General features: G+C 69.1%; 50 protein-coding genes (2 of these 50 only partly in view). 23 read left to right on the forward strand and 27 right to left on the reverse strand.

Annotated features, from left to right (window positions below):
- Positions 1 to 587: the 3' portion of an NAD(P)-dependent alcohol dehydrogenase gene (locus tag ACIBO2_RS09710; RefSeq protein ID WP_358552589.1), read on the forward strand. 454 nt of this gene lie to the left of the window's left edge; the window shows 587 of its 1,041 coding nt (coding positions 455–1,041); the start codon falls outside the window, past its left edge; the stop codon is at positions 585 to 587.
- 4 nt (positions 588 to 591) lie between these two features.
- Here ACIBO2_RS09710 and ACIBO2_RS09715 read toward each other — a convergent pair whose 3' ends face one another.
- The 6 genes from ACIBO2_RS09715 to ACIBO2_RS09740 form a co-directional block, all read right to left on the reverse strand.
- Positions 592 to 1,404, reverse strand: coding sequence for an LLM class flavin-dependent oxidoreductase (locus ACIBO2_RS09715; protein ID WP_397296259.1), 813 nt, complete (start codon positions 1,402 to 1,404; stop codon positions 592 to 594).
- Positions 1,401 to 2,318 (reverse strand): alpha/beta fold hydrolase, encoded by a 918-nt coding sequence (locus ACIBO2_RS09720; RefSeq protein WP_397296261.1) that lies wholly within the window; start codon positions 2,316 to 2,318, stop codon positions 1,401 to 1,403. Before ACIBO2_RS09720 ends, ACIBO2_RS09715 begins: the two co-directional genes overlap by 4 nt.
- 76 nt (positions 2,319 to 2,394) lie before the next feature.
- Positions 2,395 to 3,291, reverse strand: coding sequence for a LysR family transcriptional regulator (locus ACIBO2_RS09725; protein ID WP_397296263.1), 897 nt, complete (start codon positions 3,289 to 3,291; stop codon positions 2,395 to 2,397).
- A gap of 88 nt (positions 3,292 to 3,379) precedes the next feature.
- Positions 3,380 to 4,666, reverse strand: coding sequence for a S1 family peptidase (locus ACIBO2_RS09730; RefSeq protein ID WP_397296265.1), 1,287 nt, complete (start codon positions 4,664 to 4,666; stop codon positions 3,380 to 3,382).
- A gap of 244 nt (positions 4,667 to 4,910) precedes the next feature.
- Complete coding sequence (locus ACIBO2_RS09735) at positions 4,911 to 6,809, reverse strand: ABC transporter ATP-binding protein (RefSeq protein ID WP_397296267.1); 1,899 nt, start codon at positions 6,807 to 6,809, stop codon at positions 4,911 to 4,913.
- Between the two features lie 715 nt (positions 6,810 to 7,524).
- Positions 7,525 to 8,373 carry an NlpC/P60 family protein gene (locus tag ACIBO2_RS09740; protein ID WP_358552577.1) on the reverse strand — a complete coding sequence of 283 codons (849 nt, stop codon included), beginning with the start codon at positions 8,371 to 8,373 and terminating at the stop codon, positions 7,525 to 7,527.
- Positions 8,374 to 8,752: 379 nt separating this feature from the next.
- Here ACIBO2_RS09740 and ACIBO2_RS09745 point away from each other — a divergent pair, with 379 nt between their 5' ends.
- From ACIBO2_RS09745 to ACIBO2_RS09755, 3 genes are all read left to right on the forward strand, one after another.
- Positions 8,753 to 9,589: a hypothetical protein gene (locus ACIBO2_RS09745; RefSeq protein WP_358552575.1), complete on the forward strand. Its 837-nt coding sequence runs from the start codon at positions 8,753 to 8,755 to the stop codon at positions 9,587 to 9,589.
- The gene (locus ACIBO2_RS09750) at positions 9,579 to 11,321 is read left to right on the forward strand and encodes a serine/threonine protein kinase (RefSeq protein WP_397296269.1); all 1,743 of its coding nucleotides are present in this window, start codon (positions 9,579 to 9,581) and stop codon (positions 11,319 to 11,321) included. Before ACIBO2_RS09745 ends, ACIBO2_RS09750 begins: the two co-directional genes overlap by 11 nt.
- A gap of 145 nt (positions 11,322 to 11,466) precedes the next feature.
- Positions 11,467 to 12,732, forward strand: coding sequence for a glycoside hydrolase family 16 protein (locus ACIBO2_RS09755; RefSeq protein WP_358552571.1), 1,266 nt, complete (start codon positions 11,467 to 11,469; stop codon positions 12,730 to 12,732).
- Between the two features lie 116 nt (positions 12,733 to 12,848).
- Here the strand turns inward: ACIBO2_RS09755 and ACIBO2_RS09760 are convergent, their stop codons facing one another.
- A complete protein-coding gene (locus ACIBO2_RS09760) occupies positions 12,849 to 13,892 on the reverse strand; it encodes a LacI family DNA-binding transcriptional regulator (RefSeq protein ID WP_397296271.1) in 1,044 nt (347 codons plus the stop codon).
- Between the two features lie 134 nt (positions 13,893 to 14,026).
- On the opposite strand from ACIBO2_RS09760, the gene ACIBO2_RS09765 reads away from it, so the two are divergent.
- The 5 genes from ACIBO2_RS09765 to ACIBO2_RS09785 are packed head-to-tail and all read left to right on the forward strand — an operon-like array spanning position 14,027 to position 20,687.
- Positions 14,027 to 15,355, forward strand: a complete 1,329-nt coding sequence (locus ACIBO2_RS09765) for an ABC transporter substrate-binding protein (protein ID WP_358552567.1) — start codon at positions 14,027 to 14,029, stop codon at positions 15,353 to 15,355.
- Positions 15,355 to 16,266 (forward strand): sugar ABC transporter permease, encoded by a 912-nt coding sequence (locus ACIBO2_RS09770; RefSeq protein WP_358552565.1) that lies wholly within the window; start codon positions 15,355 to 15,357, stop codon positions 16,264 to 16,266. Before ACIBO2_RS09765 ends, ACIBO2_RS09770 begins: the two co-directional genes overlap by 1 nt.
- Positions 16,263 to 17,072, forward strand: a complete 810-nt coding sequence (locus ACIBO2_RS09775; protein ID WP_358552563.1) for a carbohydrate ABC transporter permease — start codon at positions 16,263 to 16,265, stop codon at positions 17,070 to 17,072. Before ACIBO2_RS09770 ends, ACIBO2_RS09775 begins: the two co-directional genes overlap by 4 nt.
- A gap of 3 nt (positions 17,073 to 17,075) precedes the next feature.
- Positions 17,076 to 19,202: a family 43 glycosylhydrolase gene (locus tag ACIBO2_RS09780; protein ID WP_397296274.1), complete on the forward strand. Its 2,127-nt coding sequence runs from the start codon at positions 17,076 to 17,078 to the stop codon at positions 19,200 to 19,202.
- A gap of 3 nt (positions 19,203 to 19,205) precedes the next feature.
- Positions 19,206 to 20,687 carry an alpha-N-arabinofuranosidase gene (locus ACIBO2_RS09785; protein ID WP_397296276.1) on the forward strand — a complete coding sequence of 494 codons (1,482 nt, stop codon included), beginning with the start codon at positions 19,206 to 19,208 and terminating at the stop codon, positions 20,685 to 20,687.
- A gap of 24 nt (positions 20,688 to 20,711) precedes the next feature.
- Here ACIBO2_RS09785 and vanY-N read toward each other — a convergent pair whose 3' ends face one another.
- Positions 20,712 to 21,284, reverse strand: a complete 573-nt coding sequence (vanY-N, locus tag ACIBO2_RS09790; RefSeq protein ID WP_358552557.1) for a D,D-peptidase/D,D-carboxypeptidase VanY-N — start codon at positions 21,282 to 21,284, stop codon at positions 20,712 to 20,714.
- 224 nt (positions 21,285 to 21,508) lie between these two features.
- Here vanY-N and ACIBO2_RS09795 point away from each other — a divergent pair, with 224 nt between their 5' ends.
- From ACIBO2_RS09795 to ACIBO2_RS09805, 3 genes are read left to right on the forward strand one after another with little or no spacing between them, the layout of a single operon-like run.
- A complete protein-coding gene (locus tag ACIBO2_RS09795; protein WP_358552555.1) occupies positions 21,509 to 22,183 on the forward strand; it encodes a response regulator transcription factor in 675 nt (224 codons plus the stop codon).
- 7 nt (positions 22,184 to 22,190) lie between these two features.
- Positions 22,191 to 23,666 (forward strand): HAMP domain-containing sensor histidine kinase, encoded by a 1,476-nt coding sequence (locus ACIBO2_RS09800; RefSeq protein WP_358552553.1) that lies wholly within the window; start codon positions 22,191 to 22,193, stop codon positions 23,664 to 23,666.
- The gene (locus ACIBO2_RS09805; protein ID WP_358552551.1) at positions 23,663 to 24,154 is read left to right on the forward strand and encodes a hypothetical protein; all 492 of its coding nucleotides are present in this window, start codon (positions 23,663 to 23,665) and stop codon (positions 24,152 to 24,154) included. Before ACIBO2_RS09800 ends, ACIBO2_RS09805 begins: the two co-directional genes overlap by 4 nt.
- A 31-nt stretch (positions 24,155 to 24,185) precedes the next feature.
- On the opposite strand, the gene ACIBO2_RS09810 is transcribed toward ACIBO2_RS09805, so the two are convergent.
- The 3 genes from ACIBO2_RS09810 to ACIBO2_RS09820 all read right to left on the reverse strand — a co-directional run bounded on the left by ACIBO2_RS09810 (position 24,186) and on the right by ACIBO2_RS09820 (position 27,413).
- The gene (locus ACIBO2_RS09810; RefSeq protein WP_358552549.1) at positions 24,186 to 25,385 is read right to left on the reverse strand and encodes an aminoglycoside phosphotransferase family protein; all 1,200 of its coding nucleotides are present in this window, start codon (positions 25,383 to 25,385) and stop codon (positions 24,186 to 24,188) included.
- A 169-nt stretch (positions 25,386 to 25,554) separates the two neighbouring features.
- Entirely contained in the window at positions 25,555 to 26,337 is a 783-nt protein-coding gene (locus tag ACIBO2_RS09815; RefSeq protein WP_397296279.1) for an aminoglycoside phosphotransferase family protein, read from the reverse strand.
- A 56-nt stretch (positions 26,338 to 26,393) separates the two neighbouring features.
- On the reverse strand, positions 26,394 to 27,413 hold the full coding sequence (locus tag ACIBO2_RS09820; RefSeq protein ID WP_397296281.1) for a DUF5937 family protein: 1,020 nt from the start codon (positions 27,411 to 27,413) through the stop codon (positions 26,394 to 26,396).
- A 59-nt stretch (positions 27,414 to 27,472) separates the two neighbouring features.
- Between ACIBO2_RS09820 and ACIBO2_RS09825 the strand changes: the two genes are divergently transcribed.
- Positions 27,473 to 28,684 carry an MFS transporter gene (locus ACIBO2_RS09825; RefSeq protein WP_397296283.1) on the forward strand — a complete coding sequence of 404 codons (1,212 nt, stop codon included), beginning with the start codon at positions 27,473 to 27,475 and terminating at the stop codon, positions 28,682 to 28,684.
- A gap of 31 nt (positions 28,685 to 28,715) precedes the next feature.
- On the opposite strand, the gene ACIBO2_RS09830 is transcribed toward ACIBO2_RS09825, so the two are convergent.
- Positions 28,716 to 29,237, reverse strand: a complete 522-nt coding sequence (locus ACIBO2_RS09830; protein WP_358552541.1) for an NUDIX domain-containing protein — start codon at positions 29,235 to 29,237, stop codon at positions 28,716 to 28,718.
- A gap of 60 nt (positions 29,238 to 29,297) precedes the next feature.
- On the reverse strand, positions 29,298 to 29,753 hold the full coding sequence (locus ACIBO2_RS09835; protein WP_358552539.1) for a MarR family winged helix-turn-helix transcriptional regulator: 456 nt from the start codon (positions 29,751 to 29,753) through the stop codon (positions 29,298 to 29,300).
- 100 nt (positions 29,754 to 29,853) lie between these two features.
- Here ACIBO2_RS09835 and ACIBO2_RS09840 point away from each other — a divergent pair, with 100 nt between their 5' ends.
- Both ACIBO2_RS09840 and ACIBO2_RS09845 read left to right on the forward strand, forming a co-directional pair.
- Entirely contained in the window at positions 29,854 to 30,708 is an 855-nt protein-coding gene (locus tag ACIBO2_RS09840; protein WP_397296285.1) for an NAD(P)H-binding protein, read from the forward strand.
- 262 nt (positions 30,709 to 30,970) lie between these two features.
- Positions 30,971 to 32,506, forward strand: coding sequence for an AAA family ATPase (locus ACIBO2_RS09845; protein WP_397296287.1), 1,536 nt, complete (start codon positions 30,971 to 30,973; stop codon positions 32,504 to 32,506).
- A 43-nt stretch (positions 32,507 to 32,549) separates the two neighbouring features.
- On the opposite strand, the gene ACIBO2_RS09850 is transcribed toward ACIBO2_RS09845, so the two are convergent.
- The 5 genes from ACIBO2_RS09850 to ACIBO2_RS09870 form a co-directional block, all read right to left on the reverse strand.
- Positions 32,550 to 32,867: a hemerythrin domain-containing protein gene (locus tag ACIBO2_RS09850; protein WP_358552533.1), complete on the reverse strand. Its 318-nt coding sequence runs from the start codon at positions 32,865 to 32,867 to the stop codon at positions 32,550 to 32,552.
- 469 nt (positions 32,868 to 33,336) lie between these two features.
- Positions 33,337 to 34,845 carry an alpha-N-arabinofuranosidase gene (locus ACIBO2_RS09855; protein WP_397296289.1) on the reverse strand — a complete coding sequence of 503 codons (1,509 nt, stop codon included), beginning with the start codon at positions 34,843 to 34,845 and terminating at the stop codon, positions 33,337 to 33,339.
- Positions 34,846 to 34,898: 53 nt separating this feature from the next.
- The gene (locus ACIBO2_RS09860; protein WP_358552529.1) at positions 34,899 to 35,804 is read right to left on the reverse strand and encodes a carbohydrate ABC transporter permease; all 906 of its coding nucleotides are present in this window, start codon (positions 35,802 to 35,804) and stop codon (positions 34,899 to 34,901) included.
- Positions 35,801 to 36,766, reverse strand: a complete 966-nt coding sequence (locus tag ACIBO2_RS09865; protein WP_358552527.1) for a sugar ABC transporter permease — start codon at positions 36,764 to 36,766, stop codon at positions 35,801 to 35,803. Before ACIBO2_RS09865 ends, ACIBO2_RS09860 begins: the two co-directional genes overlap by 4 nt.
- 103 nt (positions 36,767 to 36,869) lie before the next feature.
- A complete protein-coding gene (locus tag ACIBO2_RS09870; protein ID WP_397296291.1) occupies positions 36,870 to 38,204 on the reverse strand; it encodes an extracellular solute-binding protein in 1,335 nt (444 codons plus the stop codon).
- Between the two features lie 396 nt (positions 38,205 to 38,600).
- Between ACIBO2_RS09870 and ACIBO2_RS09875 the strand changes: the two genes are divergently transcribed.
- Positions 38,601 to 39,620 (forward strand): LacI family DNA-binding transcriptional regulator, encoded by a 1,020-nt coding sequence (locus tag ACIBO2_RS09875; protein ID WP_358552523.1) that lies wholly within the window; start codon positions 38,601 to 38,603, stop codon positions 39,618 to 39,620.
- A 236-nt stretch (positions 39,621 to 39,856) separates the two neighbouring features.
- Here the strand turns inward: ACIBO2_RS09875 and ACIBO2_RS09880 are convergent, their stop codons facing one another.
- The 5 genes from ACIBO2_RS09880 to ACIBO2_RS09900 are packed head-to-tail and all read right to left on the reverse strand — an operon-like array spanning position 39,857 to position 45,572.
- Positions 39,857 to 40,570, reverse strand: coding sequence for an alpha/beta hydrolase (locus ACIBO2_RS09880; RefSeq protein ID WP_358552521.1), 714 nt, complete (start codon positions 40,568 to 40,570; stop codon positions 39,857 to 39,859).
- Positions 40,571 to 40,617: 47 nt separating this feature from the next.
- Positions 40,618 to 42,102 carry a glycoside hydrolase family 43 protein gene (locus tag ACIBO2_RS09885; RefSeq protein WP_397296294.1) on the reverse strand — a complete coding sequence of 495 codons (1,485 nt, stop codon included), beginning with the start codon at positions 42,100 to 42,102 and terminating at the stop codon, positions 40,618 to 40,620.
- A gap of 34 nt (positions 42,103 to 42,136) precedes the next feature.
- Entirely contained in the window at positions 42,137 to 43,696 is a 1,560-nt protein-coding gene (locus tag ACIBO2_RS09890) for a DUF3502 domain-containing protein (RefSeq protein ID WP_358552517.1), read from the reverse strand.
- Between the two features lie 23 nt (positions 43,697 to 43,719).
- On the reverse strand, positions 43,720 to 44,583 hold the full coding sequence (locus tag ACIBO2_RS09895; protein ID WP_358552515.1) for a carbohydrate ABC transporter permease: 864 nt from the start codon (positions 44,581 to 44,583) through the stop codon (positions 43,720 to 43,722).
- A complete protein-coding gene (locus ACIBO2_RS09900; protein ID WP_358552513.1) occupies positions 44,580 to 45,572 on the reverse strand; it encodes an ABC transporter permease subunit in 993 nt (330 codons plus the stop codon). Before ACIBO2_RS09900 ends, ACIBO2_RS09895 begins: the two co-directional genes overlap by 4 nt.
- Before the next feature lie 214 nt (positions 45,573 to 45,786).
- Here ACIBO2_RS09900 and ACIBO2_RS09905 point away from each other — a divergent pair, with 214 nt between their 5' ends.
- Together ACIBO2_RS09905 and ACIBO2_RS09910 are read left to right on the forward strand one after the other, a co-directional pair.
- Positions 45,787 to 46,773, forward strand: a complete 987-nt coding sequence (locus ACIBO2_RS09905) for a hydroxyacid dehydrogenase (RefSeq protein WP_397296297.1) — start codon at positions 45,787 to 45,789, stop codon at positions 46,771 to 46,773.
- Positions 46,773 to 47,816, forward strand: a complete 1,044-nt coding sequence (locus tag ACIBO2_RS09910; RefSeq protein WP_397296299.1) for a LacI family DNA-binding transcriptional regulator — start codon at positions 46,773 to 46,775, stop codon at positions 47,814 to 47,816. Before ACIBO2_RS09905 ends, ACIBO2_RS09910 begins: the two co-directional genes overlap by 1 nt.
- A 17-nt stretch (positions 47,817 to 47,833) precedes the next feature.
- On the opposite strand, the gene ACIBO2_RS09915 is transcribed toward ACIBO2_RS09910, so the two are convergent.
- Positions 47,834 to 48,403: a helix-turn-helix domain-containing protein gene (locus ACIBO2_RS09915; protein WP_358552507.1), complete on the reverse strand. Its 570-nt coding sequence runs from the start codon at positions 48,401 to 48,403 to the stop codon at positions 47,834 to 47,836.
- Between the two features lie 136 nt (positions 48,404 to 48,539).
- Between ACIBO2_RS09915 and ACIBO2_RS09920 the strand changes: the two genes are divergently transcribed.
- A complete protein-coding gene (locus ACIBO2_RS09920) occupies positions 48,540 to 50,825 on the forward strand; it encodes a M20/M25/M40 family metallo-hydrolase (protein WP_397296301.1) in 2,286 nt (761 codons plus the stop codon).
- Here ACIBO2_RS09920 and ACIBO2_RS09925 read toward each other — a convergent pair.
- Entirely contained in the window at positions 50,813 to 51,220 is a 408-nt protein-coding gene (locus tag ACIBO2_RS09925; protein WP_397296303.1) for a VOC family protein, read from the reverse strand. The genes ACIBO2_RS09920 and ACIBO2_RS09925 overlap by 13 nt on opposite strands.
- A 93-nt stretch (positions 51,221 to 51,313) precedes the next feature.
- Here ACIBO2_RS09925 and ACIBO2_RS09930 point away from each other — a divergent pair, with 93 nt between their 5' ends.
- Positions 51,314 to 52,294: a helix-turn-helix transcriptional regulator gene (locus ACIBO2_RS09930; RefSeq protein ID WP_397296305.1), complete on the forward strand. Its 981-nt coding sequence runs from the start codon at positions 51,314 to 51,316 to the stop codon at positions 52,292 to 52,294.
- A 23-nt stretch (positions 52,295 to 52,317) separates the two neighbouring features.
- Here ACIBO2_RS09930 and ACIBO2_RS09935 read toward each other — a convergent pair whose 3' ends face one another.
- Positions 52,318 to 52,944 (reverse strand): methyltransferase domain-containing protein, encoded by a 627-nt coding sequence (locus tag ACIBO2_RS09935; RefSeq protein WP_358552499.1) that lies wholly within the window; start codon positions 52,942 to 52,944, stop codon positions 52,318 to 52,320.
- Positions 52,941 to 53,684 (reverse strand): TIGR04282 family arsenosugar biosynthesis glycosyltransferase, encoded by a 744-nt coding sequence (locus ACIBO2_RS09940; protein ID WP_358552497.1) that lies wholly within the window; start codon positions 53,682 to 53,684, stop codon positions 52,941 to 52,943. The genes ACIBO2_RS09935 and ACIBO2_RS09940 overlap by 4 nt, the downstream gene beginning before the upstream one ends.
- Before the next feature lie 141 nt (positions 53,685 to 53,825).
- Here ACIBO2_RS09940 and ACIBO2_RS09945 point away from each other — a divergent pair, with 141 nt between their 5' ends.
- The 3 genes in view from ACIBO2_RS09945 to ACIBO2_RS09955 are tightly spaced (each overlapping or abutting the next) and all read left to right on the forward strand, a layout consistent with a single transcriptional unit that may run on beyond the window.
- On the forward strand, positions 53,826 to 55,133 hold the full coding sequence (locus tag ACIBO2_RS09945; protein WP_358552495.1) for a hypothetical protein: 1,308 nt from the start codon (positions 53,826 to 53,828) through the stop codon (positions 55,131 to 55,133).
- On the forward strand, positions 55,130 to 56,242 hold the full coding sequence (locus tag ACIBO2_RS09950; protein WP_358552493.1) for a molybdopterin-dependent oxidoreductase: 1,113 nt from the start codon (positions 55,130 to 55,132) through the stop codon (positions 56,240 to 56,242). Before ACIBO2_RS09945 ends, ACIBO2_RS09950 begins: the two co-directional genes overlap by 4 nt.
- On the forward strand, positions 56,239 to 56,454 hold the 5' portion of the coding sequence (locus tag ACIBO2_RS09955; protein ID WP_358552491.1) for a hypothetical protein. 192 nt of this gene lie beyond the right edge of the window; 216 of the gene's 408 nt are visible here — the first part of the coding sequence; the start codon lies at positions 56,239 to 56,241; its stop codon lies off the right edge, out of view. The genes ACIBO2_RS09950 and ACIBO2_RS09955 overlap by 4 nt, the downstream gene beginning before the upstream one ends.

The raw sequence follows: 56,454 nt of genomic DNA on the forward strand, positions 1-56,454 counted from the left end.
CCGACGCCGGCCTGACGCCCTACCACGCCATCCAGCAGTGCCGGGCGTCCTTGGACGACGAATCCACGGTCGCCGTCATCGGGGTCGGCGGCCTCGGGCACCTGGCCATTCAGCTCCTGCGCGCGTTGACGCCGAGCCGGGTGTTCGCCGTCGACGTGCGCGAGGAGGCCCTGGCCGTCGCCGACAGGTGCGGCGCCCACCTGAGCACCCGCCTTTCGCCGGATACCGGCCGCGTCCTGCGCGCGGCGAGCGGCGGCAGCGGCGTTGACGTCGTGCTCGACTTCGCGGGCAGCCAATCAACGGTCGATCTGGCCGCCGCCAGCCTGCGCGCCGGCGGTGACCTCGTCATCGTCGGCAATGGAGGCGGGCACCTGACCGTCCGCAAACCGGGCCCGCTGCCCCCGGGCGGCCGGATCTCACTGCCGTTCTGGGGCACTCTGCCCGAACTCGCGGAGGTGATCGCCCTCGGCCGCTCCGGGGCGCTGCACGTCGAGGTCGAGCGGTTTCCGCTGTCCGCCGCCCATGAGGCGCTGACCCGGCTGCGCGCCGGAGAGCTCAGGGGACGCGCAGTCCTGACGCCCGACTGACGCGTCAACCTACTGGGCCATCGCGGAGTACGCCACGCACGACGTCGAGCCGTACACCCGGGTCGAACTCCGGCAGCCACCAGGTCGCCCCGGCCTTCGCGTACGGCTCCGGATCGACGCCGAGCGGCAGACTGACGGCGATGTCGTACGAGTCCATCTCACCATGGCGCAGTTCGGTGAGGGTGGCGACGACCTCGGCGAGCTGGTCGGGGTGCTCGAGATTGACCGGGAAGAAGCCATCTAGCCGGGCGGCGCGGCGGATCGGCTTGGCGTTGCCCGGGAATCCGGCGGCCCACACCGGCACGCCGGGCCGCTGAACCGGTCGCGGCAGGAACGCGATGTCGTCGACAATGTAGTGCTCGCCGCGATGGCGCACCGGCTCGCCGGACCAGGCGGCGGCCAGGATGGCCAAGGACTCGTCGAGCATCTGTCCGCGCCGCCGATCGTCGAGTTGCTCGCCGGTCTTGGACAGCTCGCCGGCGAAACGGTCGCTGCCAAGGCCGACGCCGAGGGTCAGGCGGCCGTCGCTGAGCCGATCCAGCGTCGCGGTCTCCCGGGCGACCTTGGCCGGCCGTCGACGGGGAAGCGCCGACACCATCGGGCCGAGGCGCAGCCGCTCGGTCGCCGTCGCGATCGCCGCCAGCGCGATCCACGGATCGGCGACCTGCCGGACCGGCGCTCGCCAGCACAGCTGGTCCCATACGAAGCAGCCGTCCCAGCCGGCTTCCTCCGCGTCGGCGGCAAGGCGCGCGACCTCTCGCGGGTCGGCGAGGTCGTCGAAGAGCGGCAGCCAGAGCGCCGATCGCAGCCGGTTCATGAGCGGCCTTCCTCCGTGTGCCGTACCAGGGCTTCCGTGCGCCGCACCGGGGGTTCCGTGCGCCGTACCGGCGGTTCCGTGTGTCGGATCAGGGCCGACACGAGGTCATCCCATACCGGGCGCGGCAGGTCGTGTCCGGCCCCTTCCAGGACCAGCAGTTCGGCGCCGGGGATGGCGTCGCGGAGCGCCTTGCCGTGCGGCAGCGGCAGGAGTGGGTCGTGGTCGCCGTGGGCCACGAGTGTCGGCGCCGCGATGTCGCCGAAGCCGCCCTGGGCCGGCTCGTCGAACTCGATGGCGTAGTGATTGGCCAGAGTCGAGGCGTAGTTCCTGGCACGCGCCACGTCACGTTCGGCCAACGCGCGGATCGCGGCCTCGTCGAAGTACGGCGAGCCACCGGCGCAGGCCCTCGCGCCGGCGACCACATACTCGACGAGCGCGGCCGCGTCGAAGGAATCCGGCTCGGCCGGCATGGCCAGATCGCTCGACGGCGGCGGCAGGTCGTCGGCCCCGGTCGAGGTCGAGACGAACGTCAGCGACGCGACCCGATCGGGATGGTCCACACCGAGAATGAGTCCAATCCCGCCGGACATCGACTGACAGAGCACGTGGGCGCGTTCGATGCCCAGGGCGTCCTGAATGCCGAGCACGTCCAGGGCCAGGTCGGCGAGGGAATAGGTGGGCTGTCCCGGCGGGTAGCAGGTCGACCGGCCGGTGTCTCGATGGTCGTACCGGACCACGAACCGGCCACGAGCGGCGATGCGTTCGCACAGTTCGGCGTCCCACCACAGCATCGAGGCCCCCGCCCCGGCCACCAACATGATCGCCGAGGTCGCGCGGTCTCCGAAGGTCTCCACACACAGCTCGACGTCGTTGATCGACAGGAGCTGCTCGCCATGGGATTGATGAGCGTTCATGCCTGGAAGGCTAAGTAACGCGACTCCATCGTGAAAAGCGATGATTATCGATCAACATGATCGCCTATGGCGATGTTCATAGAATCCGGGCGGCCAGCTCTTTGGCGCCTTCGACGGCGATGGCGATGGCTCTGGCTGCGAGCGGCGACTGGGTGCGTCCGGCCGGCCAGTACAGGTACCACGTGGTGGCGGGCGATGGTCGCAGTTGGTGGATGCTGAGCCGGTCGTCGGACCAGGCATCGGATCCGTGAAGGGCGAGCCACGGCAGCACCGCCGACCCGATGCCGGCCCGCACCATGGACACGATGGTTTCGTGGCCGGCGGTTCGGAACACGATCCGTGGCCGCGCGCCGGCGCCGGCCAGCTCCCGCTCCAGCCATGTTTGGTGATAGGTGGGAGGCCAGGCGACCATCGGAGCATCGTCGAGCAGCTCCACCCGCACTGGACCATCGGGGAACGCGTCGGCACCGGCCACCAGGAGATACGGCTCATCGAGCAGCTCGACGTGCTCGACGTCGCCTTCGATCCGGCCGTAGTGGAACAACAGGTCAAGATCTCCGATCTGTGGATCCTCCGGTTCCACCTCGGAAAGCCTGATGTCGCAGCCGGGGTGCTCGCTCAGCAGCCGGCGCACGACGGCCGGCAGGATCAGGTTGGTCGCGCCCTGAAAGGTGCCGATGTCGATCCGGCCGCTACCCGCCCTGTAGCGATCGACGGCGTCGGCCAGCGCCTCCGCTCGGGTGAGCAGATCGCGTCCGTGGGCCAGGACCACCTCGCCAAGGCGAGTGATTCGTACCGGCCTCGGACCTCCGGGCCGATCGAAGACGGCGCCACCGACGGCCTTCTCCAGCGCGGCGATCTGCTGGCTCACCGACGATTGGGTGTAGCCAAGCCGAACCGCCGCCCGCCCGAATGTTCCTTCTTCGGCTATGGCGGCCATGGTCCTCAGGTGGCGTAGCTCGACGTCAGCCATGACGTCGAGCATAGCGAACAGCGATCGAATTGAGAGGAAATAATCGCTTCCCCTAATGCTTCGACGTTTCTGGGCGCGCGGCCTGTTGTCACGGGTCGGGGTCGGTGACCAGCTCGAAGGTAAGACCGGATTTCTTCGCCATATTGAAGATGTTCGTCAGCGACGACCAGTACGACGTTTTACCGGTCCAGCAGCCCAGCCCCGAAGACCCGTGCAGGATCCCGTAGGCCTTGTTGTCGACCTCGCTGTAGAGCGGGCTGCCGCTGTCCCCGGACTGGGTGCAGATGTTCGACTGGAAGCCGCCATCCTTTTTCGTGATGTCACCGCACCTGGTGTTGTCCGACCGCGCGCCGGTCGAACACACCACCCAGCCGACACGGACGTCGTCATACGCCCACATTCCGAATATCGGGAATGCCTTGGTGCTGTAGTGGATCACCGTGTTATACGGCCATATCGCCCAGACTTTAACGTATTCAGTGAAGCCCCTGGTGACGAACGGCATGAGGGCTCCATCCGCCGGATATTCCGAGTTCCTGGTCAAGGGTTCGCGGCGGCCGACGAACACGTCAGTGTGCTTCGTGTAATAGCTCTCACCGATGAGACAATGTCCCGCCGTAAGCGTGTACTTCCACCCGTTCGACCCCTTCACATTGAAGCCGCTGGTGCAGAAGTCGCCCTTGAGCTTGTTGTAGTTCACGTCGTAGAGGTCCAGCCGCAAGCCGCCGCGCATCGGAGGGAAACACGCCTGGATCTCGCACGGCCCCCGCTGGGGCAAGATGGTCGGCGGATCGATCACGGTAACGTCCAGGTCGCCGGCTGTGGCGAGCCGGCCGGCCGAACCGCGTACCGCGGCCGCGGCCTGGTTGTGCAGTTCGACGCGGTTCTTCTGCTCGTTGATCACCGGCGCCTGCTCGGGCGTGAGCCCGAGACGGGCACCGACGTCGGCGGCCTTCGCCTTCAGCTCCTTGAGGGAGTGCCGCGCGGCCACGACGCGGACGTGGTTCCGGTCCGGGACCGCGCTCAGCGCGGGGACCAGCGCCTCGGCGGCGGTACTCGCGATGACCAGCACGCCACCGTTCTCCTGGTCGATCCAGGACCCCGCATAGGTGTCGGCATGGTCGCGGGCGAGCACGGTGTGCAGAGCCCCCGAGGTTCGCTGCAACTCCAGCCGGCGCATCGCCTCGTCGACGCTGATGCCGTATTTCCTCGTCAGGTAGTCGACAGAACCGGGAACGTCCGCCACCCGTAACTTCGCGGGCGCGGACAGCCGGATAGCGGGAGCGGCCAGCGCCGTATCAGGAACGGCGACCAGGCCGGCGACGACGACCAGGCTGAATGCGGTGGCCAGTCTCCAGCTCGCTCTTCTTCGCACGCGGGCCGTACCTTTCTCTGCTCTGGGCGGTCAGATCTTTCGCGTTGACTTTGACAGGCGGCTGTGGATTAGAAGTGGATGGATTCTTCACGGGTGCTGTATCGGCGTACGAAGAGGGGTATGAATGACGGCTGTCCGCTTCATGCGCCCCGTCACCGCGCCCAACGGCAGCGCTCGCCGGGCGCGAGGTAGTGGCTTCCGTACCGGCCGCATGCTTGTGCGTTCGCGAATCGGGGTCTGGCTGTCAGGAGTTGGCGCGATCTTGTTGCAGGAGCCACAGGTCGCGAAAGAGCCCGGGCCGGGATGTCAGGTCGGGGAATGTGCCTTCGGCGGTCACGCGCCCACTTTCGAGGATCACGATTCGATCGGCGACGATCGTGTTGGCCAGGTTGTGGGTGACCAGCACGATGGCTCGGTCTCGGGCGAGCCGGCGCAGCCCGGTGAAGATCCGGTGTTCGGCGCGTGGGTCCAGGTCGGAGGTGGGTTCGTCCATCACCAGCAGGCCGGCGTCGCGGTGGATGGCCCGGGCTCCGGCGATGCGCTGCCATTGTCCTGAGGACAGGGCCTGGCCGCCCCACCATTCGCGGGCCAGCAGGGTGTCCAGGCCGCTGCGCAGCACACTGATCACCGCGTCGGCGCCGCTGGCGGTGGCCGCGCGCCGGACGGCGTCGTCCGCCTCGCGTTGGGGCTGACCGAGGTGGATGTTCTCACGGGCGGTCAGGGGCCAGCGGGCGAACTCCTGCGGTACGACCGCGCACTGCTTCCACAGGGCGTGCGGGTCCAGATCGCGGGTGCTGACGCCGTCCCAGGTGACCACACCTTGGGTGGGCAGGTTGAGCCCGGACAGCAGTTTCATGAGCGTGGTCTTGCCGGAGCCGTTCTCGCCCACCACGGCGACGATCTCCCCTTGACGGACCTCGAAGTCCACCTCGTGCAGGGTGTCGTGGTCGGCTTCGGGGTAGCGGTAGGTGACCTGGTGCAGGGCGACATGCAGGGGACGGACCGGCACGATGGCCCCCCGGTCCAGGCGTTGCCCGGCCGCCTCCTCGATGAAGGATTCCCAGTCGTCCATGTACCGGCCGGTGCGCATGAGATCGGATCCGTATCCGACGATGCCGTGCAGTCCGCCGGCGGCCGACCGCAGGGCGAAGACCAGCGTGCCGGCCGCGGCCGCGCTGATGTGTCCGGTGCCGAGCAGCACCATCACGCCGGCCCACATCAGCGCTGAGGCCAGGCCACTGACGGTGGACCCCAGGAAGCTGATCCTTGCGCGCTGCCAGGCGGCCTGGTCGTTGGTGCGATCCACCCGCGCGCCGCTGACCCGGTACTTCTCCAGCAAGTAAGGCGCCAACGTGTCGGTACGGATCTGGTCGGCCTGGTCCTTGTGGGTCAGGTGCCAGCGCAGCATGTTCAGCATGCGCCGATCGTGGAAGGTTCGCAGCGTCGCCAGGTAGGTGACCCTCTCGCCGGCGACCGATGCCAGGGCCTGCGGTATGGCGGTCAGTGCGAGCAGGGGCAGCAGGAGCGGCGCCAGCGCGGTGATGACCACGGCCGCGGCGATCAGCGTGGCGAGGGAGGAGACCAGGTTCTGCGACTGGCCGATCATCTCCCGGCTGACCTCTACTCCTCGGTCGGCCTTGTCGTAGCGGTCGTTGAATCCGGGGTGATCGTAGGCGGCCATCTCCGCGTTGGTGGCGGCCTCCAGCATGCGGTACTCGGCCTCCCGCGAGATTCGTGGCCCCAGCCGGTTCGACAGACCCTGGATCGCGATGCCCAGGACCGCACGCAGTCCGGCCGCGGCGGCCAGGATGAACACCGACGGCAGGGCTGTGCGCAGGCGTGAGGGATCTTGGACGGAGTAGATCAACGCGCTGAGGGTCGCGGTCGTCGCGAACAGGCCAAGCGCCTCCAACAGGCCGGAGAGCACTTGGCAGGTCAGCAAGACGAGCGTCGAGCGAGGGTCCGCGGTCCAGGCCAGGGCGAAGGAGCGGCGCACCAGCTTCGGCAGGCGGCTGCTCAAGCTGCGTCCGGTCAGGTGCTGGGCCAACTCACTGGTGTCGCCACCGTTGTAGTTGAACCTCAGCTCCTCGGCGTGCTGTTGGGAAGTAGCGTCGGTGTCGTTGACGGCTGTCTCATCAGCCACGTCGGCGGCTCCTGTTCTTAAGATCCGAGGGGACTTCACCTGCGGGGAAAGACGCGGCGCGCCACCCTGGTGAGAACCTCTGGGGAACGTTGAGCAAGACCGTCGCGCCTCCCACCAAAAGCGGGTGCGCGGCTTGGCAGAGCGACTACACGCATGATTCCCGGGCAAATCCCAGCATCGGCCCTGCGGCCCCCATGGACGCGTCACCTTCCGGCGCGATGACGGTGTGCCGTCGCACGAGTTCTGGGAGTAACGCCTCAGACCTTCCTCATGGCCTCCCTGCCGGCAATGGCAAACCGGCTCAGGAGTTCGCCACCAGCCCTCGGCCGGCGGGTGCGCACCGCGTCCTGCCCAGATCCACCAGGTTCGAGCAGCCGCCAGCGGACGGACTTAACGACGTCGGTTCCGCTCGTAGTCGACTGGACACACCCCGCACAGCGAAGAGCCTCCGCCGCTGCTGGTCGGAGGCTCTTGCGCTGGTCAAGGAACGCGCCCTACGAAGTTCGAACCTGCGAGCACGTCGGCCGATCTGGTGACGGGATGTACGAGCGCTGAGGTAGATCCGAGAGTCGGGGACCGGTCTGGGCGAAAAGGGGCAGACGGTTCTGAGCGTCGCCGCCCAGGCCGTGCGCCATTTCCGAGATCCGCGCCGCCATGTCTCCGCGTGCGAGAGCTACGCCGAGAGGGCACTGTTGCTCGCGAGTGCGCGAAGGTCTCAGGAGTAGCGTCGGAAGCCGGTGATGGAGCCTGGGTAGTTGATGGAGTCGTAGCGGACGCCGGTGGCAGCGTTGAGAGCATTGATTATCTCGTCATTGCCGACGTAGACACCTACGTGACCAGGCATGGCACCGTTGTAGAACACCAGATCCCCCGGCTGCAGGCTTGCTCTGCTGACCGACCAGCCTTGCTGGTACTGGCCCTGGCTGGTGCGGTTCAGGACGATCCCCACGCTGCCGTAAGCCTTGAACGTGAGGCCGGAGCAGTCGTAGGCGTTGGGCCCGGTCGCCCCGTAGATGTAGGGCTTGCCGACCTGCTGGCGGGCGAAGGCGACCGCACCCGCGGCGGCCATCTTGTTGGCCCCTCCGCTCGTGTACGTGGTCCAGAAGGGGCCCGATGCGCCGTAGTCCACCGCGTTTCCGTCGTCCTGGATGATCAGCGTCCCACCGCCGGCGGCGTGACTCCGGCTGGCCCAGACCACGCTGCGATCCGGCCGGTAGATCACGAGGTTGCCGTCGCCCTGGTTGGCGAGGTAGGCGCCGTTGTTCGCGGCGGCGTTGGTGTAGGTCGCCCACAGGACGCCGCTCGGTCCGTAGAGCGCGAGGTTGCCGTCACCCTGCATGACGAGGCGGTAGGCGTGATTGGGGGACTCGATCCAGTCGGTCGAGCCTAAGTTCGTCACTCCGATGCGGTCGCCCTTCGACTGAGCGGCGGCCGGTGATGCGAAGAACATCAGCGAAATCACGCTGAAGGCGGCGAGCAGGGCGGATACCCTGCGGAGCCGGAAGGGGGTCCCCGTCGACAGCGTGCCGCCTCTGCTGGGGAGATCGCGTGCCGGGATGTTCATGATCGCTCCTTCGGTTCGTATCCGAATCGCTGACTGGACCTGCCGTGACAGGTGGTCTCAGCGGTAGTGAAGGGCGCCCGCGGCTGACCGAATAGTGCAGCCCCGCACTATTCGGTCAGCCGCGGCCGCGGCACGACAGCCGCTTCCACCACCGCCGGCCCATACCGAAGATCGCGACAAATGTACGGGGCGCCAAACGCCATGACCGAATAGGCGTCTTGCAAGGGTGCCCGTTACGTGATAACGACAAGAACATTTCATACAGCCCGCCGAATCCCATTCGGCTTCCGCGTAGACGTTTTCGTTATTCCGCGCCTCAGCGGCGTATAAGGACCGCTATTATCTGAGGTGGCGGGTGATCGATAATGAGTCACGATCAATGAGTTCCGCGTTCGCCGCAGGTCGGAGAAGCGGCCGATCCACCGCCGAAAGGCGGCCGCGCAACATGAAGGATGTTCAGCTAGACAGTTCGCCAACGCCGGCCGAGTCGGTACTCGTGGCGTTCGACAGCAAACAATGGCGCATATCGCGCGGACAGTTGCTGACGTTGGGCCGAAGCCGCGCATGCAGTGTGCGCTTCCCGGACGATGATCACCTGTCGCGGCGAGCGGGTTCACTGATCGTCCTCAACGACTGCGTCCTGATACGCAATGACTCGCGCCACAAACCGCTCGTCGTCCGGCCACCGGCCGGTGAGGACCGGCTCGTGGAGCCGGGCGCGGCGACCACGTCGCTGCCGTTTCCGATCTTCAGCATCGTCTTCGCCGGCCGTAGCGGCTCGACGATGACCGTGCGGGTGGACGCCCGGGCTCTGACGCCGGGTGCGGACCGGAGCGGGGACGAGGCGGCGACCCGCGCTCCCAAGACCGTCACATCGCCGATGACCCTGACCAGGGGGCAGCGACTCGTGCTCGCCGCACTGTGCGAGCCGTTGCTGGTCAAGGCCGGGCCACAGGCGGTTCCGGCGACGTACGCGCAGATGGGACGGCGGCTGGGCCGGCAGCCGCAGTACATCCGCAATGTCGTCAAGTCACTGCGGGAGAGCCTGTCCGGCCACGGCATCCCAGGGCTGACCACGGACGACGAGGGAATCCCGCACGACGACTTCCGGTGGGCGCTGGCGCGTTGGGCCGTGCGCACCGGTGTCGTCAGCGTGGAGGATCTGCACGCCATGCCGTCCGAACCGCAGCCGGGCGTCGAAAACGATGGACTCTGACCACCACCGTGACCGACCGGACGACGATCCGGTCACCCGCGGCGCGCCGGATCTGCCGCAGCCCACGCCCACTGCCGGCGTCCACGGCGGTGCGCCGAGCAGAATCAGCGTGCCGGCCGAGGAACCGAACGGGCTGTTCGTCGGCCCGCCGGAAGCACCCGACCGGCACGAGTTGCTAGGTGATGGAATACCCGGCGGTGAGGGGATCACCTGGAAGGCCCGCTATCAGGGTGAGCTGACCTCACCACTCCCGCTGGCGATCAAACTGCTGAGGCCGCCGCGCGACGCCGGGCCTGACTGGCCCTCGGCGCGTGATCAGCAGCGCTGGCGCGACCACGCCGTACTGCTGCGGCATCTGAAGCTGGACCATGTGGTCCGGCTCGACGAGGTTTTCCTCGGCGCGCCTCCCCACCCGGCCGGCGGCGCGCGGGCGGGAGACGCCACCTCGGCCGAGTCCATGGCGTACCTGGTCATGGAGTGGGTCGAGGGCCCGACACTGCACGCGCTGCTGGCGGGCATCCCGGCGCGCGACGACACGATCCGCCGGCGCCTCGAATACGTGGCCCAGGCCGGCGAGGCACTTGCCAGCCTCGCGTCCGTGACGCGGTCCGGCGGCAACCCGAGCCTGCACCGGGACGTGAAGCCCACCAATTGCATCGTGCACCCGGAGCGTGATCTGGTGCTCATCGACGTGAGCACCCTGCGTCTCATCGATGACGGGCACGACCTCGCCGGATGGCACACGCCCGCCTACACCGCGCCCGAGGCCTTGGCCGCACCGCACCTGCCCCGGGCCGTGGCGGCGGACGTCTACTCGCTCGGCGCGCTCACCTATTTCTGTCTCACGGGGCAGGACCCGCCGGCCGCGGACGCCTCCGGCGCCCTGGCGCATATCGAGCGCGAGTTGGCGGCCGTGGCCCGACTTTCCGGGGTGAAGGACCCTGGGCACCTCGCGTCGCACATCCTGAGCGCTCTGGACGGCGACGCGTCCCGCCGTCCCGCCGACCTGCGAAGCTGGAGCCGCGGCCTGCTGGAGGCGGCCGTTCCCGCAGGCGCCGGCGGCTATGGCGAGCTGCCCGAGGGTGACCTGGCCGGCCGCCCACATTCGCCGGCGCGCCTACGCCGGCGATGGCTCGCCTTCGCGATCGTCGCAGTGAGCCTCGTCGTCGCCGCGGGCGGGGTATTCCTGCCGGGGCTGCTGGCACGTACCCCCGACGGCGGCGGCCAAGGCCGGACCGCCCCGCCCTCGCTCAGCGGCGGCACTGGTGCCGCTCCGACGCGATCCACGCCGAGCCGCACCACCGGCGACGCGGCGAAAGCCACCGGAACCATCATCTCGCCGGCCGATGGCTCAGGTGTGAAATATTGCTCCTACTTCTCCGGCACTGCTTCGCTTCCGCCCGACACCACACTGATCCTGGCAAAGCAGAATCTCGTCAACGGCGACCCCAACAAATACGTCGAGGTCGTCTTCGGCTACAACAATCCCAGCGCGCTCGCCACGTGGAAAGGGGCACATTATTTCGGTGGCGAGAACGAGGGCGGCGTAGGGCAGAATTTCCGCGTCGAGCTGGTCGCGGTGAAGCTTGAGCGCGCCAGACGCTTCCACGACACTCAACTCACGGTCGGCGAGGTTCAGGCTCTGGTGAAGTCCGGCACCGTGCTGGCCGGCGTCAAAGTGCATCGAGTCGCCAGTGCGACCCCGAACCAATGCCCCGGCCCACCCGCTTAGGACCCCACGCCTTCAAGGGCGGTACTCCCAGGAATGCCCCGGCCGGGAGCGGAAGTGCAGCCCCGCACTGTCGCACCCGGCCGGTCGCGGCATTCACTGCGCGGAAGAGCACACTCACCAACCTCGAACCGAGTGGGAGCCTGCCATGAAGTATCCCCATCTCCGGCTACACCTGGCGGCGATCGGCAGCGCCGTCGTGATGCTGGCCTCTCTCGTGACCGCCGCGGTCCCGCTGCCCGCCGCCGCCACGACCAACGAGTGCGGCAACCCGGTACTCGCCTCCAACCTCGATGGCTGGGGCTCTCTGGACGGCGGCTGGGTGACCCGCGACCCGGTCGGCGACCTGTCCGGGGCAAACTGGGCGTTCGACACCGGCGGACGCTCCTTCTACATGCCGCAACTGGCGGTAGCCGCCGGCCAGATCTGGACGTTCTCCGCACAGGACCGGGTCGTGTACGGCTCCGGCACCGCCCGGATAGTGGTCGAGTGGTACAACAACAGTGGTCACTACCTCAGCGAACAGCAAGGACCCATCGCCAACCTGCCGGCCTCCACCGAGACCGGCGGCACGTGGACTCCCGTGACCGCCACGCTCACGGCACCGACCGGCGCGACCTCGGCGCACGTGCTGCAGCAAGGCGACTTCGGCACCACGACGGGCACCGACTTCAAGGCCACCAAGTGCGACTACCGGCTCGAATCGGCCGCGCCGAGTGCCCTCGCATCGGTCCGCTACGGCTGGGGCACCCCGGTGGCCAGTCAATCCGACGAGTACGACGGGACATCGGTGGACCTCACCAAATGGGGCCTGTTCGGCGCCGATCCCGGCCAGACGACCGGATGCTCGCCCGGCTACAACGGCCACGGTCAGCGATGCGCGTCACAGACGACCGAGGGCGGTGGATACCTGTCGGTCACCGGTACCGCGGACGGCAAGACCGGTGGCCTGTACAGCCGGATGCAACCTTTCAAGTACGGCCGGGTCGAGGTCAGGGAACGCGCGGTGCCGCTGACCGGCAACGGTGGTCAGCGCTACCATGCGGTCCCGCTGCTGTGGCCGGAGAACGACGACGATTACCCCAACGCGGAGATCGACTTCGCCGAACGCGATGTGGCCTCGCCCACGGTCGATCTGTTCGTCCACCATGACGGTACGCAGAGCAACTGTTCGGTCGGCGTGGACTCGACGCAGTTTCACAACTACGCCGTCGACTGGCAGCCGACTTCGGTGAAGTGGTACGTCGACGGCAACCTGATGTGTACGGTCAACGCCGCGATCAACTACTTCAACTCCACCAACGGCGGCGCCCAGATGGACATGTTCCCCGCCACCGGCACGCTGATGCGCCCGGCGCGACAGGACGTCGACTGGATTCGTATGTACTCCACCACCTACACCCAATACCACTGAGGGTTCACATTATCGGGCGGTCGCCGGAGGAGGAGCGGGCAGGCCGCAGTCGGCGGCGATGGCCCTGGCCTGCTCCGGCGTACCGCCGCCCACGGCCGTAGCAACGGCGTTCAGACCTACCTTGCGAGCCGCAAGGAATGCCCTTCCCCCGGCAAATCCGTACTCTCCCGAAAAGCCAGTCGGTGCGGCACGCACACCTCGTGTGCCTTCTCCGTCCCGCCGCTCAGCCGCTCGGCCAGCAGGTCCACCGCCGCCTGCGCGATCTGCGCCTTGTCGGGCGCCACGGTCGACAGTGTGGGCGTGGCGAACCGGCCGTCCTGGATGTCGTCGAACCCCATCACCATCACGCCGCCCGGCACCTCGTACCCCCGCTTGAGCAGTGTTCGCAGGGCGCCCAGCGCGAGGGTGTCGTTGAAGCAGAAGACCGCGTCCGGCGCGCCGGAGTCGAGCAGGCGGCTCATGGCCTCGGCGCCGTCGGCGCGACCCCAGCGGGCGACCGGCGCGACCAGTGACGGGTCGGCGGGGAAGCCGGCCTCGGCGAGCGCCCGCTGGTAGCCCTTCAGCCGCAGGCGGCCCGTCGCGGCGACGGCCGTGCGCTGCACGCCGATGGCGGCGATCCTGCGCGCGCCGCGCTCGGCCAGGTGCAGGGTGGCCGCCCGCGCGGCGGCCACGTTGTCGATGCCGACGTGATCGTAGGGCGAGCGGCCCATCCCGATGCGTTCCCCGAGCAGCACCATCGGCGTACGCTCATCGCGCCCGGCCAGGTCCTTGCCCGTGAGCGCGAGCGGGCTGAACAGCAGCCCGTCGATGAGGTGGTCGCGGATCCCGGAGATCACCACGCGTTCCTTGGCCCGGTCGCCCTGGGTCTGGTCGATGAGCACGGTCCAGCCGCGCCGGTCGGCCGCCTCGATGACGTTCGTGGCCAGTTCGGCGAAGTAGGGGTTGTCCAGGTCGGGCACCGCCAGCGCGACCACGCCGGACCGGCCCTGGCGCAGGCTGCGCGCCGACAGGTTCGGCCGGTAGGAGAGCTCGGCTATCGCCGCCTCCACCCGAGCCCGTGTCTCGCCGCTGACATGGGGATAGTCGTTGACCACGTTGGACACGGTCTTGATCGACACCCCGGCCAGTTCGGCGACGTCCTTCAGCCTCGGCCGCACCATGCCCTCTTCGCCCCCTTCGCCGTCGCGAACCCTACCTGGTTTACAACGATGTAACGAACTGGCGCCAGGTAATTTACAACGTTGGAACCAACGTTGTAGAACGTCCGTAACCTCACGGGCAGGAGTGATCTGGCATGTCCCTCGACAACCTCTCCAGGCGGCACGCATTGGGACTGGGCCTCGGTGCGCTGGTCATCGGCGCGGCGGGCTGCGGCGGAGGCGGCGGCCCCAAGCAGGCGCAGGCGCCGGCCACCACGGCGGCACCCACCGAATACACCGGTGCCGCGGTCTCGCTGAAGTTCTGGAACGGCTTCACCGGCGGCGACGGCCCGGTCATGAAGAAGCTGGTGGACCAGTTCAACGCCGAGCACCAGAACATCAAGGTGTCGATGAACGTCTACAAGTGGGAGGACTACTACGCGAAGGTCCCCGCGGCCGTCTCCGCAGGTCAAGGCCCTGACATCGGCATCATGCACGTCGACAGCGTCGCCACCAACGCGGCCCGGCAGGTGGTCCTGCCCCTCGACGACGTGGCCAACGCGCTCAGCCTCACCGAGGCGGACTTCTCCCCGCCGGTCTGGAAGGCCGGCGTCTACAAGGGCGCGCGCTACTCGATCCCGCTCGACGTGCACCCGCTCGGCTTCTTCTACAACAAGACGGTCATGAAGCAGGCCGGGCTCGACCCGGAGCAGCCGCCCAAGACCGGCGAGGAGTACATGACGGCGCTGGAGGCGCTGAAGAAGGCGGGCATTCAGGGGCACTGGGCCACGCCGTTCCCGTTCACCGGAAGCATGCAGTTCGGGTCGCTGCTCTACCAGAACGGCGGCCAGCACTTCGCCGACGACGCCAGCGTCTCGCGCTTCGCCGAGGACCCCGGCGTGCAGGCCCTGACCTGGCTCGTCGACCTCGTCAACAAGGGCTACAGCCCCAAGAACGTCGGCCAGGACGCCGACTTCATCGCCCTGCAGAACGGCAAGGCCGCCTTCAACTGGAACGGCATCTGGTCCATCAACACGCTCAAGGAGATCAAGAACCTGGAGTGGGGCGTCGCGCCGCTCCCGCAGATCGGGACGAAGCCGGCGGCGTGGGCGGGCTCGCACCAGTTCGTGGTGTTCAAGCAGCGTACGCCCGACCAGAACAAGCTGACCGCGGCCAAGGTGTTCATCAACTGGATCAGCGGCCACTCGCTGGAGTGGGCCAAGGGCGGCCAGGTGCCGGCCCGCAAGTCGATCCGCGACGGCGCGGAGTTCGCGGCGCTGAAGGAGCAGGCCACGATCGGCACCCAGATCGACTACCTGTACTTCCCGCCGTCGGTGGCGGGCATCGGGGACGCCTTCGCGGCTGTCGACCAGGCGATCAACGCGGCGATCCTGCTCAAGAAGAGCCCCAAGGACGCGCTCACGGAGGCCGCAGCCAAGGCCGACAAGATCCTTGAGGCCAATCGGAAGAAGTACGGCGCCTGATGGTCGCGATCTCGGCGGAAGAGACGCTGGAGCGGGAGGTGCGCGTTCCCCGGTCGGGCAAGGCGACGCCTTACCTGTTCCTGGCGCCGTACCTGATCCTGTTCTCGGTGTTCGTGCTGGCCCCGGCCCTGTTCGGGATCTGGGTGAGCCTGCACGACTGGGACTACATGCTCGAAGGCAAGCCATTCGTCGGCCTGGACAACTACACGGCGCTGTTCGACGCCCAGTCGCCCGTCTACGGCGACTTCTGGATGTCGATGCGGGCGACCGGGATCTTCACCCTGTTCAGCGTGCCGTTCCTGGTGGTGCTGCCGCTCGGGGTGGCGTTGCTGCTCAACCGGCCCTTCCGGGGCAGGACGTTCTTCCGGGGGCTGTTCTTCGCGCCGTTCGTGCTGGGCGTGGCGGTGGTGTGCCTGATGTGGCGGCTGCTGCTCGACCCGAACCTCGGCCTGGTCGCCTGGATACTCGGCACGCCGATCCCCTGGACCACCGCCACGCCGTGGGCCTGGATCGCGCTGGTCGGGGTGACGGTCTGGTGGACGCTCGGCTTCAACGCGGTGATCTACCTGGCCGGGATGCAGGACATCCCGCGCGAGCTTTACGACGCGGCGAAGGTGGACGGCGCGGGGCGGTGGGGCGAGTTCGTCCACGTCACGCTGCCGGGGCTGCGGCCCGTCGCGCTGTTCGTGGTGACGACGACGATCCTGGCCTCGGCGAACATGTTCGGGCAGTCCTACCTGCTGACCCAGGGGGCACCGGGCGGGGAGACGCGGACCGCGATCATGTACATGCTCCAGCAGGGGCTCAGGGAGTACAAGATGGGCAGCGCCTCGGCCATGAGCTACCTGCTCACGCTGCTGCTGATCTTGATCAGCGTGGTCAACTTCCGGCTGTTCAGGACCCGGTCATGAAGCGGTACACGGGCCTGCTGGCCCTCGCCGTGGTGTTCGTGGGGCCGCTGGTGTGGGCCTTGGGCGTGTCGTTCAAGACGCAGACCGAGGCCACCCGGGTGCCGCCCACGCTGCTGCCCGCCGAGCCGACGACGTCCGCGTACGGGACGGTCTTCCAGGGCACCACGGACACGCCGGTGCTGCGCTGGTTCGCCAACAGTGTCATCGCCGCCACCGGGCACATGCTGCTGGTGCTCGCGGTGTCGTCGCTGGCCGCGTACGCGCTGGCCAGGCTGGAGTTCCGCGGCAAGAAGCTGATGTTCGCGATGATCGTCGGCACGCTGCTGGTGCCGGGGTTCGTCTTCCTCATCCCGCAGTTCCTGATCGTCGACCAGCTCGGCTGGCTGGACAGCCTGACGGCGCTCATCGTGCCGGGGTCGGCGGGCGCGTTCGGGGTGTTCTTCCTGCGGCAGTTCTTCGTCGGGCTGCCGCGTGAGCTGGACGAGGCCGCGCTGATGGAGGGCGCCAACCACTGGCACATCTTCTGGCGGATCACGCTGCCGCTGTCGCGGCCCGCGCTGGCCACGCTGGCCGTGCTGAGCTTCCTGTCCAACTGGAACGACTTCATCTGGCCGATCTACGTGATCTTCAGCCCGGAGTACTTCACGCTGCCGCCGGGCCTGTCGATCCTGCAGGGCGCGTACACGATCCACTATCCGGTGATCATGGCGGGCGCCGTGCTGGCCAGCATCCCCGTCCTGATCCTCTTCAGTCTGACCCAGCGATACGTCATCGAAGGCATCTCTCGTAGTGGCCTGAAGGGCTGACACATGCACCCATTGGCTGTCATCGCCACACTGATCCTCTCCCTCTTCACCAATCCGGTGTCCAACTCCTTCTCCGACACCTTCGCCGACCCGTCGGTGATCCGCGGACAGGACGGCTACTGGTACTCCTACGGCACCTCGGACCCGCTGCGCGAGGGCGAGAAGGTCCTGCACAGGCTGCCGATCTCCCGCTCCAGCGACCTGGTCAGCTGGACCTACGTGGGCGACGCGTTCGGGCCGGACAACCTGCCGTCGTACGCGGCGCCGGGCAGCCTGTTCTGGGCCCCGGACATCCGCTACCTCGACGGCCGGTACGTCATGTACTTCACCGTCACCGACACCGCCACCACGCCCGCCAACTGGGACTACTCGATCGGCGCCGCCACGGCACCCACGCCGACCGGGCCGTGGACGCACATCGACGCCCCGGTCGTCGCCCCGCGCCCCTCGGGCAACTCCTACTGGAACACGATCGACCCCGCGCAGTTCACCGACGTGGACGGGCGCAAGTACCTGTACTTCGGCGGGTTCTTCGGCGGCCTGTGGGTGACCGAGCTGTCCGCCGACGGGCTGCACGCCACCGGGCAGCCGCGGCAGGTCGCGATCGACAACAAGTTCGAGGGCGCGTACGTGGTGCGCCACGACGGCTACTACTACCTGCTCGGCTCCTCGGCGAACTGCTGCGCCGGGCCGACCACCGGCTACTCGGTGCTGGCCGGGCGCTCGACCAGCCCGCGCGGGCCGTTCGTCGACCGCGAGGGCGTGCCGCTGCTGGCCTCGCGCGCCGGTGGCACCCCGGTCCTGGACCAGAACGGCAACCGCTTCATCGGCACCGGCCACCACGCCCAGCTCACCGACCTTTCCGGTCAGGACTGGATGCTCTACCACGCCATCGATCGAAACGACCCGTTCCTGGACGAGCCGTACGGGATCAACGAGCGGCCCATGCTGCTGGACCGGCTGGACTGGATCGACGGCTGGCCGGCCGTGCGCGCGGGGGCCGGGCCTTCCGAGCAGTCGCGGGAGAGGCCGGTGACCCGGGGGGTCGTGGACGATCGGTTCGCGGGCGATCTGTCGGGCTGGCGGAACACGGCCGGCTGGACCGTACAGGATGGGTATGTCCGTGGCCAGGGCACGCTCATCAGCCGCAAGTCGCTCGGCGGGGACATGCGCGTCGAGACCGACCTCAAGACGGACAAGTCCGCTGGGATTCGCATAGGTGGCACGACCGCGGTCGTTTCGCGCGACGGGTTGACGCTCACCTCGGGCGGCGCGTCGCGTACGGTGGCGCTGCCCGGAGGGGCCTCGACCTGGCACAACCTGGCCGTCACCGTCAAGGGACGAACGATCACCGCCGAGGTGACCGAGGCCCGGCTGCGTGACCCGCAGGCTAGCGTCACCGTCACCGGCCGCGCGAACGGCCCGATCGGGCTGGTCACCGACGGGGGCGCCGACTTCGACAACGTCTCCGCCGACCCGCTGTTCAAGGCCGTCACCAAGGCGGCGGCGACGCCGCGTACGGGCAGGCTGCTGGACGCCGACGAGTTCAACGGGCCGCTCGACTCCCGCTGGACCTGGGTGCGGCAGGACACCGCGGCCAAGACCGAAGAGGGCATGCTGCGCTGGCCCGTCCAGGGCACCGACCTGGTCGGGGCCGGCAACAAGGCGTCGGCGCTGCTGCGCGAGGCCCCCAAGGGCGACTACGTCGTGGAGACCAAGGTCACGCTCGACCTGGGCGAGGACGCCGTCCGCAACTACCAGCAGGCCGGGCTGATCGCCTACGCCTCCGACGACGACTTCGCCCGCCTGTCCCAGGTCGCCATCTGGAACACCCGCCAGGTCGAGTACGGCCGCGAGCTGACCTTTGCCGACCGCCTGTCCTACGGCGGCAACATCGTCGGCCCGCCCGCCAAGACCACCTGGCTGCGGCTGGCGCACCACGTGGACCCGGCCAACGGGGAGCACGAGTTCCGCGCCGGATCCAGCCGCGACGGCAAGACCTGGACCTGGGGCGGCGTGTGGACCTTCCCCAAGGACACGGCCGTGCGCGTCGGCCTGATCGCCCACGGAGGGGCCCAGCCGGCCATCAACGCCGACTTCGACTACGTACGCGTCTACCGAGGAGCCTGACCTGTGCCACAAGCACACCTGACCCTTGACCCCTCCTTCCGCATCGCCCCCGTCGACCGGCGCCTGTTCGGCTCGTTCGTCGAGCACATGGGCCGGTGCGTCTACACCGGCATCTACGAACCGGGCCACCCGGCGGCGGACGAGAACGGCTTCCGCACCGACGTGCTGGAGCTGACCCGCGAGATGGGCGTGAGCGTGGTCCGCTACCCGGGAGGCAACTTCGTCTCCGGCTACCGCTGGGAGGACGGCGTCGGCCCCGACCGGCCCTCCCGGCTGGACCTGGCCTGGCGGCAGATCGAGACGAACGCGTTCGGGCTCAACGAGTTCATGACCTGGACCCGGGCCGCCGAGGTGGAGCCGATGATGGCCGTCAACCTCGGCACCCGGGGCATCCAGGAGGCCTGCGACCTGCTCGAATACGCCAACCACCCCTCGGGCACGCAGTGGTCGGACCTGCGGGTCAAACACGGAGTGACCGACCCGTACGGGATCAAGCTCTGGTGTCTCGGCAACGAGATGGACGGACCCTGGCAGATCGGCCACAAGACCGCGCACGAGTACGGACGGCTCGCGAACGAGACCGCCAAGGCCATGCGGCTCGTCGACCCCGGCATCGAGCTGGTGCTGTCCGGCAGCTCCAACAGCGGGATGCCGACGTTCGGCGCGTGGGAGGCCACCGTGCTCGAACACGCCTACGACGCGGTCGACTACCTGTCGCTGCACAACTACTACGAGGAGAACGGCGACCTGCCCGGCTTCCTCTGCAGCGCCGTGGACATGGACCGCTACATCTCGGCCATCGTGGCCACGGCCGACCACATCGGGGCGAAGCTCCGGCGCAAGAAGAAGATCAACCTGTCCTTCGACGAGTGGAACGTCTGGAACCAGAGCCGGTTCACCGGGCGCGAGCGCTCGCCGTTCCAGGAGGCGCCGGAGCTGATCGAGGACACCTTCACCGCCGCGGACGCCGTGGTGGTGGGGGACTTCCTGATCACTCTGCTGCGGCACGCCGACCGGGTGAGCATCGCCTGCCAGGCGCAGCTGGCCAACATCATCGCGCCGATCAGGACCGAGCCCGGCGGCCCGGCCTGGCGTCAGACGATCTTCCACCCGTTCGCGCTGACGGCCCGGCACGCGCGCGGCACCGTACTGCGGGTGGAGCCGTCCGGGCCGCTCCTGGAGACCGAACGGCACGGCGAGGCGCCCGCGCTGTCGGCGGTGGCCACCGTCGAGGGGTCCCAGGTGGCGCTGTTCGCCGTCAACCGGTCGCCCGACCAGGACCTCGACCTCTCCGTCCGGTTCCCGGCGGCGGTCCGGCCGGTGTCGGCCTCGGTGATCGCCGCCGGGGACGACCCGCACCGGGTGGAGGCCCTTCCGGGGCCGCTGGCCGTACAGGCTGACGGCGACCGGCTGACGGCGCGGCTGCCCGCCGCCTCGTGGACGATGATCCTCGCGGAGTGCGAAAGTCTGCGCGATCAGCGATAACCACTCCGCCCTGTAGCGCATGGGCTACGTCTGACCCCCGTTCTCGATGACGTAGCCCACGCCGGGGTGGGGTCGTCGACGTGGTGGCGTGCCGCACCTGTCCGGGCGGTGCTCGAAGTGCCACCACTCGTTGTCGTACATGCGGTAGAGGTCGTAGCGGGCGCCGTGTTCCTCGAGCCAGCGCGCGCCTTCGTGCGGGCGCACGTCCAGCGCGATGCCCTTGACGTGACTGGATTCCGCAGGGGGTAACACGAGCATGCGGGCCGAGGCCGGGGAGCCGGAGCGGCGCACCTCCTCGTCGAACATCCGCTGCTGGACAACGGGATCGCGGTATCCCGAGGTGAGGCCGATGAGCTGGCCATGACGCCACAGCGCCTCGGTGCGCGCCGCGCTGAACGCCGCCATGGCGCCGTCGGTGAGCCCGGTGAGGTCCTCGGCGGGGAATCGCATCCACAGCGCCCAGCGGCAGGCCAGTTCGCGGGCGCGGCCGGGACGGCGGGCGAACGCCGCGGGCAGCAGGAGCACGGCGAGCACCAGCGTGAGCGCGGCGTACAGCCGATCTCGGGGCCGAGGTGGGATCGTGCGTGGCTCGTTCATGGCGACTAGGCTTGACGCCGAATGTGCGTGCGTTGTCAGCCGCATGTCACCGTTTCTCGACGGCGGCCACCGTCGGCGCGAGCAGGCGCGACCGTCGGCGCGACCGTAGGCGCAATCGTGACACAACCATGACACGGCGCGGACGGGGCGGGGACACGACCGGCCGACAGTGGATGGGGTTGACCGACAGGCAAGTTACGGAGCGTGCTGTGATACTCGGCGGCGTGTCGCGAGTGTTGTTGATCGAGGATGACCCGGCCGTACGAGAGGGCCTTGAGCTGGCCCTGACCCGGCAGGGGCACCGGGTGCGCGCCGTGGAGTCCGGCGAGGAGGGGCTGGACCGGCTGCGTGCGGATCTTCCCGACGTCGTCGTGCTCGATCTGATGCTGCCTGGCATGGACGGGTTCGAGGTCTGCCGCCGCATTCGGGCCGCCCGTGAGGTACCGATCATCATGCTGACCGCGCGCGGCGACGACATGGACGTGGTGGCCGGGTTGGAGGCGGGCGCCGACGACTACGTGGTCAAGCCGGTGCAGCCCAGGGTGCTCGAAGCACGCATTCGCGCGATACTCCGGCGCATCGGCCGGGACCAGGCGGAGCTGGAGCGGCACGGGGACCTGACCATCGATCGGGCCGGTCTGGTGGTCGTCAACCGCGGCGTACCGGTCAGCCTCGCCCCGACCGAGCTGCGCCTGCTGCTCGAACTCTCCGGCACGCCGGGCCGGGTGCACAGCCGCCAGCAGCTGCTGGAGTCGGTGTGGGAGCAGGGGTACTTCGGCGACTCGCGTCTCGTGGACGCGTGCGTGCAGCGCTTGCGCGCGAAGATCGAGGACGACTCGGCGGCGCCGGTCTACGTGCAGACGGTGCGTGGGTTCGGGTACCGGTTCGGGCCGGTATAGGCCGCCCGTGACATTTCGGCCGAATCTGGGGCTGCGTACCCGGCTGCTGTTCGCGTTCGCCCTGCTGTGTGTGGTCACCACGGCGGCGGTGGCCGGCGGGCTCTACGTCCAAGCCCGCAACGACATCCTGCAGCGCGCCCAGGATGCCACGGTGCAGACGATGAGAAGCCGCCTGGCGGCGCTCTACCCGTTGCGGAGTCCGGTGCCGGGCCCGGACGAGCTCGACGACATCGCCGCCGCCGTGCCCGACCAGGACAGCGTGGAGTACGCGGTCGCCATGTACCGCGAGACGCACTCGCCGATCGCCCCGCCGGGGCGCTTGAGGCCGGGCGGAAGGGTGCTGGCCTTGGATCTCGGGGTGATCTCCCCGCAGTTGCGGCAGGCGGTGGCCGACGGCCAGATCGCGTGGCAACGCGTGGTGCGGCAGGGCACGCCCTGGCTGATCATCGGCGCGCCATTGCTGATCACCGAGCCGGACCGGACGACCCGGGTGTCCGGCATCGAGGTGTACGCCGCGCGCAGCCTGCTTGCCGAACAACGCAGCATCGACCAGCTCACCGTGTTCGCCTGGCTCATCGGCGGGGCGGCCCTGGCGTTCGCGGTCGTCCTGGCGTTGCTGGCCACCCGTGGCGTGCTGCGCCCGGTGCGCGAGCTCGGCCGGGCGGCACGCCTGCTGGGCGAGGGCGACCTGCGGACCAGGATCGCGGTCCGCGGCTCCGACGAGCTGGCCGACGTGGCACGCACGTTCAACAACACCGCCGCGGAGCTGGAACGGCACGTCAAGCAGCTGCGCGAGATGGAGGCCGACGCCCGCCGGTTCGTGGCCGACGTGTCCCACGAGCTGCGCACCCCGCTGGCCGCGCTCACCGCGGTCGCCGACGTCCTCGACGAGGAGGCGGCCCAGCTGCCCGAGCCCGCCGGCCGGGCCGCCAGGCTGGTCAGCCAGGAGACGCTCAACCTCACCGGGCTGGTGAACGACCTCATCGAGATCAGCCGGTTCGACTCCGGCGTCGCGGCCCTCGCGCTGAACGAGATCGACGTGGCCGAGCTGGTGGGCGCGACCCTGCGTACCCGGGGCTGGACGGAGCAGGTGCACACCGAGCTGCCACCCGAGGTGACGGCCCGGCTGGACCCACGCCGAGTGGACGTCATCCTCGCGAACATGGTCGGCAACGCCCTGCGGCACGGCGAGCCACCGGTGTCGGTCCGGCTTTCCGCCGACCCGCGATGGCTCGCTCTCGAGGTCCGCGACCACGGACCGGGGCTGAGGGAAGCGGTGCTGCCGCACGTGTTCGACCGGTTCTACAAGGCCAGCGCGGCCAGGGCCAGGTCCGAGGGCAGCGGTCTCGGCCTCGCCATCGCGCGGGAGAACGCGCGCCTGCACCAAGGCGACCTCACCGTCACCAACGCCCCGGACGGCGGCGCCATCTTCACGCTGCGCCTGCCACGCCGGGCGCACGATCAGGACGGAGGCCCCGAGTGAGGACCGGGCTCGCCCGCCGCGTGCTCGCCGCGGGCCTCGTATCGCTCGTCGCCGTGGCCGGCTGCGGCGTGCGGCCCTCCGACGTCATCCGCGCCGGCGCCCCGCCGAGCGGGCCCGTCGCACGAACCCCGACGACCACCCTCTACCTGCTGAAGAACGGCCGGCTCAGCGCGGTGACGCGGCCCGGTCCGCCACTGTCCCAAGGGGACACGCTCGCGCTGCTGGCAGCCGGACCCACCGCGAGCGAACGGGCGCAAGGACTCACCACCGACGTGCCGCCCGAAGCCGCCCCGTTCTCGGTGACCGCCGCGCCAGGCCGTCAGCCCGGCCACTGGGCGGTGAACCCGTCCACTCCGGCCGGCAAACTGTCCACATTGGCCGTGGCGCAGATCGTGTGCACGGCCGCCGCCACGGCACCGGAAAGCCCTGTCTGGGTCTCCGTCGTCGGTGCCGGACAGAACATCGGCCGCCGGAACTGCCCGGGGTAACGGTACGCCCGCGTGGTCATCGGTCGAATCGTCAGCCCATGATCACAGCGGCACGCAGGGCGGCGCGGATGCTGGTGGCCGGGTCGTCGAGGTGGTAGATCCGCTCCGACGGTTCGATGCCGTCCAGGAACTCCTGGTAGCGGACGGCGTAGTGAAGATGGGACAGCGGTTCGGCGATCGCGAGTGCGCGCGCCGCGTCGCAACCGGGCACGTGGGCGGTCCAGGCCGCGATCCAGGCCGCGGCGGCGGCGGGCCGGCCGGCGGGAGGAAGCCAGTCGCGAGCCCGTATTCCGTCCAGCGCCGGGTTGCCGAGGTGCGCGTCGGCGAAGTCCACCACAGTCGGCGGGCCGCCGTCGCTGCGCCAGTTTCCCGGGTGGAAGTCACCGTGCACGATCGTGTCGGGCAGGCCGCACTCGGCCAGCAAGGGCCACCGTTCGACCAGCTCGTAGGCCCCCGCCAACTCCTCGGCGGTCAGCTCGCGGCCCACGTCACCGGCTAGCAGGTCGCGGACCCGGTCGGCGACGGCGGTTCCGCGCCTGTCGGGCACTCCGGGCAGGATCACACCCGCCAAGCCGGCCTGGGCGGCGACCAGTCGCGTCACGGCGCTGTCGATGATCTCGACGGGAGCGTCCCAGCAGTCCTCGCCGGGAAGGTGCTCCAGCACGACGCGCCGCGGTCCCGACACCACGACCGTGGGAACCAGGCCCGGATCCAGGGCCGCGAACGCGTCGATGACGGTGGCCTCGTCGGTGGCGAAGTGGGGCGTGGCCTTCAGCCATAGCGGTCCTTGGGCGGTGGGCAGGAGGAACAGCCCGGCCAGATTCCAGGTCTTACGTTGCCGGATCGGCCCCGTCAGCGGTCGCCCGGCCGCCCTCAGCGCGTCCGCCGCCCAGCTGAACAGCTCCCGCAGCCCGTCGATCCGCGCCCACGGCGTCCGCAGCGGCTCGGGCCTGTCCAGCACCGCATGATCGGCGGGCAGCGCACCCGTCAGCCGGCCGGGGGCGGGCCGCTCCAGCGCTTCGACGTGATAGATCACATGACCACCACGGCCGCCCTCGCCACCATCCACCTCCAGCAGGCGCAGCACCAGGACGTCCACGCCGAGCGCCTGGCGCAGGTGCGCGACGACCGGCTCCACTTCGGCCCACCACGGCACATTCACTGCGAACGGGCCGATGACACCGAGCCGATCGCCACCCGATGTGACCCATGCGCTGACTGTCCTGTCCATTGCGCCCAGTGTGATCGCTCCCCCGCGACGTCCGCCACGGAATATCCGGCCGGGCCGCACCACGTGAACCTCATGCCCGGCCGGGCCGCACCACGTGAACCTCATGCCCGGCCGGGCCGCACCACGTGAATCTCGCGACGGCACTCGTGGCCGTCGGGCTTGTGCGGCCTCACATCCGGGATCTCAGCACGTCGACCTCGCAGCCTGGCAAGAAGGGGTCGAAGCCGTGCTCGACCAGCCAGCGGACCGCCACCAGGCTGCGCAACGACCACCACGCGCGGATCACGTCGAGGTCGACGTCGGTGCCGTAGCCGGCGACGACGTCACCAAGGCGCTCCTCGTGCCCGAACGTCAAGATGGCCAGGTCATGCAGGGCGTCGCCCTGGGCCGCCTCGGACCAGTCGATCACGCCGGTGATCTCATCACCATCGACGAACACGTGGGTCACCTGCAGGTCGCCGTGCGTGAACACCGGCTTCCACGGCCGGAGCGCGGCCTCGGCGATCCGGCGGTTGCGCGTGACCAGGTCGGCGGGAAGGACGCCGTTCGAGACAAGCCGCTCGCATTCGCCGTCGAGACGCGCTGCGATCTCGTCGATGCTCTGGCCGGGCCATGGCGGCAGCGGCGCGTCGTGCAGCAGCCGTACGGCGGCACCCGCCGCGGCCCACGCCGCCGACGACGCGGCCGACGGCTCACCGAGACGGCCGAGCGCCGTCCCTGGGAGGGCGGCGAGTGCGATCACGGGCGGTTTGCGCCACAGGACCTCCGGAGTCGGGATCGGTGCCATGGCCATCGCCTCGACCTCGACGTCGGTGCGCGTCTGATCGGCGTCGATCTTCAGGAACACGTCGCCGACGCGCAGGGTCGCGCGCTCGTTATGGGCGACGACGACCTCGACCTCTTTTACGTCGACCTCTTTTACGTCGACCTCTTTTACGTCAACCTGCTCCATGTCGACCTCCTCAACGTCGGCCATTGTCGCGGGATGACCACCGACGTCGCCACGAGTTATTCGCGGGCGGCTGCTTGATCGCGGGCCGCCAGGGCCGCGCCCAGCGGCGTGTGCTCGTAGCGGACGGCCCGGCCGGCGCGGGTGCGGGTGACCAGACCGGCATCGCGCAGCACCGCCAGATGGCTGCCGACGGTGCCCAGGCTCAGGCCGAGCTGGGCGACCAGCTGCGTCGTCGTCGCGGGTACGTCCAGCGCGCGCAGCACGTCCGCGCGGCGCGGGCCGACCAGCCGACTCAGGGCCGCACCGCCCGGTGTAGGCGCCACCGGGCCGAGCAGGTCCGCGATGCCCCGGGCGGGATAGACCAGGGCGTAGGGCCATGGCGGCTCAACATAGCTGATCAAAGTGCCGAACACCGTCGGCATCAGCAGCAGGCCCTTGCCGGCCAGCCGGTACCGGTCCCACTCGGTACGCGAGCCTGTACGCACCTCGATGGTCCCGGCCTGCCCCTCGGAGCGCCAGCTCACCCGCGGGTCGAGATCGGACAGCGCCGCCGCCCAGCCGTACATCGCCAGGTGCCCGGCGCGGCGGACCAGGTCACGCTCCAGCACCGTCCGCAGCCGCGGCCAGTCCGGCTCGACCAGCGCCTGCCAGCTCGCCTCGAGCGCGTCCGCGAGCCGGGTGACCACGTCCGGCGCGTCGAGGACGCGCCGCACGTAACGTGGCGGCGTCCGCAGTCCCGCCAGGTTGCGGGCCAGTTCCAGGCGTGCGCGGCGCAGCGGCGTGGCGCGTACGGCGGCCAGCTCAGCGGCGAAGTCGCCACCGGAGCCCGACGGCGGCGGATGGATGAAGTCGGCGTTGTAGCCGCCGCGACGGAACAGCGCCGTCAGCGCCCCGACCGCGGGCACCTGCCGGCGCAGCGCCTCGTACCGGGGCGCGATGCGCTCGGTCCACGGCCGGAGCGGGCCGGCGGCCTGCACGCCGGCCGCGACGCGCAGCGCCTGCATCGCCTCGCCCAGCGGCGAGATCGCGTAGCGGGTACGCGCCACGTCGACGGGTCCCACCTCGATGGCCAGCATGTTTAGCCTCCACGCGAAAGCATAGCCAGCATGGCCGGGCCGCCGTGATGCTGTCGGCCATGACCACCACGTCCGTCGCGCCACGCCCGGCCTCCTACCGCGAGGTGTTCGCCGTGGGCCAGTTCCGCGTGCTGTTCGGCAGTTACACGCTCTTCCTGGTCGGCGAGACGGTGCGGATGCTCGCACTGTCCGTGACCGTCTACGCGGCGACCGGGTCGCCGCTGATGTCGGCGCTGGCGTACGCGGCGGGCTTCCTGCCCTATGCCCTGGGCGGCACGCTGCTGCTGGCCTTCGCCGACCGCTGGCCGCCGCGCACCGTCATGATCGGCTACGAGGTGCTGCGCACCGCGGTCAGCGCCGTGCTGGCCGCCGGTCTACTGCCGGTACCGGCCATGCTGGCGCTCGTGTTCGTCACGGGTATACCCAGCGCCGTCGCCGCCGCTTCGCGCACCGCCCTTCTGCCCGATCTGCTGGACGGCGACCGTTATGTGCTCGGCCGTGCCGTGTTCTCCATGGCGGCCGGCGGCACCCAGGTGCTCGGCTTCGCCACCGGCGGCATGCTGATCGCCGCTGTCGGCGCGCCAGGCGCGCTCTGGATCACCGCCGCGACCTGCCTGGCCTCGGCAGGGCTGCTGCGGCTGCGCCTGGCCGACCACCCACGCCGCCGCACCGGCAATTCGGCCGGCATCGGCGAGACCTGGCAGGTGAACCGGGCGCTGCTGCGCCGGCCCGCGGTCCGGGCGCTGCTGCTGGCGCAATGGCTGGCACCGGCGCTGATGGTCGGCGCCGAGGGCGTGCTGGTCCCGTACGCCGCGCGGGCCGGCGCGCCTGACGCGGCCGGTCTGCTGTTCGCGGCGGTCGCCGCCGGGATGTTCGCCGGCAACCTGGTCGTCGGCCGCCTGGTGCGCCCCGCGGGTCGGGAGCGGCTGGCCGGCCCCCTCGCGCTGGCGCTCGGATTGCCGCTGCTGGGGTTCGCGCTGCACCCCGCGCCGGGATACGCCGCCATCCTGATGACAGTGTCCGGTTTCGGCGTCGCCTACCAGCTCGGGCTGGCCCGCAGGTTTCTCGACGCGGTGCCCGAGACGCACCGCGGTCAGGCGTTCGGCCTGCTGCTGACCGGAACGATGACGCTGCAGGGCCTGGCCGCCGCGGCCGGCGGCGCGCTGGGCGAAGTCGCGGCCCCGGGGTTGGTCGTCGCACTGGCCGGCGCGGCCTCGGCCATCGCCGCCCTGATGTCCTGGCGAACGCTGTCGCCCAGGCAGCGACCCTGACCGTGGCCCACGTGCCGAACGGCATCGCCGATCACCCGGCTCCCACCTCGCCCGCACCGCTGCCGAATCCGGACCGCAGATATCGGCGCAGAGCTTCCCGTCCTCCCGGGACGAAGGACCATTGATCAACGACATCAAGCAGTTCGCTCACTGTCAGCCAGTCCAGCCAGTCGATCTCACCCGAGTCCGGCACCAGGACCTCTGGCACGACGGCCTCATGCACCCCGAACCAGACTGGGCTGATCCCTTCCCGGCAAAGGAACTTGAACAGGAAGCGCACCCGCACACGAACGCCCAGCTCTTCAGCCAGCTCGCGGACCGCCGCCTCCTCATACGACTCGCCCACGTCCACGGCACCGCCGACCAACACGTCGTAGTGGCCCGGGAATCGGGACAACGTCCGGGCCCGTCGCAGCACCAAGATCCGCCCCTCGCGATCACGGCAGATCGTCACCGCGATGCGGTGCGGCCAGTTCTCGCGTTCTGCCTCCTCACGCTCGACGACTCCCAGCACGCGGTCATGCTCATCGACATGCTCAACCAGTTCGCTCACAGAGGCACGATCTCAGCCCGCACTGACAACACGGCCTCACAAGCGACGTATGTCGCAGCGTCAGGTGGTGGCCGAGTCGCGGTCATCGATGGGGGCGTCCAGCAGGGCGGCCGCCGCACTGTGGATCTTCGTCAGTGCGTTGAGCAGATGTTCGCGCTCGGCCTCGGTGAGGTCGGCGGTGACCTGCTCTTCGAGCAGCCGACGTTCCCTCTCGATGGGAGCCTGCAGGGCACGCCCGGCGTCGGTGAGCCACAGCCGGACCAGCCGGTTGTCGCGGTCGTCGCGGCGCCGGGTGAGCAGGCCGGCCGTGGTCATCCGGGTGGCCGCCTTGACCACGTTGGGGGTGGTGACGTTCAGCGCGGCGGCGACCTCGCCCGGGGTGCGGCCGTCCTGCCGCCACAGCACCGCAAGCAGGTGATCTTGCCCCAGGTGCAGTCCGTGGCGCCGCACGGCCGTCTCGGCCGCTGCCCGCAGCGCCTTCGACATCTTGCTGTGCAGGTCCAGGAACTCGGGCACGGCGAGGCCTCCGGTGATGTCGCGGCGCGATTGACAGCCAGATCATGTACCGGTTAACGTTCTGCCGAATCATTAACCGGTACACGATCTAGGAGTCCTCATGATACTGGTCACCGGTGCGACCGGGAACATCGGCCGCGAGCTCGTCCGCCAACTCGACGAACTCGGCGCGCCGTTCCGCGTCCTGGTCCGCGACCCGGCCCGCGCCGCCACGCTGCCCGAGCGGGCCGAACGGGTCGTGGCCGACCTGAGCGACCCGGCGACGCTGCCGCCCGCCTTCGCCGGAGTCGACCGGCTGTTCCTGCTCACCCCCGGCATCGGCCTCGACCACACCAGGCACGCCGTCGCCGCTGCCCAAGCCGTGGGAGTGCGCCATATCGTGCACCTGTCCTCGTTCAACGTGCTCGGCGACCCGATGCCCGCGATGGGCCGCTGGCACCACGAACGCGAGCAAGCCATCCGGGCCTCCGGCATCCCGGCCACGTTCCTGCGGCCCGGCGGCTTCATGACCAACGCTTTCGACTGGCTGCCCACCATCCACCAGGCGGGCTATGTCCTCGATCCGGTCGGCCCCGGCCGATACGCGCCGATCGACCCCGCCGACATCGCCGCCGTAGCCGCCCTGGCCCTGACCGGCGACGGCCACCAAGGCCAGGAATATGTCATCACCGGCGAGGAACTGTTCACCATCACCGAACAGGTCAAGATCCTGGCCGCGGCGGCCGGCCGGGACATCGAGATCCGGCCGGTGACCACCGCGGAGGAGGCCGTAGCCTCCCGATTCCCCAACGGGGCACCTCCGGCGCTGGCCGAGGCCATCATCGAGGGGTTCCACCTCATGCGCGCCGACACCGCCGGATTCCGCACCGACACCGTGGAACGCCTGCTCGGGCGCAAACCCGGCACCTTCGCCGACTGGTGCGCACGCAATGCCGACGCCTTCCGGACCACCTGATCCGCATGAAGCCGCAGTAGTCCGGGGAGACACCGTCACTGGGACGGCGTCTCTCCGGCTCGGCGCCGATGGGCGCGGCCTGCTGATCACCGGTGGACATGCTCGCCGACGCATGGGAATTCGAACACGACGAGAACAGCGCATCGGTGTGGTTCCGACTGGCCGGACGCGAGCGGCAAGGTGATGGCAGAATGTGACCATGCGGCCACCCCGAGCGAGATTCTTTAACACCACCGGTCCGTGCGACCCTCAGCGCCACCACATGCTGCCCCCTGCGGAGCGACTCCCAGAGGCGCGCGAGCTCATCGAGATGGACCGTTATTTCGTGCTGCACGCGCCTCGCCAGACCGGCAAGACGACCGCGCTACGCACCCTGGCGGCCGAGCTGACCGCCGAAGGCGACACCGCCGCCCTGATGCTCTCCTGCGAGCGCGCCAAGTCGGCCGGTGACGACTACGCCGCCGCGGAGACGATCCTGCTGAAGTCCCTCCGCGAAGCCGCCGCGCGTTCGCGGTGGCCAGAGGAGCTGCTGCCTCCGGATCCGTGGCCGCAGGCCCCAGCGGGCACCCGCTTCGGTTCGGCGCTGAGCGAGTGGTGCCGCCGCTGCCCGCGCCGGGTGGTGCTGTTCCTCGACGAGATCGACGCCCTGCAGGGCAACAGCCTGGTCAGCATCCTCAGCCAGCTCCGCGACGGTCACAACGCACGGCCAGAGGGCCAGCCGTTCCCCACGTCCGTGGCGCTGTGCGGGCTGCGCGACCTGCGGGACTACAAGGTCGCCTCAGGCGGCGAACCCAGCCGGTCCAACCCTGCCAGCCCGTTCAACATCGTCGCCAAGTCGCTGCGCCTGGGCGACTTCACCGCCGATCAGATCGCCGAGCTGTACGGCCAGCACACGCGGGCGACCGGCCAGGAGTTCACCAAGGACGCGGTGGACCGGGTCTTCGAGCTGACCCAGGGACAACCGTGGCTGGTCAACGCCCTCGCCAATGAGGTCTCCATTGAGATGGAGATGCGCGGCGCCATCACCACCGCCCAGGTCGACGAGGCCAAGGAGCGGCTGATCCGAGCACGCGCCACCCATCTGGACACACTCGTGGCCCGGCTGCACGAACCCCGGGTGGAGCGGGTGATCGAACCGATCGTGGCGGGAACGTGGCCAGGCACGGACACTTCCTTTGACGATGACATCTCCTACGTTCATGATCTGGGCCTCATCCGGGGGACCAGGGACCTGGAGATCGCCAACCCGATTTACCGAGAAGTCCTGCTACGGGTCCTGGGCGCTCGCACGGAGCGGTTCGTGAAGGCCGATCCGCACAGCTTCGTGCTGCCGGACGGCCGTTTCGACCTGCCGCGCCTGCTGGAGGAGTTCGTCGTGTTCTGGCGCGAACACGGCGAAGTCCTCATCCAGCAGGAGGGCTACCACGAGGCCGCCTGCCAGATCATCCTCATGGCCTTCCTCCACCGCCTCGTCAACGGCGGAGGCCAACTCGACCGGGAGTACGCCGCCGGCACCAAGCGCCTGGACGTACTGGTCCGCTGGCCCTACACCGGCCCCGAAGGCGAACGACTGGTGCAACGGGAAGCCATGGAGCTCAAGGTCTGGCGCGCGAAGGGAGACGACCCTAAGCCCGACGGCCTCGCCCAGCTCGACCGCTACCTGGACCGGCTCACCCTCACCACCGGCGTGCTGGTGGTCTTCGACCGGCGACCCGAAGCCCCATCCTGGAAGGAACGAGGCGCTTTCGAGCAGGCGACCACGCCGTCCGGGCGCCAGATCACCCTTCTGCGTGTGTGACGGCCGCCCGAACGACTCACCCGCCGACCGGATATCGATCCTGTCAGCAGCCCCACTCGGACAGCACGACCTCGACGAACCTCTCCGGCTGTTCCAGTGCAGGAAATGCCCCGCCTCCGGCCACACCACGGTCGCCGAGCGAGGGTGTGCGGGCAGGCTCGATCATCGGCCACAGCTGGTGGTCCTCGGTCTCGTGATGGTGGCGCAGGTTCTTGACCAGGAACTCGCGCAGCTCGGCCAGCGCCGCGAGGGGAACGGAGGGCCGGAGCGCGGCTTCGGACAGCAAGGTCGTGGCGCGGCGGTGGAATTCGTGGATGAGGCGGGTCTCGGTGACGGCCACGGCCTCAGTGTTGGTCGGCATGCCGGGAGCGTAGGAGCGGCGGGAGATGGTCGCGTCTACAAACGATGGGCATCCGCCGGCCACAGATCGTATGCCGAATGTATGCACCGGCCGTGAAGGGGCGGTCCGAACCGTCGGCGCTCCCGCTCGTCGGTGCCGGGCAGCACCTCGCTGCCGCGCCAGCCGTCCAGGGCCGTCGCCCGGCCGATCTCCCGGGCCGCGTCGTCCTGGACTCGACGACCAGTCTGCGGTGAATCCATGACCCGGACGCAACTACTGAATGTGTCGGTGCGGAAATGGGGAAGCGGGTGGTACGGCGCGGTCGCGGTTCACCCGCTGCACTGACAGACCCGGACAGGGCACACGCTCATCGGCATGCCCGGTGCCCGGACCGACCGGGGCGTCGCTGGCACCAGTCGCCTGGCTGGACGACGGTGCTCCAGAACGCCCCGCCGGTCGCAGCCGTCGTGTCCGTCCTCGGCCGTGCGGGTCAGTCGACGGACAGCCGGATCGCGGTCCAGGACACTGGCGGCAAGCTTGCCCGCAGGATGCCGTCGGTGACGTCCGCGTCCTTCGCTGCGCTGGGGACGACGCGGTCGGGGTCGTCCATGGTGTTCGTGGCATACAGGTCCTCGTCGGCGAGGGTGTACGACTCCGACACCCGCAAGCCCGGGCGGAAGCCGGCCAGTGAGACCGCCAGGTCGATGCCGTCGGTGAGGTGCCGGTTCACGACGAAGACCGTGACGTCGCCGGTCTCGGCGTCGTGGGTGGCCACGGCGTCGAGGACGGGCACCGAACCGTACCGCGCGGTCGGGTAGCTGGGCGCCTGTGTCTCTACACGCAGCACCTCGCCGCGGGCGAGGCGGGAGGTCAGCGCGAACGGGTGGAAGATCGTCTGCCGCCACGTGGGACCGCCGAGCTCGGTGCGGATCGGGGCGATGACGTTGACCAGCTGAGCCTGGCAGGCGGCGGTCACCCGATCGCTGTGCCGCAGCAGTGAGATCAGCAGGTTGCCCACCACCACGGCGTCGACAACGTTGTAGCAGTCCTCGATGACCCGGGGGGCGACCTGCCAGTCGGTCTCCTGCGTGGCTTGGAAGGCGCTTTGGTACCAGACGTTCCATTCGTCGAAGGAGATCTTGAGCTGCTTGGGGCTCTTCAGCTTGGCACCGACGCTGTCGGCAGTGGCGGCGACGCTGTTGATGAAGTGGTCCATGTCGACCGCCGAGGCGAGAAAACTGCCCAGGTCACCGTCGATCGGTTCGTAGTAGGCGTGCGCCGAGATGTAGTCGACCGCGTCGTAGGTCAGCTCGAGGACCTCTGCCTCCCAGGCGGCGAAGGTCGGCATCGAGGAGCTGGAACTGCCGCAGGCCACCAGTTCCAGCCACGGCTCGGCGCTGCGCAGTGCCCGGGCCGTCTCCATGGCGAGCCGACCGTACTCTCGGGCGGTCTTGTGCCCGGTCTGCCAGGGGCCGTCGAGTTCGTTGCCGAGGCAGAACATGGTCACACCGTACGGTTCCGCGGATCCGTTGGCCTGGCGCATGAGCGCCAAGCGGGTCCGGTCGGGATGGTTGAGATATTCCTGTACGTCCAGGGCCTCCTGCACGCCGCGGGTACCGAGGTTGACCGCGTACATGACCTCGACGTCGGCCTTGCGCGCCCAGCGCATGAACTCGTCGATGCCGACCTCGTTCGTCTCCAGGCTGTGCCAGGCCAGGTCGCGCCGCACGGGCCGGTCCGCGACCGGGCCGACGCCGTCTTCCCAGCGGTAGCCCGAGACGAAGTTGCCGCCGGGATAGCGCACGAGCGAGACGCCGAGTTCGCGGGTCAGTGCGAGCACGTCAGCACGGAAGCCGTCGGCGTCCGCGGTGGGGTGTGAAGGTTCGTAGATGCCGGTGTAAACGCATCTGCCCATGTGCTCGACGAAGGAGCCGAAGGTGCGGCGGGAAACCGGTGCGATGGTGAAGGCGGGGTTGAGGGTGAGGGTCGCGGAAAGCACGGATCTCCCAGAGATCGAGGGGATGTGGTCATGAGTGGCGTCGGGCGGGAGGTTCACTTGAGGCTGCCCACGGTCAGCCCGCCCTGCCAGTACTTCTGCAGGGTGAGAAAGGTGATGACGAGCGGGATGACGGACACCAGGGAGCCGACGATGATCAGGCTCCAGAGCGACTGACCGCCGCCGTTGTTCGAGCTGGCCAGCTGCGACCACAGGCCGATGCCCACGGTGAGCGGGTACAGCTTCGCGTCGGACAGCATCGTCAGCGGCAGGAAGTAGTTGTTCCAGGTGGAGACGACCGACAGCAGCAGCACGGTCACGACCGCGGGCCGCATCAGCGGCAGCGCCACCTGGAAGAAGGTACGCAGTTCCCCGGCACCGTCGATGTGGGCCGCGTCGAGCAGGTCGTCGGGCACGGACGCCGCGGTGTAGACGCGCATGAGGTAGACGCCGAACGGGCTGAGCAGCGAGGGCAGAATGACCGCCCACACCGTGTCGGTCAGCCCGGCGTTGGACATCATGACGAACGTCGGGATCACCAGGGCGGTCAGCGGCACCATGACCGAGCCGAGCACCAGCGCGAAGACGACGTTGCGCCCACGGAACCTGTACTTCGCGAATCCGTATCCGCCCAGCACCGAGATGATCGTCGCACCGATCCCGCCGGCCAGCGCGTACAGCACCGAGTTGCCCAGCCAGCGCAGGTATTCGCCGTTGTTGAAGGTGAACAGGTCCCGCAGGTTGTCGAACAGGTGGAAGCCGTTGAACCACAGGGCGCCCGTACCGGAGAACAGCCCTTCGGCGTTCTTGGTGCTGGCGACGATGAGCCACCAGACCGGGACGAGAAAGTAGCAGACCAGGGCAAGCATGAGCAGCTTCGCCAAGACGTGGCGGGGACGCCGCCCGCGCCCGGTGGACACATGGCGGGGACTCGACCCGCTCGTGGTGGATGCGGTGCTCACGTGAAGATGCTCCCTCGCTTGCGGGTGAAGAACATGAAGATCGCGACCGCCACGAAGACGACGAATCCCAACGCGAAGGAGATCGCCGAGGCATAGTTGAACTGGGCGTAGGTAAAGGCCAGATTGAAGGCGTAGATGTTGGGTGTGTAGTCCGGCGTCACCGAGCCGTTGGCGATCGGCCCGAGCGCTTGAGGCTCGGTGAAGAACTGCAGGGTGCCGATCAGCGAGAAGATCAGGATGAGCGCGAACGCCGACGACACCATCGGGACCTTGATGCGCAGCGCGATCTGCAGGCTGGTGGCGCCATCGAGCCGGGCCGCCTCGTAGATCGAGGAGTCGATGCCCTTCAAGGCGGCGTAGATGATGACCATGTAATAGCCGGACCACTGCCAGGTGACGACGTTGAGCAGACCGTAGAAGATGTTGCCCTGGCTGAGCATGAACGGCGCCTGGGTGTTGAACAGCGAGAAGATCTGCTCGAGCGGCCCGAAGCTCGGGCTGTAGAGGAAGCCCCACATCAGTGCGCCGATCACCACGGGCACCGCGTACGGCAGGAAGATCATCAGGCGGGAGAAGCGGGCGAGCCGGCCGGTGATTTCGTCGAAGAGGAGTGCCGCCACCAGCGCGACGATCATTTGCAGCGGGATGACCACGAGGCTGAACCGCAGCACCAGCCACAGTCCCGTGAGGAAGGACGGGTCGGTGAACGCGCGGATGTAGTTGTCGATGCCCGCGAAGGTGGTCCCGGTCGCGAGTCCCTTGGTGTAAAGACTCAGGTAGCCCGCGTAGAGCAGCGGCGCTATCAGGAAGACCAGGAACACCACCAGGAACGGCAGGATGAACAGCCAGCCGACGGCGCCACGCCGCGCCAGTCGGCGGCCTGGTGGCGCCGAGGCGGCTCGGTCCCGCGTGCCGGTGCTTGCGCGTAGCGGTGTGGGTGGTGTCGATCGGGTGAGGGCCATGGCGGTTCGCGTCTCCCTTTGCGGCGTCGTCGTGTCACGAGCGAGGGTCGGGCGACCGCCGACTGCGCGGAGCAGAGCAGCGGGCGCCCGTCCGGTCGGCGGATCACTGAACGATGAAGCCCTGGCTCTTGGCGTACTTGACCATGATGTCCTGGAGATCGGTAGCCGCCTGGTCGCCGGTGGTCTTGCCGCTGTTGATCTTCACGATCTGCGCCTGGAGCTGGGCGTAGTAGTAGACCGTGAAGGGGCTGTACGTGGCGCCCTGGTAGGCGTCCCCCGCGGGGAGATAGATGTCCTTGTTCGCCGTCTGGCCGTTGAAGAACTCGACCTTGTTGTTGATGAAAGCGTCGGACTTCAGCACGCTCTGGTTCAGTGGGAAGATGGTCTGCGTCTTCCAGCCGTCGGTCAGCGACGCGTCATCGGCGTAGAGGCCCGTCGCGACCTTGGCCGCGGCCTTCTTGTCCGCGGCCTGCGAGGTCACCGCGAAGGCGGAGCCGCCCCAGTTCACCGAGACCGGCGCGTTGACATCCCACTGAGGCAGCCGCGCCACGGCGAACTTGCCCTTCGACGCGCCGCTGCCCACGCCGGCTCCGGTCAGGTATCCGGGGGCCCAGGCCGCGGAGACGTATGTCGCGTACTTGCCGTTGACGACACCGGCGATGTAGTCGGTGGTGAACTGGTCCGCAGTGCCGACCAGCTTCTTGCCGACCAGGTCGGCCCAGTAGTTCAGCACGTCCTTGGTGGCCTGGTCGTCGAGCTTGATGGTGATGTTCTGCTTGTTCGCCAGGTCGTAGGTGAACGGCTTGGCGCCCTTCTGGATCATCAGGGCGGTCACCACGGCCGGCACGTTGCTGCCGAGATCGCCGAAGAGCGGGCCGCCCGCGGCCTTCACCTTCGCGGCGGCCTCGGCGTAGTCGGCCCAGGTCTTCGGCGGCGTCTTGATCCCGTACTTCTCGAAGACATCCGTGCGGTAGATCATCGCCATCGGGCCGCCGTCGACCGGTATCGCGTACACGGCTTGGCCCTGCGAGACGTCCTTCCAGGCGCCGTCGCTGAAGTTGGCCTTCACCTCGTTGGCGCCATAGGCGCTTATGTCGACCAGGGCGTCCTGGATCTCGAAGCCGACCAACTGGTCGCTCTCCAGCATGATGACGTCGGGCGCGCCCTTCTTCGCCGCGATCGCCGTCTGGAACTTGGCGTACTGGGCGGCGCCCTGACCAGCGTTCGTCCAGCAAACCTGCACGTCGGTGTGCGCGTTGTTGAAGTTGTCGACGACCTTGGCCATGTTCGGGTACCAGGCCCAGACCGTGACGCGGGCGGCATCCGGGCGGACGATCTTGTTGGTGCAGTTCGTCGGCTTGGCCTTGGCGGCGGTGCCACCGCCGTCTCCACCGCTTCCGCAGGCGGCCGCGCCAAGGGCGATGGACGAGATGGACATCGTGACCACAAGACGTCGAAGCGCCATCTTGTTCCTAAAGCTCAATGTTCCGACCTTCCTGGGTCAACTTGCCGGCCTGCGATCCGCGCGGCGGTGCGCACACGATCCCTGCACGCTCGCCTACGGGCGCACTCGGTCGGGAACAATCCGGAGGACCGTGGCCGTCGATGCCACCGGACAGGTTCTCGGCGGATGGAGCATGCAATGTCGCGCTCGCGCGGCGGATGACGCGGGGAGGGGAAGCTCCCACGCTGGGCAAGGTGTGTTGTATGTTGGCATTTGCAGCGCTGCAAAGGACTATGCACTGACCCTCCGGCTCTGGCAAGAGGCAATATCTCCGAAATATGATCGTTACATCAGGGCACATGAGTGCCCCCTACACTCAGGAGGAACCTCGTGCGGGACGCCACGCTGCGTGACGTTGCCGAGCTCGCCGGGGTCTCGCCCCGCACGGTCTCGAACGTGGTCAACGGCTACGCCCACGTGACGGCGGCCACCCGGGAGAAGGTCGAGCGCGCCATCGCCGAGCTCGGCTATCGGCCGAACGTACTCGCCCGCAACCTCGCCAACGGCCGCTCAGGTCAGATCGCGGTCGTCGTGCCGTACCTGGACACCCCGTACTTCGCCGAACTCTTACAGGCCATCATTCCGGCCGCGCGCAAGAGCGGCTACAACGTCCTCATCGACCAGACGGACGGCGACCGGCAGCACGAGGGCGAGCTCATCAGGCGCGGCTCCCGAGGCTTCCTGTTCGACGGCATGATCATCAGCCCGCTCGGCCTGTCCCAGCAGGACCTGTCCGTGCGCGACCTGTCATTGCCCCTGGTCGTGCTCGGCGAACGGGTCTGCGACGGCACGTTCGACCACATCGGAATCGACGACGTCGCCGCCTCGCAGGATGCCGTCTCACATCTGATCTCACTCGGCCGCAAACGCATCGCGGCCATCGGCGACCAGCCGTACGCGACCGGCGAAGCAGCCCAGTTGCGCACGCGCGGCTTTCACAACGCGCACGCCGCAGCCGAGTTGCCGGTCGACGAGTCACTGATCATCAGAACCCCCCGGTTCAACCGGGCCGACGGCGCGACCGCGATGGCCGCGCTCCTTGACCGCGATGACCCTCCCGACGCGGTGTTCTGCTACAGCGACCTGGTTGCCTCCGGCGCCATCCACACCATCCTGGAGCGCGGGCTGCGCGTTCCCGAGGACATCGCCATCATCGGCTACGACGACATCGAGGACGGCCGCTACAGCCACCCCACGATCAGCACGATCTCCCCCGACAAAACCGCCATCGCCCAACTGGCGGTCGAGCGACTGATCATGCGGATCAGCGGCCCCCAGCCGGTTGCCGGCATCGAGCTGCTCGCCAAGCACCGGCTGATCCCCCGCCAGAGCACCCTCGGACGCAGCTAGGAAAGCCCATGCCTCGAGAGCGCCAGAAGATCCGGCAGGACGTGTCGAGATGCCGGGGCGCCGGGCCGAAGCGGCGCGAGCGCAGGACGCGCCGAACGGTCGCGTCGCCGACCATGGCCGAGGGACTGAACGCCTTGTTCACCAGCAGGCGACCACGCCGTCCGGGCGCCAGATCACCCTTCTGCGGGTGTGACGGCCGCCCGAACGACTCACCCGCCGACCGGATATCGATCCTGTCAGCGGCCCCACTCGGACAGCACGACCTCGACGAACCTCTCCGGCTGTTCCAGGTGCAGGAAATGCCCCGCCTCCGGCCACACCACGGTCGCCGAGCGAGGGTGTGCGGGCAGGCTCGCCTCCCACCGCGCGGCCTCCGGCACGTTGTGGACGGCGAGCACCGGGCAGTCGCGCCTGGCCAGGTAGCGCTCCGACTCCCTGCGCACCCCGAACGCGCCGGGCACCGTGTACATCCCGGCGTAGCACTCGGCCAGCACATGGCCCGGCGTGGCGGCCAGTTGCTCGGCGATCGGCCCCGGCAGCGGCCCGAGCTGCCGCGACGCCGCCTCCGCGCCCTCGGCGCGCAACGCCGTCAACCGCCCCGGGATGAGCCGCTCCTCCGCCTCATCCGCGCCATACGCGGGAGCGACGACCACCAGCGCACTGACCAACTCCGGATGCTCGACCGCCAGAGCGGTGACCACCTGGGCGCCCATGGAGTGCCCGATGGCCACCACCGGCCCGTCCAGCAGCGGTACGAGGTCGCCGGCCAGGTCGACGGGCCGGTATCCACGGGCGGGCACCGGGGACCTGCCGTGGCCACGCAGGTCGGGGGCGATCACCCGGCGCTCGCCGAAGTCCAGGGCGCGCCACGTCCGGTGGTCTCCGCCCCAGCCATGCACCAGCAGCAGCGCAGGCCCGTCGTGGCCCCGGATCTCAACGTACGGCTTCATACCGAAGTGGCCCGGATCTCAAGGCTTCAACCGAAGTGGTCCGGGTCTCAACGTGCGGCTTCATATCGAATCCGCTCGAAGCGCGCCGTGCAGCCCTCGCCCGCCAGGTCCTGCACCCAGAACCCGGCGAACGCGCCGGTGAAGCCGAAAGCGCGCATCTGGCCGTCGATGCGCTCGTCGGCATGCTCGTCCGACAGGATCGTCGCGTCCAGCTCAGGACCGTGGTTGAAGCGCACCACCGGCCCGTCGAACTCCACGCGCAGCCTGACCTCGCCCGCCGCGGGGCCGAGCAGGTGTTCGGTGCGGGCTCCCCGGTCACTGCTGGTCAGCACGAGCCCCTCGGTGGTCACCGCGAGATAGAACCAGTTACGCGAGTTGTAGTACGCGGTGATGCCGGCGGACTGATGGACGGTGCCGGGCTCGAACCGCATGACCGCCTCCAGCGAGCACTTCTGGGCGGTGACTCGGTGGGCGACCAGGCTCGGGCTGCGCAGTCCGTACGGCGACTGACCACCGTGCACGGTGAGGCCGCCGTGGTCGGCGGTCAGCCAGTCCGGCGAGGGGGGCCGGCGCAGCGTGCTCCAGTCCTGCTCCAGCCCGTTCCAGCCGTCGGCCGCCGGCCACGGGTGGGCGGGCAGCGCGGGCGCGGCCACCTCCACGGCGGGCACGCCGCCCGCCACGCGCGGCCAGCCGTCCACCCACTCCACCCGCTGCAGCGCGCTCTCGCGGCCGAGTACGCAGGTGCGGTTGTGGTAGGGCCGGGCCACGAGGTGGGCGACGTACCACTCCCCCGCCGGCGTCTCGACGAGGCAGCCGTGGCCCGCCTTCTGCAGCTCCAGGCTCGGGTCGTGGCGCGAGGTGAGCATCGGCCCGGCCGGATCCTCCTCGTACGGCCCCGCCATCGAACGGGAACGCAGCACCGTGACCCCGTGCTCGTACCCCGTGCCGCCCTCGGCCACCATCAGGTAGTACCAGCCGTCGATCTTGTACAGGTGCGGCCCTTCGGTGATGTTGCGGTTGGGCAGCATCAGCTCGGGTTTGCCGCCTTCGAGGGGCTGCAGCTCGATCCCGGCGAACCCGCGTCCGGGGCGGGAGTCGAAGACCATGTTGAGCAACCAGCTCTGCCCGTCCTCGTGGTAGAGGGAGGCGTCGAAGCCGCGGCCGGGCAGCCGGACCGGGTCGGACCACGGCCCCTCGATCGAGGGCGCGGTGACCAGGTAGTTGGCGATGTCCTTGTAGCCGAGGGCGTAGTTGTCCATCACGCCGTAGACCAGGTGGAACAGCCCGTCGTGGTAGGTGAGGTCAGGCGCCCAGACGCCGCCGGAGTCCGGCACGCCGGACAGGTCGAGGTGCCCGCGCTCGGTCAAGATGCCGCCGAGCGGGCGCCAGTTCACCAGGTCGCGGGAGTGGTGGACGCGTACGCCGGGATACCACTCGAAGGTCGAGGTGGCCAGGTAGTAGTCCTCCCCCACCCGCACGATCGACGGGTCGGGGTGGAAGCCGGGTAGGACGGGATTGCGGATCAAGCTCATTCCTCCGAGAAAAGCACGAGTGCTACCTCGCTGTTCACTGACCCTTGAGATACGCGTCGGCCTGCTTGGCCATCTCCGCCTGGAGCTTGGCCAGGCCCGCCCGGTCCAGCGCCTTCTTCAGCTTGTCCAGGCCCTGGTCGACGTCCACCGCGCCGATGAACAGCGGGTTGGCGAACTGCGTCATGGCGGCGGTGACCTGCGCGTTCTCCCGCTTCACCGGCTCAGGGTCAGGGACGAAGCTGGCGTACGGGTCGATGGTGAAGTTGTTGATGTCCTGCGCCCAATCGAACCACTTCGCCTCGGACTCGGTCATCTCCTTGATCCGGCGCTCCAGCTTGGCCCGCCAGGCGAGGGCGAAGCCGGGGAAGGTGTAGGTGGACACCTTCTCGTACTTGTCGTCGCCGACGGGCTTCCAGTCCTTGCCGGGGAGGCCGTAGTTGAGCAGGTCGTGGTTCTCCTTGATCGACGCCCAGTCCTGCAGTTGCATGGCCTTCTCGTTGCTCTGGCCCTTGGCGTTGAGCACGACGAAGTTGTCGCTCTGGAAGGTCTGGTACGGCTTGGCGTTCTCGCCGCCCTTGAGCGGCATCACGTTCGCGATCATCGCGCCGGGGACGTTCTTGGTCAGCTCGGGCAGGGCCGCGGAGGACAGGCCGTCGGTCATGGCCCAGGCGGTGGCGACGCGGCCGGCCTTGAACTGGGAGTCCAGCGCCTTGGAGTCGAGGGTGAGCGCGTTCTTGTTGAACAGCCCGTCCTGGTAGTACTTCCGCACCAGGCGCAGCGCGTCCATCATCCCCGGAGCCTCCCAGAACGGGATCGGGTGGGACGAGCCGGTCTGCTTGCCGTCAGCGGCCAGCACGAAGTTGAGCGACTCGCCGGTGAAGGAGGCGAGGCTCATGTTGGGGTTCTCCCACATGTAGGGGTTGAGCCAGCCGACCGGGTTCCACGCCACCAGCAGCTTGGGCAGCCGGGAGTTCAGCCCGATCGGGGTGATGTCCTTGTTCTTCTGCTTGACGTCGTACCAGAACTTCTCCAGCCCCGCGAAATCCGTGATGTCGCTCATGCCGTACTTGTCGGCCAGGTCCTGGCGGATGCTGAAGTGGTGGAAACGAGCGACCGAGTTGATCTGGGGCAGGCCGTAGAGTTTGCCGCTCCACCGGTTCAACTCGATGATCTTCGGGTCGATCGTGGCGGTCAGGTTGGGGTACTTGCCGCTGGACAGCAGGCTGCTCAGCTCGACGATCGAGCCGCTCGCCGCCAGCTGGGTCATGTTGAGCCAGCGTGCCTGCAGCGCGGTGTCGAACTTCTCCCCCGCGGTGAACTTCAGCAGCGCCTGCTGACCGTAGCTGGTCCACGGGATGAACTGCGGTTTGATGCTGAAGCCCAGGTCGGCCTGGAGCTTCTTGTTGACCTCGGCCAGTACGGCGTCCCAGCCGGCCGGCACGTCGCCGGGCAGCAGGAGGCTCAACGCGAGCGCGCCGCCGGCCTGATTGCCGGCGGCCTTCGGCTGGGAGGAGCAGGCGGCGAGGAAAGCGGCTACGGACAGGCCGCCGCCGGCGGCCAGCAGGCCGCGCCGGGACATGGTGGGGTTGGACACGGTAACTCCAGAAGGTGGGGGGATCAGCCTTTGGTGGCGCCGAGGGTGATGCCCTTGACGAAGTAGCGCTGGGCGAAGGGGTAGGCGAGCAGGATCGGCCCGATGGCGACGGTGGTCAGGGCCAGGCGGAGCTGGTAGACGGGAGTGGCCGTCTCGGCCAGCTGCGGCAGCATCTGCGTGAAGGAGATGTTGGAGATCAGGTTCTGCAGCACCAGCGGGAGCGGGAACTTGTGCACATCGTCGATGAACAGCAGCGCCATGAACCAGTCGTTCCAGTAGTGCACGGCGTAGAACAGGCCCACGACGGCCAGGATCGGCTTGGACAGCGGCAACGCGATCGTGAAGAACATGCGCAGCTCGCCCGCGCCGTCGATCTTGGCCGATTCGAAGATCGACTCCGGCAGCTGACGGAAGGCGCTGACCTGGACGAAGACCAGGAAGGGCATGACCAGCAGCGGCAGGATGACCGAGAAGTAGCTGTTCTGCAGGTGCAGATACTGCGTGACCAGTAGGTACAAGGGGACGAGACCGCCGGAGAACAGCATCGGCAGGTAGGAGAAGACGGTCAGCGGCCGGCTGATGCCGGGCACCCGGCGGGCGATCACCCAGCTCAGGCCCGAGGTCACCGCCAGGGACAGCGCCGTGCCCACAACGGTGATGAAGACACTGGCAAGGTAGGCGTCCAGCACCGCGGGACCCGTGAAGATCATTTTGTAGGCGGTGAGGTCGAAATCCGGGAAAAGACTGTATCCGGTCGTGGCCAGCACGGACTCGCTGGTGAACGAGCCCGAGATGATCATCCAGAAGGGGACGGCGCAGGCCAGCACGGCCAGGCCGACGCCGATGATGCTGAAGACGGTGAACGGTTCCAGCTTTCTGCCGCTCATAGGATGCTGGTCTCCTTGGAGTACTTGCGCTGGATCAGCACCGCGATCACCACGAGGATGAAGCCGACGACCGACTGGAACAGGCCGATCGCACCGGTGGTGCCGAAGTCGCCGAGCTGGCGCAGGGCGCGGAAGACGTAGGTGTCGATGACGTCGGTGTTCTCGAACAGGGTGCCGTTGTCGCCGATGATCGCGTAGATGGTGCCGAAGTCGCCGTAGAAGATCCGGCCGACCCCCAGGACCAGCAGCACCGCGGCGGTGGGCTTGAGCAGCGGCAGGGTGATGCGCCAGGCCATCTGGGCCCGCGAGGCTCCGTCGATCATCCCGGCCTCGTAGACCTCCTCGGGGATGCCGGTGATCGCGGCCAGGAAGATGACGCTGAGGTAGCCGCCGAGCTGCCAGACCTTCACCACGGTGAGGATCCACGGCCACGGTCCCGGCTCGTTGTACCAGTCCACCGTGGGCAGTCCGAGGCCGGTCATGGCGTCGTTGACCGCTCCTCCCCCGCCGGAGGCCCCGGCGAGCAGGACCTGCAGGATGATGCTGATCACGACCGGGGAGACGAAGTAGGGGAAGAAGACCACGGACTGGGAGGCCCGCTTGAAGAAGGTGCCGCGGATCTCGTTCAGCATGATCGCCAGAAGAATCCCGGCGGCGAGCGTCGCGCCCAGGAACAGCACGTTGAGGAAGAGCGTGTTGAACAGGATCCGCGCCGCGTCCCCGGATTCCAGGAAGTAGGCGAAGTTCGCCAGCCCGTTCCACGGACTGCCGAAGATCCCCAGGTTGACGTCGAACTCCTTGAACGCCACCACCAGCCCGGCCATCGGCAGGTAGTTGAAGACCAGGAAGAAGGCGACCGCCGGCAGCGCGAGCAGCCCGACCGACCAACCCGTACGGGCCGCCGCCTTGCCACGTGTACGGCGTCCGCGTGCGGACGGTCCGGAAGGCGGACTCGTCTGAGGCTCATGCCTCGTCTGTAGCGTGCTCATCACCTAGGTCCCGTCTGAGGGGCAGCAGCTGACTCTCGAAGTTCGATAGAAACCGGTCGCTGCGAACGCTACGACTGAGTGACGCCTGCCTACAAGGTCGCGTTACGAATACGTTACATATGGGTGTATGTCCTGCTGCGATGTCATCCGTTGACCGGAAGTGGCCGCGCCTCTAGCGTAGAAACCGATGTCTACCGAATGGAGGGCTTCCCCCGTGTCCCCACGCCCGAAGGCGCTGTTCGCCATGCGCGAGGAACACCTCGCACTGCTCTTCCCCGCGCCCTTGCTGCGGCGGCTGGACACGCTGGCCGACATCGACGTGACACTGGTCGCCGAGCGCTTCGACGATCCGCGGCTGGACCTGACCGACACCGAGATCCTCATCACCGGCTGGGGCTGTCCGCCTGTGGACGAGGCGGTGCTGGCCGCCGCCCCCCGCCTGCGGGCCGTGCTGCACGCCGCCGGCTCGGTGAAGGGCCTGGTCACCCCCGCTTGCTGGGAACGCGGCCTGCTGGTCTCCTCGGCGGCCGCGGCCAACGCCGTCCCGGTGGCGGAGTACACCGTCGGCACCATCCTGCTGGCCGGCAAGGGGGTCTTCGCTCTGGGCGAGCGCTACCGGCGCGAACGCGGCTTCACCCTGGCCAAGATCGAGCCCCTGGTCGGCAACAACGGCCGCCGGGTCGGCATCGTGGGTGCCTCGCGAATCGGACGCCGGGTGATCGAGCTGCTGGCGCCGTACGATCTAGACATGTGCCTGTACGACCCGTACACGCGGGTTCCCGGAGTGCGGCGAGCCTCCCTTGAGGAGCTGCTGCGCAGCAGCGACATCGTCAGCCTGCACGCGCCCGCCATCCCGGAGACCCGGCACATGCTGGATCGCACCCGGCTGGCGCTGATGCCGGACGGCGCGGTGCTGATCAACACCGCCCGTGGCTCGCTGGTCGACACCGACGCGCTGGTCGCCGAGCTGAAGTCCGGGCGGCTGTCGGCGATCCTCGACGTCACCGAGCCCGAGCCACTCCCGTCGGGCTCGCCCCTGTACGACCTGCCCAACGCCTTTCTCACCCCACACATCGCCGGCTCGCACGGCAACGAGGTGGCCCGGATGGGGACCTTGGTCCTGGACGAGTTGGAACGCCTGACCGCTGGGCAGCCTCTGGCGCACCGGGTGACCGATGACGACCTGGACCGGGTGGCTTGATGAACGACGATCGTGCCACCGTCCGCGATGTGGCCGCCCGGGCCGGAGTCTCCCCCTCCACGGTGTCCCGGGTGATCAAGGGGGACTACCCGGTCGCCCAGTCCACCAAGACACGGGTGCTGCGGGCCATGCGAGAGCTGGACTACGTGCTCAACGTGCACGCCCGCGCCCTGTCCGGCGCCAGCACCAAGATGGTGGCGTTCGTGCTGGACGACGTCACCGGCCCGTCCTTCGCCTACGTCGCCAAGGGCGTGGAGCAGCAGGCCACCGCCGAAGGACGCCTGTGCATGGTGTGCGCCACGAACGGCGACCCCGCCCGGGAGCTGGCCGTGGTCGAGGCCATGCGCGAGCAGCGCGCCGACGCGGTCATCCTGGTCGGCGGCGGCACGCTGGACGACGCCTACCGCGAACGCATGTCCCACTTCGCCCACGCCTTGGACAAGGCCGGCTCCCGGCTCGTGCTGTGCGGCCGTCCGCCGCTGGGCGATGACGTGCCCACCACCGTGGTCGAGTACGACAACGAGGGCGGCGCCTACGCCATGACCAGCCACCTGCTCTCCCAGGGACACCGGCACATCGCCCTGATCGGCGCCGACCACCCCGGCCAGGCGAGCACGACCAAGCTCGACCGGGTGCGCGGGTTCGTCCGGGCCCACGAGTCGTTCGGGGTGCCGTACGACCCGGACCTGATCGTCCCGGCGGGCTTCGACCGTGCCGACGGACAGACCGCCGCCCGCCGGCTGATCGCCCTCGGCGCCCGGTTCACCGCCGTCTTCGCCGCCACCGACATGGTCGCCATCGGCGTGCTCGCCGCACTGCGCGAGGCCGGACTACGCGTGCCCGAAGACGTGTCGCTGGCCGGCTACGACGACATCCCGTTCGCCGCCGATCTCTCCCCCGGCCTCACCACCGTACGCATCCCCACCGAAGAGCTGGGCAGGACCGCGGTCAGGCTCGCGCTCGACCGCCGGCAACCCCAGCACGTCGTCCTGGGCACTCACATCGTGGTCCGAGGCTCGGTCGGCCCCGCCACCCCACGCTGACCGTACAAGACCCGTCGTCAGGACGGCGGGTCCTCGGAGGCGGGCATCGTGAAGAATCTCAGGAACACCGGCCGCGCTCCCGGTGACGCGTCCTCCTGCGCGCGGCCGAATCTGGACAGCAGTTCCATGTACGCCTCGAAGAACTCGTCGAGTTCTTCCCGGGTCAGGTGAGTGAGCCCGCGGGACGCCTTCGCCCACTCGCCGTATCGCCGATGGTCTCGGAAGAAGCGCCGGGCGAGTTCCAGCTCCTGCTCGACCTTGAACTCGGTGATCTCGTCTAGGAGCTTCTGCGACTCCTCGTCCATCTCACCCGGCGGGGGCCACCTCAGATCGGCGCTGATCTGGCGCCACCAGCGCTCCTTTCCGGTCGACCGCTCGGGGATCTCCTCGATGAACCCGTTGCGCTCAAGCTGGCGCAGGTGATAGCTGAGCGTCCCGGTGTTCTCGCCGAGCGCCCGGCCGAGCGTGGTGGATGTGGCCGGGCCGTTGATGCCGAGATGCCGCAAGATCCGCTGTCGTAGCGGATGGCCGAGCGCCTTGTGCGCACCTGGATCACTGAGCTGCCGGATCGACGGTCTGTTCGCCACGCTGTGAGCCTACCGCGCCCTGCCTTCACATTGCAGAATTTTCGCTGCAGCATTTCTTCTGCAATACTTCGTCGCCGTGACCCCCGATGCCGCGACAAGGGGACGCACAGGACACGAGCCCGAGGAGTGACCGAGGATGACATCAGACGAGCACGTATCGAGACGGCGCTCACTCGCCGCCGGGCTTCTGGCCCTGGGTGTGCTCCTGCTGATCGCCGTCGGCGCGATCAGGGACACCACCCCCGTCGCGGTGAGCCCGGCCACCGCCCCCGACCGGGAATTCAGCGCGCAGCGGGCCTTTACCCAGGTCGAGCGCTTCGCCGTCAAACCCCACCCCGTCGGCACGGCCGAGCACACCCGGGTCCGCGAATACCTGGTCGGCGAGTTGCGGCGGCTGGGCCTGCGGCCCGAGGTGCAGGAGGCGGTGGGCGTCTCACCCATCGACGAGCGGGGCGACCCCATCACCGCCGGGCGCGTCTTCAACATCGTCACCGTGATACCCGGGACCGCTCCCACGGGCCGGGTCTTCGTCACCGCTCACTACGACTCGGTCCCCGAGGGACCGGGTGCCAACGACGACGGGGCCGGTACGGCGAGCGCGATCGAGACGGCCAGAGCGCTGGTCGCGGACGGTGAACGGCTGCGCAACGACATCGTGTTCCTCATCACCGACGCCGAGGAGGCCGGGCTCCTGGGTTCGGAGGCGTTCGTCAAAGACCACCCGCTCGCACGGGGGCGGAGCGTGGTGCTCAACAACGAGGCGCGCGGGGCCAAGGGGCCGGTGCTGATGTTCCGGAGCACGGAGTCGAACTCCGGCCTGATCTCCATGTTCGGATCGGCGGCGCCGATGCCCGTGGCCGACTCCGTGTACGCCGAGCTCATGAAACTGCTCAACAACGACACCGACTTCACCGCCTTCAAACCCGGCGGGATGGCCGTGCTGGACTCCGCCTACGCCAACGCCGGCACCCTGTACCACAGCGTTCTCGACGACCCCGCGCACGTCGATCTGGCGGCACTGCAACAGATGGGAGACAACACGCTGGCGCTCGTGCGCGCGTTCGGCGGCACCGACCTGGCGCGGCTGACCACCGGGAACGACCTGGTCTACTTCAACCTCCCGCCCGGCCTGCTGGTTCGCTATCCGACCTGGGCGGCCACCCTGCTGGGCGCCGTCGCCCCGCTGGCGGCACTGGCGCTGATCCTCCTGGCCCGCCGCCGGGGCGTGGTCACCCTGCGGCGTACGCTCCTCGGCACCGCGCTCGCCCTGATCCCGATCGGACTCGGGGTGGCTGTCGGGATCTACTTCTGGGACCTGCTCAAGGCGATCCGGCCCGAACTCAGCGGAACCGCCACCACGACGCCGTACCGGCCGGAGCTGCTCTGGCTCGCCGTGCTGACGCTCGCGGGCACGATCCTCATCGCCTGGTACACGCTGCTGCGCCGTCGCGTCGGCCCCGCCGAACTGGCGCTGGGCATGCTGACCTGCGTGGCCCTGATCGGTCTCGGGCTCGGCATCGTGTCGCCCGGAGCGTCGCACCTCGCCGCCTGGCCCGCCTTGGGTGCGGCGCTGGGCGGGCTGGCCGCACTCCGCTGCCCGCCGCGGTGGCGCGTCCTCGTTCTCGCCGCCGCTCTCGTACCGGGCGCCCTGATCCTGCTGCCCAGCGCGTGGAACAGCCTGCCGACGGGCCTGCAGTACGCGGGCTACGCCCCCATGCCGCTGATGATCCTGTTCGGCGGCCTCCTGCTGCCGCTGATCGAGGTGGTCTGGCCGCGCAGGCGTACCCCGCTGATCCCGCTGACCGCGCTGGTCGTCTCCATCGCCCTGGTGGCGGCGGGCCTGCTGGTCGAGCCGATCGACAAGGAGCACCCGCGGCGAACCAGCCTGGCGTACGGCCTCGACGCGGACACCGGCAAGGCCGTGTGGCTGACCTCGAAGGCGCCCGACCAATGGGCCCGCCGCTATGGCGGCGCCGACGCGACCGGCCGGCCGCTCGCGGAGCTGTGGGGCGGCGGGTCCAAGCTCCTCAGCCAGGCGAAGACCGCCGCGCTACCGGCGCCCTCGCTGCGGGTGCTCGCGGACACGACCCGGCAGGGCGTGCGAACCCTGCGCGTCCGGATCCGCTCCGAGCGCGGAGCGGACATGATCGGCCTGCGGGTGTACGGGGACACCGCGACGCTGACCGTCGAGGACCGCTCCATAACGCCCGATCCGGCGGGCTTCGTCTTCCACGCCCCGGGACCGGCGGGAGTCGAGGCGTCGCTCACCATAAAGGCTCCCGGCGACAAAGTCCGGCTGCGGGTCACCGATACGAGCCGGAATCCCAGTGAGATGTCCGCGCTTCCCGGCTTCATCGCCCCACCGGACTGGCTGTTCCTCGGCGACACCAGGATCTCCGTCACCAAGGCCTACCCCATGTGACGACCCGACCTGGCGATGGCGGCGTCGGTGACCGGGGTGAAGAAGTTGACGAGGTTGCCGTCGGGGTCGCGGAACAGCAGCGACCGGTTGCCCCAGGGCATCGTGGTGGGCTCGGCGACGACGTCGGTGACGAATCCGGTCAGGTTCTGGTACACGCGGTCCACGTCGTCAACGAGGAACTCGGTGATCACGCTGTGGTTGTCGGCCGGGCGGGCGGACCCGGGAGCGAACAGCGGCACCGTGCGGGTGCCGGCGATCGCCAGCGTGGCGCTGGAGGTCTTCAGCTCGGCGAAGTCCTCGGTGGACCAGACCGCCTCCACCCCGGTGACCTTCTCGTAGAACTCGACGAGGCGGGCGACATCGCCGGAGATGATGCGGATCGAAACGAAGTTCATGGCGTTCCTCCTGAATTGTTAAGCCTTGGCGCTTCGTACGTTAGCCGCAATACTGGACAGAATCGGTCCACTATTGGCCGTAAGCTCGCAGACATGTCCCGTCCTACCGGCCGCGTACTCACCCTCCTGGAACTGCTGCAGTCGGGCGGCACCCGGACGATGGCCGAACTCGCCGACCGGCTCGGCGTCGACGGCCGCACCGTGCGGCGGTACGTCGACCAGCTCATCGACCTCGACATACCCATCGAGGCGGTGCGTGGCCGTTACGGCGGGTACCGTCTCGGCCGCGGCTACCGTCTGCCGCCGCTCATGCTCGACGACGACGAGGCGCTGGCCGTGCTGCTCGGCCTGATCGCCGGTCGGCGTACGGGGTTGGCGACGGCCGACGACACCGCGAGCGAGACGGCGGCGGCCAAGATCCGGCGGGTGCTTCCCGAACGTCTCACCCGCGGGCTCGACACGGTCCTGGAATCCCTCGCCTTCACCAAGCCGGCCGGCGAGCCGGTCACGCCGGACGCCGGGACCCTGCTCACCATCGCCGACGCGGTACGCCACCACCGTCCCGTCTCGCTCAGGTACACCGATCGGGACGGCCGGCGCAGCGACCGCACGCTGCACCCGTACGGAATCGTCAACCACTCGGGCCGCTGGTACGTCACGGGCGCGGACCCCTCGATCGGCGAGAACCGGACCTTCCGCCTCGACCGCGTCACAGACGCCAGAACCCTGCCCGGCTCCTTCGAGGTACCCGCCGGACCGGACCCGGCGCAGCGTGTCCTGTCCGGGTTCGCCACGGCCTCGTACCGATACGAGGTGACCTTGCGGATACACGGGACGGTCGAGCAGATCCGCGCCCGCCTTCCCGCGAGCCTGGCGGAGATCTCCCCCACCGCGGACCAGGATCCGGCGGCCGAGCAGTGGCAACGCGTCGAGCTACGGGCCGAACGGCTCGACTGGCTGCCCGCGGTGCTCGCCACGCTCGACCGGCCGTTCGTCATCGAGCGTCCCGACGAACTACGCGACCTCGTCGTCGCGCTCGCCGACCGGCTAGCCTCCCACGCCCGCCGAACCTGACAGCCCTCCAGGTGCCGATCGGTTCAGCTGGTCACCCCAGGGTGCAGGGCCGCGAACCAGCGGCCCTGCTCCTGCCAGCTCTCGGCGAGGTCGAAGCCGCTGGATTCGGCGAGCCGGCCGATGTCGTCGGCCGACACCACGGCCCAGGCGAACCAGTCGCCCGCGATGTCGGCACGGCGCAGCCGGACCCGGTCGACCCTGCTGGTCACGCCCGGGGGTTCGACCTCGGCGACGACCTCGCCGCCTGGCCGTACCAGCTCGCGGACCCGGCGCAGCAGGACACGTGGATGTCCGCCGATGCCGATGTTGCCGTCGGCGAGCAACGCGGTCTGCCAGCTTCCCGTCCGGGGGATCACGTCGAAGACGCTCCGGAGCAGCGCGTACCCGCCCGCTCGCCGGGTCAGGTGCACGGCGCGCGGCGCGATGTCGATGCCGAGAGCGTGCACGCCCCGATGGTTCAACGCGACGGTCAGCCGGCCGGGACCCGATCCGATGTCGAGCGTGGGGCCCGCGCACCGGCTCAGCATCGCCTCGTCACCGTCGATCGGCTCGAACCAGCTGGCCACGTTCAGCGGCCGACGGGTCCCGTCGGCGTGCTCGATCTCGACGGTGGCGCCGGACAATGCCTCCGCGTAGATCTCGCCTATCATCGGCGCGCACCCGCCTCGGTCGGCAGCGTCACGCTGGCCGGCGGTGTCAGCTGGGCCGATGGCGCCACCCCAGCCAGCGGTGTCACCTGCGCCGAAGGCGGCGCCACCTCGGCCAGTGTCGCCGCGAAGCGGGAGCCGGGAGCTTCGGCGGCGACGTGGAAAGCGTCGGCCGCGGTGTCGATGTCGGTCAGCTCGGGCAGGTGCCGAACGCTCAGGCCGGCTTCCGCGAGCCGCTCGAGCTGGGCGCGGCCGGTGTACGCCTGGGACATGGGCACCCCGAGGAGCAGGCGCGGATCGGGCCGCCGCAGGCCGAGCAGCCAGAAGCCGCCGTCGGCCGCCGGGCCGTAGACCGCGTCGTGCTCGACCAGGGCGCTGGTGGCAGCGTCCAGCAGGGCGGGGCTGACCTGCGGGGTGTCCATGCCGATGAGCACGACCGGCTCGGGACGCAGCCGGTAGGCATCGGCGAAGGCGGCGGCCAGGCGCTCGTCCAGGCCGTTCCCGCGCTGCGGGATGACCACGAAGCCGTCGGGCAGCCAGCTGCCGGGCAGTCCGTCCAGGGCCAGGACGCGTTGGGTGGCGGGCGCCCGTGCCACGGTGGTCAGGCTGTCTTCCAGTGACGCCTCGGCCAGGCGGGCCGCCTGGCTCGGCGTGAACGGTGGCGTCAGGCGGGTCTTGACGCGGCCCGCGACAGGTTCCTTGGCGATGACCACGAGCTGCGCCGCCCCTGGAGTGATCTTCATGGTCCGACAGTAGGGCCGGTGACCTGGGGCGACTCTTACGGGATTGTTACGGGTGGCCGTCTCTTACGCAGTCTCTTACGGGGTTGTTACGGGCGGCCGTGGCGGCGGTCGCAAGCGGCCAGAGGGTGACACGCTCGGTTCGTGAGCAGATACACGGTGTTCGCCGGCGCGACGCTTGTCGCCCTGGTGCTCGTCCTGATCAGGATGGCGTTGGGCGGGCCCGGCCTGCTCAACTGGTACCTGCTGGCATGGGGGCTGTTCGCGGCCGCCTTCTGGGGGGCGCGCAAGGTGCCGAAGCGGGAGCTGACCCTGCTGGTCGTGGCGGGCGGAATGGTGGTGACCGCCACCGGCCTGGTCGCGCCGCCGAGCACGAGCACCGACTCCTTCCGGTACGCGTGGGACGGCCGGGTGCAGGCGGCCGGGCACTCGCCGTACGACTACGCGCCCGCCGATCCGGCGCTCGGCCCGCTGCGCGATGACTGGCTCTTCCCCGATGACTGCGCCGCGCCCGGCCTCGCCCACCTGGCGGAGGGAGTCTGCACGCGCATCAACAGGCCGCTCGTGCACACCATCTATCCGCCGCTGGCCGAGGGCTATTTCCGGCTGGTGCACTGGTTGTCGCCCGATGGGGCGCGGCACAAGCCGTACCAGGTGGGTGGCGCGCTGATGGCGATCGCGGTGCTGCTGGCACTGCTGCGATGGATCGGCGTCAGACAGGCCGCGTGCTGGGCGTGGTGCCCGGCCGTGCCCGCTGAGGCGGTCAACAACGCCCACGTCGACATGCTGGGCGTCCTGCTGGTGGTGCTCGCCTTCTGCGTGGTCCGGGGCAGAGGAGCGCTGCTCGGCGCCGGGATCGCGGCCAAGCTGCTGCCGGCCGTCACGCTTCCCGGCGCGCTGTCCGGGGTGTTGCGCGACGGGGTCGCCTGGCGGCGTGTCCTGGCCGTCGTGCTGCCCGCCGGGGCCGTCGTCGTGCTGAGCTATCTGCCGTACGTGCTCGCCTCGCGGGCTTCCGTGCTGGGCTACCTGTTCGGCTACCTCCAGGAGGAGGGCTACGAGGCGCCGTCGGCGAGACAGCGATACGGGGTGTTGCGGCTGGTCATGCCGGATTCCTGGACGCCGTTCGCCGCCATCGCCGTCCTGGGTCTGGTGATCTGGCTCGTGCTACGCCACGGTGACCCGGACCGCCCATGGGCGGGGGCGCTGCTGGTCAGCGGATCGCTCCTGCTCCTGCTCACCCCGGCCTACTCCTGGTACGCGCTCCTGGTCGTCGCGCTGGCCGCCATGGACGGGCGATGGGAGTGGCTGGGCGTGGCGCTGGCCGGCGCGGTCGCCTACCTGTTCGGGCCGTCCACCCTGGCCTATGCGCTGGCCACGGTGGGGGTCGTCGCGGGCTGGGCCGTACGACAGAGGCGTGCGGCCGGCACCCTCGAGGAGGCAGGAGCACGATGATGTTCATCCAGACGCTCTCGGCCAGGTTCACCAGCCGCCTGAGGTCGGAGCAGGTGTCGGCCAGGCTGGGCATGTGGCTGGGGATCAGCTTCACGCTCGCCTTCGCGACGGGGCTGTTCAGCCACTTCACCCAGCATCCGCCCCCCTGGCTGCTGTGGCCGTCGCGGCCGGTCAACCTGTACCGCGTCACGCAGGGCCTGCACGTCATCGGCGGCATCGCCACGGTGCCGCTGCTCCTGGCGAAACTGTGGGCCGTCTACCCGAAGTTGTGGCAGTGGCCGCCGCTGCGCTCGGTGGGCCACGCGGCCGAGCGGCTGTTCGTCCTGCTCCTCGTGGCGGGGGCGCTGTTCCAGCTCGTCACCGGGCTGATGAACATCGCCTACGACTACGCCTGGCCGTTCGGATTCATCCAGGCGCACTACTGGACGGGTTTCATCGTCTACGGCGCGCTCGTCGTCCACGTCGTCAACGAGTGGGCCAAGCTCCGGCGACACCTGTGGACCAGGGTTCAGGACCCTGACCGCCGTCGCTTCCTGTACACGATCGCCGCCGCCTGCGGCGTGGCCGCTCTGGTCACCGCGGGCGAGACCGTCGCCCCGCTGGGGCGGCTGGCCGTACTGGCGCCGCGCAACCCGCGCATCGGCTCCCAGGGTGTGCCCGTGAACAGGTCCGCGCTCGCCGCCGGCATCACCGGGGCGATCGGCGACCCGGGCTACCGGCTGGTCGTGATGGGCGCCGTCCGCACGCCGCTCTCCCTCACCTACGCCGATCTGGTACGACTGCCGCAGCACACGGTCAGCCTGCCCATCTCGTGCGTGGAGGGCTGGAGCGTGGAGTGCGAATGGACCGGAATCCGGCTGCGCGACCTGATCGCCCAGGCAGGCGGCTCCCCCGAGGCGTACCTGACGGTCGAGTCGCTCGAACAGAACGGCTACTACCGCAGCAGCGAGATCCGGCCACCGCACTGGAACGATCCGCTGACCCTGCTCGCACTGAAGATCAACGGCCAGTCCCTGGACGCCGACCATGGCTACCCGGTCCGGCTGATCGCGCCGAACCGGCCCGGGGTCATGCAGACCAAATGGGTCACGAGGGTGAGGGTGTCATGAGATGGCTCGGATACGTATTCGGCGGCGCCCTGGTGGCGCTCGGCTTCGCCGGGCTGCTCATGGACAGCGACCCGCCCGGCTGGGCGTTGTGGTTCGGCGGCGTCCTGATCGCGCACGACGCCGTGCTGGCGCCCGCGGTGCTGCTCGCCGGCGTACTCGTGGCCAGGGCGGGCGCGGCGCTGAGGGCATGGCTGATCGTGGCGGGGATGGCG

Source organism: Nonomuraea sp. NPDC050022 (genome assembly GCF_044460705.1).
GTDB lineage: Bacteria > Actinomycetota > Actinomycetes > Streptosporangiales > Streptosporangiaceae > Nonomuraea.

Excerpts from the sequence above, each read along its gene's own strand:
- ACIBO2_RS09715 (WP_397296259.1), bottom strand. The coding sequence starts at position 1,404 with ATGAACCGGCTGCGATCGGCGCTCTGGCTGCCGCTCTTCGACGACCTC.
- ACIBO2_RS09720 (WP_397296261.1), bottom strand. The coding sequence starts at position 2,318 with ATGAACGCTCATCAATCCCATGGCGAGCAGCTCCTGTCGATCAACGAC.
- ACIBO2_RS09725 (WP_397296263.1), bottom strand. The coding sequence starts at position 3,291 with ATGGCTGACGTCGAGCTACGCCACCTGAGGACCATGGCCGCCATAGCC.
- ACIBO2_RS09740 (WP_358552577.1), bottom strand. The coding sequence starts at position 8,373 with ATGAACATCCCGGCACGCGATCTCCCCAGCAGAGGCGGCACGCTGTCG.
- ACIBO2_RS09745 (WP_358552575.1), top strand. The coding sequence starts at position 8,753 with ATGAGTTCCGCGTTCGCCGCAGGTCGGAGAAGCGGCCGATCCACCGCC.
- ACIBO2_RS09750 (WP_397296269.1), top strand. The coding sequence starts at position 9,579 with ATGGACTCTGACCACCACCGTGACCGACCGGACGACGATCCGGTCACC.
- ACIBO2_RS09755 (WP_358552571.1), top strand. The coding sequence starts at position 11,467 with ATGAAGTATCCCCATCTCCGGCTACACCTGGCGGCGATCGGCAGCGCC.
- ACIBO2_RS09760 (WP_397296271.1), bottom strand. The coding sequence starts at position 13,892 with ATGGTGCGGCCGAGGCTGAAGGACGTCGCCGAACTGGCCGGGGTGTCG.
- ACIBO2_RS09765 (WP_358552567.1), top strand. The coding sequence starts at position 14,027 with ATGTCCCTCGACAACCTCTCCAGGCGGCACGCATTGGGACTGGGCCTC.
- ACIBO2_RS09770 (WP_358552565.1), top strand. The coding sequence starts at position 15,355 with ATGGTCGCGATCTCGGCGGAAGAGACGCTGGAGCGGGAGGTGCGCGTT.
- ACIBO2_RS09775 (WP_358552563.1), top strand. The coding sequence starts at position 16,263 with ATGAAGCGGTACACGGGCCTGCTGGCCCTCGCCGTGGTGTTCGTGGGG.
- ACIBO2_RS09780 (WP_397296274.1), top strand. The coding sequence starts at position 17,076 with ATGCACCCATTGGCTGTCATCGCCACACTGATCCTCTCCCTCTTCACC.
- vanY-N (WP_358552557.1), bottom strand. The coding sequence starts at position 21,284 with ATGAACGAGCCACGCACGATCCCACCTCGGCCCCGAGATCGGCTGTAC.
- ACIBO2_RS09810 (WP_358552549.1), bottom strand. The coding sequence starts at position 25,385 with ATGGACAGGACAGTCAGCGCATGGGTCACATCGGGTGGCGATCGGCTC.
- ACIBO2_RS09815 (WP_397296279.1), bottom strand. The coding sequence starts at position 26,337 with ATGGAGCAGGTTGACGTAAAAGAGGTCGACGTAAAAGAGGTCGACGTA.
- ACIBO2_RS09820 (WP_397296281.1), bottom strand. The coding sequence starts at position 27,413 with ATGCTGGCCATCGAGGTGGGACCCGTCGACGTGGCGCGTACCCGCTAC.
- ACIBO2_RS09825 (WP_397296283.1), top strand. The coding sequence starts at position 27,473 with ATGACCACCACGTCCGTCGCGCCACGCCCGGCCTCCTACCGCGAGGTG.
- ACIBO2_RS09840 (WP_397296285.1), top strand. The coding sequence starts at position 29,854 with ATGATACTGGTCACCGGTGCGACCGGGAACATCGGCCGCGAGCTCGTC.
- ACIBO2_RS09845 (WP_397296287.1), top strand. The coding sequence starts at position 30,971 with ATGCTGCCCCCTGCGGAGCGACTCCCAGAGGCGCGCGAGCTCATCGAG.
- ACIBO2_RS09850 (WP_358552533.1), bottom strand. The coding sequence starts at position 32,867 with ATGCCGACCAACACTGAGGCCGTGGCCGTCACCGAGACCCGCCTCATC.
- ACIBO2_RS09865 (WP_358552527.1), bottom strand. The coding sequence starts at position 36,766 with ATGGCCCTCACCCGATCGACACCACCCACACCGCTACGCGCAAGCACC.
- ACIBO2_RS09870 (WP_397296291.1), bottom strand. The coding sequence starts at position 38,204 with ATGTCCATCTCGTCCATCGCCCTTGGCGCGGCCGCCTGCGGAAGCGGT.
- ACIBO2_RS09880 (WP_358552521.1), bottom strand. The coding sequence starts at position 40,570 with ATGAAGCCGTACGTTGAGATCCGGGGCCACGACGGGCCTGCGCTGCTG.
- ACIBO2_RS09885 (WP_397296294.1), bottom strand. The coding sequence starts at position 42,102 with ATGAGCTTGATCCGCAATCCCGTCCTACCCGGCTTCCACCCCGACCCG.
- ACIBO2_RS09895 (WP_358552515.1), bottom strand. The coding sequence starts at position 44,583 with ATGAGCGGCAGAAAGCTGGAACCGTTCACCGTCTTCAGCATCATCGGC.
- ACIBO2_RS09900 (WP_358552513.1), bottom strand. The coding sequence starts at position 45,572 with ATGAGCACGCTACAGACGAGGCATGAGCCTCAGACGAGTCCGCCTTCC.
- ACIBO2_RS09910 (WP_397296299.1), top strand. The coding sequence starts at position 46,773 with ATGAACGACGATCGTGCCACCGTCCGCGATGTGGCCGCCCGGGCCGGA.
- ACIBO2_RS09920 (WP_397296301.1), top strand. The coding sequence starts at position 48,540 with ATGACATCAGACGAGCACGTATCGAGACGGCGCTCACTCGCCGCCGGG.
- ACIBO2_RS09925 (WP_397296303.1), bottom strand. The coding sequence starts at position 51,220 with ATGAACTTCGTTTCGATCCGCATCATCTCCGGCGATGTCGCCCGCCTC.
- ACIBO2_RS09930 (WP_397296305.1), top strand. The coding sequence starts at position 51,314 with ATGTCCCGTCCTACCGGCCGCGTACTCACCCTCCTGGAACTGCTGCAG.
- ACIBO2_RS09935 (WP_358552499.1), bottom strand. The coding sequence starts at position 52,944 with ATGATAGGCGAGATCTACGCGGAGGCATTGTCCGGCGCCACCGTCGAG.
- ACIBO2_RS09940 (WP_358552497.1), bottom strand. The coding sequence starts at position 53,684 with ATGAAGATCACTCCAGGGGCGGCGCAGCTCGTGGTCATCGCCAAGGAA.
- ACIBO2_RS09950 (WP_358552493.1), top strand. The coding sequence starts at position 55,130 with ATGATGTTCATCCAGACGCTCTCGGCCAGGTTCACCAGCCGCCTGAGG.